Annotated in this window: 58 protein-coding genes and 1 tRNA gene (2 of these 59 cut by a window edge); 32 read left to right on the top strand and 27 right to left on the bottom strand. The window is 59.8% G+C overall.

The features are described from left to right. The 6 genes from ACP7BX_RS02490 to ACP7BX_RS02465 all read right to left on the bottom strand — a co-directional run. Positions 1-1,999: the 5' portion of a hypothetical protein gene (locus ACP7BX_RS02490; protein ID WP_426129623.1), read on the bottom strand. 1,154 nt of this gene lie to the left of the window's left edge; the window shows 1,999 of its 3,153 coding nt (coding positions 1-1,999); the start codon lies at positions 1,997-1,999; the stop codon falls past the left edge of the window. Positions 2,000-2,168: 169 nt separating this feature from the next. Continuing rightward, entirely contained in the window at positions 2,169-3,197 is a 1,029-nt protein-coding gene (locus ACP7BX_RS02485) for an AbrB family transcriptional regulator (protein WP_426129621.1), read from the bottom strand. Further along, on the bottom strand, positions 3,190-4,704 hold the full coding sequence (locus tag ACP7BX_RS02480; RefSeq protein WP_012722750.1) for a tripartite tricarboxylate transporter permease: 1,515 nt from the start codon (positions 4,702-4,704) through the stop codon (positions 3,190-3,192). The genes ACP7BX_RS02485 and ACP7BX_RS02480 overlap by 8 nt, the downstream gene beginning before the upstream one ends. A gap of 1 nt (position 4,705) precedes the next feature. Further along, on the bottom strand, positions 4,706-5,164 hold the full coding sequence (locus tag ACP7BX_RS02475) for a tripartite tricarboxylate transporter TctB family protein (RefSeq protein WP_133074328.1): 459 nt from the start codon (positions 5,162-5,164) through the stop codon (positions 4,706-4,708). Positions 5,165-5,225: 61 nt separating this feature from the next. Continuing rightward, complete coding sequence (locus tag ACP7BX_RS02470; RefSeq protein ID WP_033902662.1) at positions 5,226-6,209, bottom strand: Bug family tripartite tricarboxylate transporter substrate binding protein; 984 nt, start codon at positions 6,207-6,209, stop codon at positions 5,226-5,228. Positions 6,210-6,242: 33 nt separating this feature from the next. Continuing rightward, positions 6,243-7,535, bottom strand: a complete 1,293-nt coding sequence (locus ACP7BX_RS02465) for an OprD family porin (RefSeq protein ID WP_426129618.1) — start codon at positions 7,533-7,535, stop codon at positions 6,243-6,245. A 234-nt stretch (positions 7,536-7,769) separates the two neighbouring features. Here ACP7BX_RS02465 and ACP7BX_RS02460 point away from each other — a divergent pair, with 234 nt between their 5' ends. Then, positions 7,770-8,441, top strand: coding sequence for a response regulator (locus ACP7BX_RS02460; RefSeq protein WP_010212220.1), 672 nt, complete (start codon positions 7,770-7,772; stop codon positions 8,439-8,441). Further along, on the top strand, positions 8,434-9,819 hold the full coding sequence (locus ACP7BX_RS02455) for a sensor histidine kinase (RefSeq protein WP_133074325.1): 1,386 nt from the start codon (positions 8,434-8,436) through the stop codon (positions 9,817-9,819). Before ACP7BX_RS02460 ends, ACP7BX_RS02455 begins: the two co-directional genes overlap by 8 nt. On the opposite strand, the gene ACP7BX_RS02450 is transcribed toward ACP7BX_RS02455, so the two are convergent. Next, positions 9,820-10,641, bottom strand: coding sequence for an HDOD domain-containing protein (locus ACP7BX_RS02450; protein WP_033902659.1), 822 nt, complete (start codon positions 10,639-10,641; stop codon positions 9,820-9,822). It lies immediately after the preceding gene. Between the two features lie 36 nt (positions 10,642-10,677). Further along, positions 10,678-11,619 carry a YgfZ/GcvT domain-containing protein gene (locus tag ACP7BX_RS02445; RefSeq protein WP_426129616.1) on the bottom strand — a complete coding sequence of 314 codons (942 nt, stop codon included), beginning with the start codon at positions 11,617-11,619 and terminating at the stop codon, positions 10,678-10,680. A gap of 140 nt (positions 11,620-11,759) precedes the next feature. Here ACP7BX_RS02445 and ACP7BX_RS02440 point away from each other — a divergent pair, with 140 nt between their 5' ends. Both ACP7BX_RS02440 and ACP7BX_RS02435 read left to right on the top strand, forming a co-directional pair. Then, positions 11,760-12,014, top strand: a complete 255-nt coding sequence (locus tag ACP7BX_RS02440) for a succinate dehydrogenase assembly factor 2 (RefSeq protein WP_014717362.1) — start codon at positions 11,760-11,762, stop codon at positions 12,012-12,014. Further along, positions 11,998-12,444, top strand: a complete 447-nt coding sequence (locus tag ACP7BX_RS02435; protein WP_426129614.1) for a protein YgfX — start codon at positions 11,998-12,000, stop codon at positions 12,442-12,444. The genes ACP7BX_RS02440 and ACP7BX_RS02435 overlap by 17 nt, the downstream gene beginning before the upstream one ends. Here the strand turns inward: ACP7BX_RS02435 and nadB are convergent. After that, positions 12,413-14,029 (bottom strand): L-aspartate oxidase, encoded by a 1,617-nt coding sequence (gene nadB / locus ACP7BX_RS02430; RefSeq protein ID WP_426129612.1) that lies wholly within the window; start codon positions 14,027-14,029, stop codon positions 12,413-12,415. The two genes, ACP7BX_RS02435 and nadB, sit on opposite strands and share 32 nt — an antisense overlap. Positions 14,030-14,492: 463 nt before the next feature. Between nadB and rpoE the strand changes: the two genes are divergently transcribed. The 4 genes from rpoE to ACP7BX_RS02410 all read left to right on the top strand — a co-directional run bounded on the left by rpoE (position 14,493) and on the right by ACP7BX_RS02410 (position 18,346). Continuing rightward, a complete protein-coding gene (gene rpoE, locus ACP7BX_RS02425; RefSeq protein WP_003172477.1) occupies positions 14,493-15,074 on the top strand; it encodes an RNA polymerase sigma factor RpoE in 582 nt (193 codons plus the stop codon). A gap of 32 nt (positions 15,075-15,106) precedes the next feature. After that, complete coding sequence (locus ACP7BX_RS02420) at positions 15,107-15,694, top strand: sigma-E factor negative regulatory protein (RefSeq protein WP_003172479.1); 588 nt, start codon at positions 15,107-15,109, stop codon at positions 15,692-15,694. Between the two features lie 15 nt (positions 15,695-15,709). Continuing rightward, positions 15,710-16,672, top strand: coding sequence for a MucB/RseB C-terminal domain-containing protein (locus ACP7BX_RS02415; protein ID WP_426129610.1), 963 nt, complete (start codon positions 15,710-15,712; stop codon positions 16,670-16,672). A 234-nt stretch (positions 16,673-16,906) separates the two neighbouring features. After that, the gene (locus ACP7BX_RS02410; RefSeq protein ID WP_033902654.1) at positions 16,907-18,346 is read left to right on the top strand and encodes a DegQ family serine endoprotease; all 1,440 of its coding nucleotides are present in this window, start codon (positions 16,907-16,909) and stop codon (positions 18,344-18,346) included. Between the two features lie 65 nt (positions 18,347-18,411). Here ACP7BX_RS02410 and ACP7BX_RS02405 read toward each other — a convergent pair whose 3' ends face one another. Further along, positions 18,412-19,845, bottom strand: a complete 1,434-nt coding sequence (locus tag ACP7BX_RS02405; RefSeq protein WP_016975171.1) for a M48 family metalloprotease — start codon at positions 19,843-19,845, stop codon at positions 18,412-18,414. A gap of 94 nt (positions 19,846-19,939) precedes the next feature. Here ACP7BX_RS02405 and ACP7BX_RS02400 point away from each other — a divergent pair, with 94 nt between their 5' ends. Both ACP7BX_RS02400 and ACP7BX_RS02395 read left to right on the top strand, forming a co-directional pair. After that, complete coding sequence (locus tag ACP7BX_RS02400) at positions 19,940-20,179, top strand: sulfurtransferase TusA family protein (RefSeq protein ID WP_010212198.1); 240 nt, start codon at positions 19,940-19,942, stop codon at positions 20,177-20,179. Between the two features lie 31 nt (positions 20,180-20,210). Beyond that, entirely contained in the window at positions 20,211-21,281 is a 1,071-nt protein-coding gene (locus ACP7BX_RS02395; RefSeq protein ID WP_426129607.1) for an AI-2E family transporter, read from the top strand. Between the two features lie 58 nt (positions 21,282-21,339). Here ACP7BX_RS02395 and ACP7BX_RS02390 read toward each other — a convergent pair whose 3' ends face one another. Next, complete coding sequence (locus tag ACP7BX_RS02390) at positions 21,340-21,813, bottom strand: peroxiredoxin (protein WP_016975173.1); 474 nt, start codon at positions 21,811-21,813, stop codon at positions 21,340-21,342. A gap of 10 nt (positions 21,814-21,823) precedes the next feature. Beyond that, positions 21,824-22,384 carry a glycine cleavage system protein R gene (locus ACP7BX_RS02385; protein ID WP_003172487.1) on the bottom strand — a complete coding sequence of 187 codons (561 nt, stop codon included), beginning with the start codon at positions 22,382-22,384 and terminating at the stop codon, positions 21,824-21,826. Between the two features lie 273 nt (positions 22,385-22,657). On the opposite strand from ACP7BX_RS02385, the gene dapA reads away from it, so the two are divergent. The 6 genes from dapA to ACP7BX_RS02355 all read left to right on the top strand — a co-directional run bounded on the left by dapA (position 22,658) and on the right by ACP7BX_RS02355 (position 27,372). After that, positions 22,658-23,536 (top strand): 4-hydroxy-tetrahydrodipicolinate synthase, encoded by an 879-nt coding sequence (gene dapA, locus ACP7BX_RS02380; protein WP_033902649.1) that lies wholly within the window; start codon positions 22,658-22,660, stop codon positions 23,534-23,536. A 17-nt stretch (positions 23,537-23,553) separates the two neighbouring features. Beyond that, on the top strand, positions 23,554-24,669 hold the full coding sequence (gene bamC / locus ACP7BX_RS02375) for an outer membrane protein assembly factor BamC (RefSeq protein WP_177110178.1): 1,116 nt from the start codon (positions 23,554-23,556) through the stop codon (positions 24,667-24,669). Positions 24,670-24,673: 4 nt separating this feature from the next. Continuing rightward, the gene (locus ACP7BX_RS02370) at positions 24,674-25,432 is read left to right on the top strand and encodes an MBL fold metallo-hydrolase (RefSeq protein ID WP_426129604.1); all 759 of its coding nucleotides are present in this window, start codon (positions 24,674-24,676) and stop codon (positions 25,430-25,432) included. Positions 25,433-25,459: 27 nt separating this feature from the next. Next, entirely contained in the window at positions 25,460-26,173 is a 714-nt protein-coding gene (gene purC / locus ACP7BX_RS02365; protein ID WP_003172493.1) for a phosphoribosylaminoimidazolesuccinocarboxamide synthase, read from the top strand. A gap of 84 nt (positions 26,174-26,257) precedes the next feature. Then, positions 26,258-26,347: transfer RNA gene (locus ACP7BX_RS02360), tRNA-Ser, on the top strand. Positions 26,348-26,526: 179 nt separating this feature from the next. After that, positions 26,527-27,372 (top strand): hypothetical protein, encoded by an 846-nt coding sequence (locus tag ACP7BX_RS02355; protein ID WP_426129602.1) that lies wholly within the window; start codon positions 26,527-26,529, stop codon positions 27,370-27,372. A 185-nt stretch (positions 27,373-27,557) separates the two neighbouring features. On the opposite strand, the gene ACP7BX_RS02350 is transcribed toward ACP7BX_RS02355, so the two are convergent. The 3 genes from ACP7BX_RS02350 to ACP7BX_RS02340 all read right to left on the bottom strand — a co-directional run bounded on the left by ACP7BX_RS02350 (position 27,558) and on the right by ACP7BX_RS02340 (position 29,433). Beyond that, a complete protein-coding gene (locus tag ACP7BX_RS02350; RefSeq protein WP_426129600.1) occupies positions 27,558-28,406 on the bottom strand; it encodes a tyrosine-type recombinase/integrase in 849 nt (282 codons plus the stop codon). Between the two features lie 422 nt (positions 28,407-28,828). Further along, positions 28,829-29,116 (bottom strand): NadS family protein, encoded by a 288-nt coding sequence (gene nadS / locus ACP7BX_RS02345; RefSeq protein ID WP_016975178.1) that lies wholly within the window; start codon positions 29,114-29,116, stop codon positions 28,829-28,831. 2 nt (positions 29,117-29,118) lie between these two features. Further along, positions 29,119-29,433 carry a type II toxin-antitoxin system RelE/ParE family toxin gene (locus tag ACP7BX_RS02340; RefSeq protein WP_426129598.1) on the bottom strand — a complete coding sequence of 105 codons (315 nt, stop codon included), beginning with the start codon at positions 29,431-29,433 and terminating at the stop codon, positions 29,119-29,121. Between the two features lie 100 nt (positions 29,434-29,533). Between ACP7BX_RS02340 and ACP7BX_RS02335 the strand changes: the two genes are divergently transcribed. Further along, positions 29,534-29,884, top strand: coding sequence for a phage holin, lambda family (locus tag ACP7BX_RS02335; RefSeq protein WP_426129876.1), 351 nt, complete (start codon positions 29,534-29,536; stop codon positions 29,882-29,884). On the opposite strand, the gene ACP7BX_RS02330 is transcribed toward ACP7BX_RS02335, so the two are convergent. After that, entirely contained in the window at positions 29,852-30,187 is a 336-nt protein-coding gene (locus ACP7BX_RS02330; protein ID WP_426129596.1) for a hypothetical protein, read from the bottom strand. The genes ACP7BX_RS02335 and ACP7BX_RS02330 overlap by 33 nt on opposite strands. A gap of 274 nt (positions 30,188-30,461) precedes the next feature. Continuing rightward, positions 30,462-32,048, bottom strand: a complete 1,587-nt coding sequence (locus tag ACP7BX_RS02325) for a DUF4041 domain-containing protein (protein WP_426129594.1) — start codon at positions 32,046-32,048, stop codon at positions 30,462-30,464. 14 nt (positions 32,049-32,062) lie between these two features. On the opposite strand from ACP7BX_RS02325, the gene hepT reads away from it, so the two are divergent. Next, positions 32,063-32,521, top strand: coding sequence for a type VII toxin-antitoxin system HepT family RNase toxin (gene hepT, locus ACP7BX_RS02320; protein WP_426160557.1), 459 nt, complete (start codon positions 32,063-32,065; stop codon positions 32,519-32,521). Between the two features lie 57 nt (positions 32,522-32,578). Here the strand turns inward: hepT and ACP7BX_RS02315 are convergent, their stop codons facing one another. Then, positions 32,579-33,805 (bottom strand): MFS transporter, encoded by a 1,227-nt coding sequence (locus tag ACP7BX_RS02315; RefSeq protein ID WP_426129592.1) that lies wholly within the window; start codon positions 33,803-33,805, stop codon positions 32,579-32,581. 282 nt (positions 33,806-34,087) lie between these two features. On the opposite strand from ACP7BX_RS02315, the gene ACP7BX_RS02310 reads away from it, so the two are divergent. Continuing rightward, on the top strand, positions 34,088-34,336 hold the full coding sequence (locus ACP7BX_RS02310; protein WP_426129590.1) for a hypothetical protein: 249 nt from the start codon (positions 34,088-34,090) through the stop codon (positions 34,334-34,336). 66 nt (positions 34,337-34,402) lie between these two features. On the opposite strand, the gene ACP7BX_RS02305 is transcribed toward ACP7BX_RS02310, so the two are convergent. Then, positions 34,403-35,341: a LysR family transcriptional regulator gene (locus ACP7BX_RS02305; RefSeq protein WP_061435679.1), complete on the bottom strand. Its 939-nt coding sequence runs from the start codon at positions 35,339-35,341 to the stop codon at positions 34,403-34,405. A gap of 158 nt (positions 35,342-35,499) precedes the next feature. On the opposite strand from ACP7BX_RS02305, the gene ACP7BX_RS02300 reads away from it, so the two are divergent. Genes ACP7BX_RS02300 through ACP7BX_RS02290 form a run of 3 tightly spaced genes read left to right on the top strand, consistent with a single transcriptional unit; the run spans position 35,500 to position 39,103 of the window. Then, positions 35,500-36,819 carry an MFS transporter gene (locus tag ACP7BX_RS02300; RefSeq protein ID WP_426129588.1) on the top strand — a complete coding sequence of 440 codons (1,320 nt, stop codon included), beginning with the start codon at positions 35,500-35,502 and terminating at the stop codon, positions 36,817-36,819. A 13-nt stretch (positions 36,820-36,832) separates the two neighbouring features. Next, the gene (locus tag ACP7BX_RS02295; protein ID WP_426129586.1) at positions 36,833-38,062 is read left to right on the top strand and encodes a Zn-dependent hydrolase; all 1,230 of its coding nucleotides are present in this window, start codon (positions 36,833-36,835) and stop codon (positions 38,060-38,062) included. Between the two features lie 12 nt (positions 38,063-38,074). Then, on the top strand, positions 38,075-39,103 hold the full coding sequence (locus ACP7BX_RS02290; RefSeq protein WP_426129584.1) for a histone deacetylase family protein: 1,029 nt from the start codon (positions 38,075-38,077) through the stop codon (positions 39,101-39,103). A 46-nt stretch (positions 39,104-39,149) separates the two neighbouring features. On the opposite strand, the gene ACP7BX_RS02285 is transcribed toward ACP7BX_RS02290, so the two are convergent. From ACP7BX_RS02285 to ACP7BX_RS02275, 3 genes are read right to left on the bottom strand one after another with little or no spacing between them, the layout of a single operon-like run. After that, positions 39,150-40,043, bottom strand: coding sequence for a hypothetical protein (locus ACP7BX_RS02285; RefSeq protein ID WP_426129583.1), 894 nt, complete (start codon positions 40,041-40,043; stop codon positions 39,150-39,152). Positions 40,044-40,066: 23 nt separating this feature from the next. Beyond that, on the bottom strand, positions 40,067-40,384 hold the full coding sequence (locus ACP7BX_RS02280; protein WP_426129581.1) for a type II toxin-antitoxin system RelE/ParE family toxin: 318 nt from the start codon (positions 40,382-40,384) through the stop codon (positions 40,067-40,069). Beyond that, a complete protein-coding gene (locus ACP7BX_RS02275; protein WP_426129579.1) occupies positions 40,381-40,785 on the bottom strand; it encodes a ribbon-helix-helix domain-containing protein in 405 nt (134 codons plus the stop codon). The genes ACP7BX_RS02280 and ACP7BX_RS02275 overlap by 4 nt, the downstream gene beginning before the upstream one ends. 207 nt (positions 40,786-40,992) lie before the next feature. On the opposite strand from ACP7BX_RS02275, the gene ACP7BX_RS02270 reads away from it, so the two are divergent. Continuing rightward, a complete protein-coding gene (locus ACP7BX_RS02270) occupies positions 40,993-41,895 on the top strand; it encodes a LysR family transcriptional regulator (RefSeq protein ID WP_095017547.1) in 903 nt (300 codons plus the stop codon). Here the strand turns inward: ACP7BX_RS02270 and ACP7BX_RS02265 are convergent. After that, complete coding sequence (locus ACP7BX_RS02265) at positions 41,887-42,645, bottom strand: substrate-binding domain-containing protein (protein WP_426129872.1); 759 nt, start codon at positions 42,643-42,645, stop codon at positions 41,887-41,889. The genes ACP7BX_RS02270 and ACP7BX_RS02265 overlap by 9 nt on opposite strands. Continuing rightward, a complete protein-coding gene (locus ACP7BX_RS02260; RefSeq protein ID WP_016975196.1) occupies positions 42,645-43,949 on the bottom strand; it encodes an MFS transporter in 1,305 nt (434 codons plus the stop codon). The genes ACP7BX_RS02265 and ACP7BX_RS02260 overlap by 1 nt, the downstream gene beginning before the upstream one ends. 104 nt (positions 43,950-44,053) lie before the next feature. Here ACP7BX_RS02260 and ACP7BX_RS02255 point away from each other — a divergent pair, with 104 nt between their 5' ends. The 9 genes from ACP7BX_RS02255 to ACP7BX_RS02215 all read left to right on the top strand — a co-directional run bounded on the left by ACP7BX_RS02255 (position 44,054) and on the right by ACP7BX_RS02215 (position 52,109). Next, positions 44,054-44,290 carry a hypothetical protein gene (locus tag ACP7BX_RS02255; protein WP_426129880.1) on the top strand — a complete coding sequence of 79 codons (237 nt, stop codon included), beginning with the start codon at positions 44,054-44,056 and terminating at the stop codon, positions 44,288-44,290. Between the two features lie 208 nt (positions 44,291-44,498). Continuing rightward, complete coding sequence (locus tag ACP7BX_RS02250; protein ID WP_016975198.1) at positions 44,499-45,221, top strand: GntR family transcriptional regulator; 723 nt, start codon at positions 44,499-44,501, stop codon at positions 45,219-45,221. Continuing rightward, complete coding sequence (locus ACP7BX_RS02245) at positions 45,218-46,006, top strand: SDR family oxidoreductase (RefSeq protein WP_177110860.1); 789 nt, start codon at positions 45,218-45,220, stop codon at positions 46,004-46,006. The genes ACP7BX_RS02250 and ACP7BX_RS02245 overlap by 4 nt, the downstream gene beginning before the upstream one ends. 67 nt (positions 46,007-46,073) lie before the next feature. After that, entirely contained in the window at positions 46,074-47,006 is a 933-nt protein-coding gene (locus tag ACP7BX_RS02240) for a 3-keto-5-aminohexanoate cleavage protein (RefSeq protein ID WP_016975200.1), read from the top strand. A gap of 63 nt (positions 47,007-47,069) precedes the next feature. Continuing rightward, complete coding sequence (locus ACP7BX_RS02235) at positions 47,070-47,948, top strand: SMP-30/gluconolactonase/LRE family protein (RefSeq protein ID WP_426129576.1); 879 nt, start codon at positions 47,070-47,072, stop codon at positions 47,946-47,948. Positions 47,949-48,021: 73 nt separating this feature from the next. Then, positions 48,022-49,344 carry an MFS transporter gene (locus ACP7BX_RS02230; RefSeq protein ID WP_426129574.1) on the top strand — a complete coding sequence of 441 codons (1,323 nt, stop codon included), beginning with the start codon at positions 48,022-48,024 and terminating at the stop codon, positions 49,342-49,344. A gap of 55 nt (positions 49,345-49,399) precedes the next feature. Continuing rightward, positions 49,400-50,716, top strand: coding sequence for an MFS transporter (locus ACP7BX_RS02225; RefSeq protein ID WP_133074307.1), 1,317 nt, complete (start codon positions 49,400-49,402; stop codon positions 50,714-50,716). 58 nt (positions 50,717-50,774) lie between these two features. Beyond that, on the top strand, positions 50,775-51,698 hold the full coding sequence (locus ACP7BX_RS02220) for a LysR substrate-binding domain-containing protein (RefSeq protein ID WP_033902626.1): 924 nt from the start codon (positions 50,775-50,777) through the stop codon (positions 51,696-51,698). Between the two features lie 48 nt (positions 51,699-51,746). Next, positions 51,747-52,109: a 5-carboxymethyl-2-hydroxymuconate Delta-isomerase gene (locus tag ACP7BX_RS02215; protein ID WP_426129571.1), complete on the top strand. Its 363-nt coding sequence runs from the start codon at positions 51,747-51,749 to the stop codon at positions 52,107-52,109. A 3-nt stretch (positions 52,110-52,112) separates the two neighbouring features. Here ACP7BX_RS02215 and ACP7BX_RS02210 read toward each other — a convergent pair whose 3' ends face one another. From ACP7BX_RS02210 to ACP7BX_RS02200, 3 genes are all read right to left on the bottom strand, one after another. Beyond that, the gene (locus tag ACP7BX_RS02210) at positions 52,113-53,048 is read right to left on the bottom strand and encodes a LysR family transcriptional regulator (RefSeq protein ID WP_426129569.1); all 936 of its coding nucleotides are present in this window, start codon (positions 53,046-53,048) and stop codon (positions 52,113-52,115) included. Between the two features lie 137 nt (positions 53,049-53,185). After that, positions 53,186-54,373: a cyanate transporter gene (locus ACP7BX_RS02205; protein ID WP_426129567.1), complete on the bottom strand. Its 1,188-nt coding sequence runs from the start codon at positions 54,371-54,373 to the stop codon at positions 53,186-53,188. Positions 54,374-54,516: 143 nt separating this feature from the next. Continuing rightward, positions 54,517-54,931, bottom strand: partial view of an aldehyde dehydrogenase family protein gene (locus tag ACP7BX_RS02200; protein WP_426129565.1) — the end only. It continues 1,028 nt past the right edge of the window; only the last 415 of its 1,443 coding nucleotides appear in the window; the start codon falls outside the window, past its right edge — the gene reads right to left on this strand; it ends in the stop codon at positions 54,517-54,519.

Genomic DNA, 54,931 nt, shown 5'->3' with positions numbered 1-54,931 from the left:
CTGCGAGGATTTTCATGGGCACGACGTTCGAAAAGCGTGTTGCAGCGCCTAGGCGCGAGCGGTCGTAGAAAATATTCATGACTTGATTGAGCAGGATGTACTGGCGCTCAAGCGTGAATGGCAGCGGCCTGTCTTTCCAAATGTCTGAGACAAAGAAGGGTTGCGGCGGAGCGCTTCCTCCGGTGCCTTCAGCATGCAGAGTGACCGTATCCCCCACTTTGATATCGTTGTTGGGGTCGACCTCAATCGTGGCATCACCCGTGGATTGGCTCGGATCAAACACGTAATCAGGCGGCGGCGCCTCATGCACCCTCGGTTCGGGCAGTACCGCCGTAGAGGCACCGACATAAACCGTTGTAGCCGGGGATGGCCGTATGCCCTGGCTATTCTCACTGGTATAAGAGGCCGTCAGGCTGCCCCCTGCCAATTTGGCAATATCACCCTCGGGGCCATTGATAATCGAGAACACCACATTGCCTGCGCCTGCATTTTTGGATTCTTCGTGGTAGTAAAACTTGCCGTTAGGGTAGCGGCCCAACAGCTTCAGCGTGATGCGGTCAAAGAAATCCTGTCCGTGAGATTTACGGATGTCGATATTAACGATGGGGGCATCAGCAGGCAGCGTTCCATCTACAGCCTCCCGAAATATTGGGGCATAGAGCCCACCGGGAATGGCGGTGCCGATCACGCTGACCGGCGTGAGGTGCGAGCCTCTATTCGGCGCGCCAAAGCGGATTCGTTCATAGCGAAGTCGAGCCTGGCCTCCGATCAACGGTATCAGGTCGCTGACCGGGCATGGGATTCTGAGCTGGCGCGTCGTGGTGGATGTCAGCGGAGCGGAACTGTAGGTTTTTGTCACCGTTTGCCCGTCCACCGTTCTGCCGGTGAGGGTCACCTTGATCACGTCGCCCAACAGGTAGCCGAATCCCGCGATGAGCACGATGATCGACACAAAATCGCCAATCACCTCGTCGAGGTTGAGGATGTCTTCCGGAGCCTCATCGAAGAAGCAATGGGGCAACAATGGCTCTGACCCATCGTTCAGGAACACCTGGATGAATTCAGGGAGCGACCAGCCATCCGAATAGTTTCCGCATTCATCAATCACGTTATATTCAGCGACGTGAGCGCCGCTGCCGACCTGGCGCCAATGTTCAATGCACAGCCTGAAGACAATGTCGTCAAAGTTATCCGCTTCTGGCTGGGACACCTTGTGTTCGAATAATGCGTCGCCGATTTTCAGGCGCACAGCATCACGTAGCGCGCGGTGGGTGCGGGGTGACAATGAGGTATCGGCGGGGTAGTAGGGTACGCGAATCTCTATGCAGTTTTGCGCGTCGTCTTCTGTAACGCCAAAGTCGAGAAACTCTTGGGGAATGATTGGTTTGAGCAGGTTCGTGTTGATAAAACTGTGGCCGTCCGGGTTGTCCCCGGCGGGTTTTACCTTATCGACCTTCAGCGCGAATTTTCTGGTTTCTCCTACTGCCTGGCCGAGCCGTGTGACCCTGATGAATACGATGACAATGCCATCTGTGATCACACTCGACGGTACGAACAGGGGAATCAATTCAGCATTATCCACTTCATGCTGGTGGATGGTGGTGGAGGCGACGGAGTTGGTCAGGTCGCCCCAGAACAGTTCCGCGAAATCCAGCGCTTCCATGTCCAGAAATGGCAGCAAGGCGATCAGTAATCCTTCCGCATGCGTCGTGATCGCGACCAGATTGATACCGGCGTCGACGCCTAGCACCGGCTTGGTACTGGCAGGGATGTACAGCACCAAATCTTCGAGGCGAACCTTTTTAAAGGCTTGCGTCGAGTTGAGAGAGAGGTCAGAGGGCCTGGGCACCAGGTAACGAGGGTCGATAAAAGTACGCCGCACCGCCGGCGTCTTTTTGACGGGCTGCGTGTTCGAGTAAGGCGCAAGCAGTGAGCGTCCCTGAGGGAGCTTGATCAAACGTTGGCCTGGATTGTTGGATAGCTCTTCGTCGTTACCCATGGGGGAACCCTCTGCAGTCAGTGAGGAACTCAATGTCTACGGCCCATTTACTGAGTGGGAGTAGTTACGAAGAGGTGTAACGCGGAATCTGGAGGGCAACCAGCTGTGAGAATTGACAGTGCCGACAAACGGCAACGGCTCGCCGGCGAGCCGTTCACGTTGTGGGTGGTCAGGGTTGGCGGTTCCACTGTCGGAACAGGGGCTCGGCGAGGAACAGCACGAACAGCAAACGCATCACCTGCATGGCAGTGACCAAGGGGACGGACAACTGCAGCGTCTCGGCGGTGAGGCTCATTTCGGCAATCCCGCCGGGCATCATGCCCAGGGTCAGCGAGCGCAGGTCCAGATGGGTCAACGCGCTCAAGCCCACCGCCGCCAATGTCGCCAGTGCCATGGTCAAGGCCGTGCCGATCAGGGTGCGGCCCATGAACGACGGTGCCCGACGGAAGAACTGCCGGTTGAAATGGCAGCCCAAACCGCTGCCGATCAACCATTGGCCAATCTGGCTGCCGCCATCGGGCAGGCCGATATGCAGGTCCCAGACCACGCTGGCAGTGGCGCTCACCAGCAAGGGCCCGAACAACCACGGGTTCGGCTGACGCAACCGCTGCCAACCCCAGGCCACCAGCGCGCCTATCGGAAACAGCACCAACAGCCAAGGCCAGCTCACCGGCGCCGGATGAAACTGTGGCGCGCCGCCTTCCAGCAAATATTTGAAGATTGCCGGTACACACAGCACCACCACCAGCACCCGCAAACTTTGCCCCGCCGCGACACGGCTGAGCACCGCGCCATTGCGTGCGCCGAGGTTGACCATCTCACCGGAACCGCCCGGCATGCTGGAGAAAAACGCGGTGGCGCGGTCTTCACCGCTGCGGCGCATCAACCACACACCGACCACGCTGGACAGGCTGGTGACCAGTGCACCGAAGAAGATCAGCCCGAAGTGGCTCATCACCTGCTCGATCACCACCGGCGTGAAGTGCAGCCCGATCCCGATCCCCACGACCCATTGGCCGCATTTGCGCCCGCCGGGAATCTCCGCCAACTGCCACGGCGTGAGGCAGCGTACCAGGATGATCGCCAGCAATGAGCCGACCATGTACGGCAAAGGCCAGCCGACGAGGCTGGCCAGGTAACCGCCGGCCAGGCCGACCAGCGGTGTTCCCCACCAATGTTTAAAGGTGACCTCAGACATCGGCCACGGCACGACGCTGCAGGGCACGTTTGCGGTAGATGCGGATCAACGGGAAGGCCAGCATCAGCGCCGTCAGTACCCACACACCAAAGGTGATCGGGCTCGACCAGAGAATCTGCAGGTCACCGTTGGAGATCGACAGCGCCCGGCGCAGATTTTGCTCCATCAAGCCGCCGAGGATAAAGCCCAGCAGCACCGGCGACAGTGGGAAGTCAAGCTTGCGCAGGATGTAACCGAAGATGCCGATACCGACCATCAGGAACAGGTCGAAGGTGGTGGCGTGAACCGCGTACACACCAATCGCCGTAATGATCGCAATCACCGGCACCAGCGCCCAGTTCGGCACAGCCAGGATGCGCGTGAAGATGCGGATCATCGGGATGTTGAGGATCACCAGCATGATGTTGGCGATGAACAACGAAGCGATCAGGCCCCAGACGATGTCCGGTTGCTGTTGGAACAGCAGCGGGCCAGGGGTGATGTTGTACAGCGACAGGGCGCCGATCATCACGGCGGTGGTGCCCGAACCGGGTACGCCGAGGGTCAGCATCGGCACCAGGGCGCCGCAGGCGGACGCGCCGATGGCAGTTTCCGGAGCGGCGAGGCCGCGCATGTCGCCCTGGCCGAATTTACCGCTGGCACCGGCCAGGCGTTTTTCGGTCATGTAGGCAACCGCCGAGGCCAAGGTCGCACCGGCACCTGGCAAGACGCCCATGATGAAACCCAGCAAACCGCAGCGGATGTTGACGACAAAGACCGCGCCCGCTTCCTTGAGGTTGAACATCATACGGCCCGTGGCCTTCACGGCTTCCTGGCCTCGGTGGGTTTTTTCCAGCAGCAACAGGATCTCACTGATGGAGAACAGGCCCAGCACCAACACCACAAACTGGATGCCGTCGGTGAGGTGGATGTTGTCGCCGGTAAAGCGGTACACGCCGCTGTTGGCGTCGATGCCCACCGCTGACAGGAACAGGCCGATCAGCGCTGCAACAAAGGTCTTCAACGGCTTGTCACCGGCCATACCGCCGAGACAGACAATCGCGAACACCATCAGTACGAAATATTCCGCCGGGCCGAAGGCAATCGCCCATTTGGCCAGCAACGGCGCAAACAACACCATGCCGCAGGTGGCGATAAACGCGCCGATGAATGAACTCCACGCCGACAACGATAGCGCCACGCCGGCCAGGCCTTTGCGGGCCATCGGGTAGCCGTCGAGGGTGGTCATTACGGTGGAGGCTTCGCCTGGGATGTTCAGCAGGATCGAGCTGATACGCCCGCCGTATTCGCAGCCCAGGTACACGGCTGCCAGCAGAATCAAGGCTGATTCCGGCGGCAGGCCCAGGGCGAACGCGATGGGGATCAACAACGCCACGCCGTTGATCGGGCCCAGGCCTGGCAACAGGCCGACCACGGTGCCAATCAGGGTGCCGCACAGGGCGGTCACCAGGTTGTAGGGGGACAGTGCAACGCCGAAGCCCTGGCCCAAATAGCCGAAAGTATCCATATCAGTTCTCCAGAACGTCGAGCAGGCCGAGGGGCAGCGGCACATCCATGGCTTTATCGAACAGCAGGTAAAGACCAATCGCCATCAGGCTGACGATCACCACGCTCGGTAGCCAGCGGCCGCCATACAGGCGCGCCATCGGAATGCCGATCAGCATGCTGCTGAGGATAAAACCCAGGGATTCGAAGGTGCCGGCGAACACGATCAACAAGCCGACACAGATGCCGATCTTGATCAGGGTTTCGCGGTCCAGCGCGGGTTCTTCTTCGGTGTGTTTGGTCGGCTGTGGGCGGAACAGCATGTAGATAAGTGCCAGGCTCATCAGCCCGAGCATCAGCAGCGGGTAGGCGCGAGGTCCTACCGGCTCGTAGGAAAACGACGCCTGATACGGCCAGGCCATCAGGGCCAGGCCGGCACAGGCCAGTAACAGCACTGAGGCGAAAATGCGTTGTAAGAGCATGTGAAACTCCTGGGCCGCGCCCCGGTTGAAAGGGGCGCGGCCGTGCGACAGGAAGGGGCGATTACTGGATCAGGCCAAACTCTTTGGCCAGCACTTTGTAGTCAGCCACCTGTTTCTTCACGTAGGTGTCCAGCTCCGGGCCGGTCATGGCAAACGGGAACAGCTCGCGCTGGTCACGCAGCTTGGCGAACTCTTCCGAGGCCAGCAGTTTGTCGAAGGCGTCTTTCCACCAGGCGTAGTCGGCATCGCTGACTTTTGGCCCGAGGTAGAAACCGCGCACCACCGGCCAGACGATGTCGTAGCCTTGCTCTTTGGCGGTCGGAATGTTCTTCATTTCCGGCTCGTCCAGGCGCTGTTCGGAGAACACGGCCAGCAGGCGCATGTCACCGCTGAGGATGTGCGGCATGGAGTCGGAGATGTCGGTACTGCCCACCTGGATGTGGCCGCCGAGCAGGGCGGTGGCGATTTCGCCGCCGCCTTCGAGGGCCACGTAACGCAGCTCGCGCGGGTTGATCCCGGCGGCCTTGGCGATCAGCGCGGTTTGCATCCAGTCCTGGCTGCCCACGGTGCCGCCGGAGCCGATCACTACGCTGCCCGGATCTTTTTTCAGGGCTTTGACCAGATCGTCGAGGGTCTTGTAGGGCGAATCGGCTTTCACTGCGATAGCACCGTAGCTGGTGCCGACTGCTGCCAGCCAACGCACGGCGCTTTCATCGAACCGGCCGAACTTGCCCTGGGCCAGGTTCAGCAGCGAACCGCTGGACCAGGCCACCAGCGTACCGGCGTCGGCCGGGCGCTGCGCAACCACGGCGTTGTACGCTACCGCGCCCACGCCGCCTGGCATGTAGGTCACGCGCATCGGCTTGCTCAGCAGCTTCTCGTTGACCAGCGCGCTTTGCGCCAGTTTGCAGGTCAGGTCAAAACCGCCGCCAGGCGAGGCCGGGGCGATGCATTCCGGGCGCTTGGGTTCGTCGGCGGCCAGCAGTTGGCCGGCGAACAGCATGCAGCCGGCGGCGAGGGCCAATTTACGCAGTGAAGGGGTCATGGTGATCTCCATCTTTGTTGTTATGAGGGGGTACTACCAAAGGGCGACGCTATAGCTGACCAGCAAGCGCATTTCGTCCGCATCACGGGCTGAGTAGTTCGAACGGTAAGTGGCGTTGCGCAGGCGCACGGCCACATCCTTGAATGTGCCGCTTTGCACCACGTACTTGATCTCGCTGTTGCGTTCCCATTCCTTGCCGGTCTCGCCGTTCTTGAGCTTGATGTTGTCACCCGAGAGGTAACGGCTCATGAAGCTCAGGCCGGGGATGCCCAGCTTGGCGAAGTCGAAGTCGTAACGTGCCTGCCAGGAACGTTCTTCGGCGCCGGCAAAGTCGTTGATCTGCACGAAGTTGACCAGGTACGGGTCGCTGCCATCCACATACGGGAAGGCGCTGTCGCCGGACATGTGCTGGTAGCCGGCGCTGAGCTTGTGGCCATTGAGGGCATAGCTGAACAGGCCGTTGAGGGACGTGTTGTCGATCTTGCCGCCACGGGCGCTGCCGGTGTCATCACTGATGGCCAGGCGCAGGTCGGTGCCGAAGGTGCCGGGGCCCATCGGGCGTGCGGCCACCAGGCCGAGGAAGTGCTGGCGGTACACGTCGTCGAGTTGGGCGAAGTGATAGCTGCCGGTGATCTTGTCGGCGAACTTGTAGTCGGCGCCGCCAAAGTTGAAGTGCTTGCCGGTGGCGCCACTCAGGAAGCGGCTGTTCTTGTTGTTGAGCGCGATGTCTTCGTAATTGGTGTCGTCGCGGTCCTTGGCCTTGTCCAGGCGGCCACCGGTGAACACCAGGTTCTTGAATTCCTTGGAGGTGATCAGGCCGCCGTTGAAGGTCTGCGGCAGGATACGGCCGTCGTTGGGCTTGAGGATTGGCAGTTCGGGGATCAGCGAGCCGATTTTCAGCTCGGTGGCCGAGATCTTCACTTTGCCGGTCAGGCCCAGCTTGGAGTACTCGTCGGCGGCGCGGCCATCGTCGTGGGTGGGCAACAGGCCGGTGCCGGTACGGTCGGGGCTGGAGTCGAGCTTGACCCCGAGCATGCCCAGCGCATCCACGCCAAAGCCGACGGTGCCGTCGGTGTAGCCCGATTGCAGGTTGAGCATGAAGCCCTGGGCCCATTCGTCGCGTTTGGATTGCTGCAAGCGGGTGCCGTCGCGGAAGTCGCGGTTGAAGTACATGTTGCGGGTTTCCAGGGTCGCGCTACTGTCTTCGAAGAAGGCAGCCTGGCTGAGCGGCGAAAAGCCGGCAAGGGTAGCAGCACTGGCGAGGGCGGTCTGGGTCAGGCGAGAAAAACGAACAGGCGAGGGGGCCTGGGGCTGTGTCGACAGCATCGTTGTGTACTCCGTTATTGTTCTTATTTTGGCGAAAACGCTTCGAGGCGTTTTTCGGGCGCGGCGCGAAGGCAGCTCGGCGGGCATAGACCACCGTGGCTGGATGCTAAAGGGCGAAGCTTTCACTAACCTTTCAGTGGCCTTTCAATGTTTTCGGGCTTCACAGGGCAGGTGGCGCCTGTAAACTGCCCGCCAAAGCGTGGCGCCGACCACCCCTGAACGAGGTAGAAATCCATGCGTGTCCTGCTGGTTGAAGACCATCTGCAACTTGCCGAAAGTGTCGCGCAAGCGCTCAAGAGCACGGGTCTGACCGTTGACGTGCTGCACGATGGCGTAGCGGCGGACCTGGCCCTGAGCAGCGAGGAATACGCGGCGGCAATCCTCGATGTGGGGCTGCCGCGCATGGACGGTTTCGAGGTGCTTGCACGTCTGCGCGCCCGTGGGAAAAATCTGCCCGTGCTGATGCTGACGGCGCGCAGTGATGTGAAAGACCGTGTGCACGGTTTGAACCTCGGGGCCGACGACTACCTTGCCAAACCTTTCGAACTCACCGAGTTGGAAGCGCGGGTCAAGGCATTGTTGCGGCGCAGTGTATTGGGCGGCGAGCGCCAACAGGCGTGCGGCGTGTTGGTCTATGACCTCGACACGCGGCGCTTCACCGTGGGCGGAGAGCTGATGACGCTCACCTCCCGCGAGCAAGCGGTGCTGGAGGCGCTGATTGCCCGGCCGGGCCGGGTGATGAGCAAGGAGCAACTGGCTTCCCAGGTGTTCGGCCTGGACGAAGAAGCCAGCCCCGATGCCATCGAAATCTACGTGCATCGCCTGCGCAAGAAACTTGACGGCCAGCCCATTGCCATCGTGACCTTTCGCGGCCTTGGCTACCTGCTGGAAGCCCGCGATGCATAAGCCCAGCAGCCTGCGCTGGCGCCTGCTGTGGAACCTGGCGCTGTTGTTGGTGCTGTTGATGCTCGCCAGTGGCATGAGCGCTTATTGGAATGGCCGCGAAGCCGCCGACACCGCCTACGACCGCACGCTGCTGGCCTCGGCGCGGACCATCGCCGCCGGCTTGACCCAGGTGGATGGCACCTTGAGTGCGAATGTGCCCTACGTCGCCCTGGACACCTTTGCCTACGACAGCGCCGGACGCATTTATTACCAGGTCAACGACATCGACCAGAAGCTGATCTCGGGCTACGAACACCTGCCCGGTCCACCGCCCGGCACGCCGCGTACCGATGACTATCCGGCGTTGGCACGCTTCTACGATGCGGTGTACCAGGGGCAGCCGGTGCGTGTGGTCAGCCTGCTTAAGGCGGTCTCCGAGCCAAACATGAACGGCATGGCGGAAATCCGTGTCGCTGAAACCGACGAGGCGCGTGTGAGCATGGCCCGCAGTTTGATGGCGGACACTTTGCTGCGCTTGGGGATGCTCGCTGTCGGCGCATTGCTGCTGGTGTGGTTTGCCGTCAGCGCGGCGTTGCGCCCGCTGGAGCGCCTGCGCACTGCGGTGGAAGAGCGTCAGCCCGACGACTTGCGCCCATTGCCCTTGGTGGAAGTGCAGCATGAGTTTGGGCCACTGGTGCGCTCCCTCAATCACTTTACCGAACGCCTGCGCGGCCAGTTCGAACGACAGGCGCAGTTCATCGCCGACGCGGCCCATGAGCTGCGTACGCCGCTCGCGGCGCTCAAGGCCCGGTTAGAACTCGGCTTGCGTGCCGAGGATCCGGCTACCTGGCGCAGTACCCTGGAAACCGCAGCCCAGGGCACTGACCGTCTGACACATCTGGCCAATCAATTGTTGTCCCTGGCGCGCATTGAAAATGGCGCCCGCGCGATTGCCGAAGGTGGCGCGCAGTTGCTCGACCTCAGCCAGCTGGCCCGGGAGCTGGGCATGGCCATGGCGCCGTTGGCCCACGCACGCGGCGTAGCGCTGGCGTTGGAGGCCGACGAGCCGGTGTGGCTGCGCGGTGAGCCGACCTTGTTGAATGAGCTGTTGAGCAACCTGGTGGACAATGCCCTGGCCCACACGCCGCCGGGCGGCAATGTGATTCTGCGGGTGACGGCGCCGGCGGTACTGGAAGTGGAAGACGATGGCCCAGGCATCCCGCTGGATGAGCGGGACCGCGTTTTCGAACGTTTCTACCGTCGCAGCCAGCAGGGCATGGGGTCAGGCCTGGGGTTGGCGATTGTCGGTGAGATTTGCCGGGCGCACCTGGCACAGATCAGCCTGCATGATGGCGAACTTGCCGGGTTGAAAGTGCGGGTGAGTTTTATCGCGGGCTGATCAATAGAACATCGAGCGGGCTTCATCCAGCTCGGCGCGCAAGGCATCGCTGTACGGGTCGAACCGCAGTTTCTTGATCGCAGGCAAGGTCGAGACCGCTACGCTGGCCAACGGGTGATCGGTGCCGCGATGGCAATACAACACAGCCACCTGCACTAGGTCGACGTAGTCGAGGCTGGCCGAATCGCGCTCCAGGTTGAGGTATTGGCCGGGCAGTTTGGCAAGCATTTCCGGGAAGTCCCAGCCACTCAGCAGCTTGTCACCGAGCAACGGGTGGATGCTCTCGATCACGTGATTGAGGCTGACCGGGTCCGCGAGCAACTCGTAATGGTCTTCGGCGTACGTCAGGATCGGCAGCACGCCGATCTGGTGCACCAGGCCGCCAAGAGCGGCCTGGTCTGGCTTGAGCTGGCTGTGGCTGCGGCACAGGGCGTAACTGACGCCCGCGACTTCCAGGCTGCGGCGCCACACATCGCGCATCTTTTGTTCGACCACGTCGGAGCGGGCGTGGAAGATCTGCTCCATCACCAGGCCAATCGCCAGGTTGCTGCTGTAGTTGGTGCCCAGTCGGGTGATGGCGGTGTGCAGGTCGGTGACTTCCTGGGTGGCGCGCAACAACGGGCTGTTGACCACTTTGATCAGGCGCGCCGACAGCGCGGTGTCGCGACCGATCACTTTGCTCAAGTGGCTGATGCTGATTTCCGGGTCTTCAGCGGCCTGACGAATATTCAGGGCCACTTCCGGCAATGTCGGCAGAACCAGGTCATCGTTGTCGATGGCCGTCACTAAAGCCTGTTGGACTTTTTCCGCCAGCTTGTTCATTCATGCTCTCTAGGGTGTTGCAAAAAGGTACGGCGATCAGCGCTGGATCTCTCGATCACGGTCGAGCGTGTAAGGCAGGTCGAGCAGTTGCAAGCCGGGACCTTCCAATGTGCCTACGTGCACATCGCCACTATCGGCAGCTTCGGCTTGCAACACGGCCAGAAGTTCAATGCTCTTGCCGGCCTTTGCGGCAAGCACCACTTCGCCGATCGCGCTGTTGTGGCTGGGGGAAAACAGCGGAGTGCCTGGCTCGGGCAGTTCAGGCGCATCGAGGCTCAAGCGGTACAGGCGACGTTTGAGTTTGCCCAGGTACTGCATGCGCGCGACGATCTCTTGGCCGGTGTAGCAGCCTTTCTTGAAACTCACGCCACCCACGGCCTGCAGGTTGAGCATCTGCGGGATGAACAGCTCGCGGGTTTGCGGCATGACCTGGCCGATGCCTGCACGGATTTGCCCCAGCAGCCATTCATTCAGATCGGTTTGATCGAGGGTTGCAGCCAATTGATTGCGTACGGCGTCGCCTTGCTCGGCAGGCACCCAGAGTTCAGCGCGACCTGGGGAGACGCGGAGGGCGATCAACGCATCGTTGCGCACGACGCTGTCGGTCTCGGCGGGCAGTTCAAGGCCGAGGCTGGCCAGGGCCGTGTCCGCATTCACCAGGCCGAAGCGCACCCAGGCGGCGCTTTCGTCGGTGAGCTTGGATTTGGAGAACACGGCGTACTTCTTCAGGTCGGCCAGTTGCGGTTCCAGCAGCTCGGTGGCCATGGCCAGCAACACGCCATCACCTTGCAGCAGAATGCGGAAGCTCGACTGCATGCGCCCTTTTTGCGTGCAGCGCGCGCCGAGACTGGCCTGGGTATCGCTCAGGTAATTGAGGTTGCAGGTCAGTTGGCCCTGAAGGAATTTGGCGGCGTCAGCGCCGCGGACGGCAAGAACACCTTCGTGGGACAGGGAGCAGAAGAAAGCAGAGTCAGCCATGGGTCATCGCAGGTCAAAAAGTCATGGGTGCATCATAGAGGGGCGCCCGGCAAATGGATAGTTTCCGTATGGGGCGACCAAAGCCGACTGTTCCGGTGCCGTCGGGCCTGTATACTTGCCGCCTATTTGAGGAGCGCTCCATGGTCGAAGATGTAGAAATCAATCGTCTCTACTGGCACAGCCGTCGTGGCATGCTGGAGTTGGATGTGTTGCTGGTGCCTTTCACCAAAGAGGTCTATGCAACGCTCAATCAGGTGGATCGCGACCTCTACGTCAGGCTGCTGACTTGTGAAGACCAGGACATGTTCGGCTGGTTCATGGAGCGCGCCGAATCCGAAGACCCAGAGCTGCAGCGCATGGTTCGGATGATCCTGGACCGTGTCCAGCCCAAGTAATACATTCGAATGCCGCTGGCAGGCCTCACGGCTGTTGCTGGCGGCGTATCTCCTCGCCCAGCTGTTTGCGTTGGGTGCGCTTTTGTTTCTCGATCTGTCTTTTTCAAGCCTTGGCCTGTTGGCGTGTCTCGCGCACGCAGCCTGGGTTTTGCCGCGCTTTATCCTGCTGACTCACCGTTCGTCGATTCGTGGCCTGCGTCGTGACGCCGATGGTTGGCAGTTGCTCAATGCGCAGCGGGGCTGGCACAGCGTGCAGTTGCGACCGGACAGCCTCGCCTTGCCATTGATCGTCGTGCTGCGCTACCGGGTGCCGGGCGACTGGCGGATACGTTCGGTGTGTGTGCCCAGGGATTCGCAGGTCGCCGATGTGCATCGGCGCCTGCGGGTACGCCTGAAGTTCAGCCGCCGTAGGTGGTTGGTACCAGGATAGTGTCGCGGGCTTCGGGCAGCATCTGCGGGTAATCGAGGGTGTAATGCAGGCCGCGGCTTTCCTTGCGCTCCATGGCCGAGCGGATCATCAGTTCCGCCACCTGGGCCAGGTTGCGCAACTCGATCAAGTCGCGGCTGACCTTGTAGTTACTATAGAACTCGTCGATTTCATCCAGCAGCATCCGCACTCGATGCTGCGCGCGTTGCAGGCGCTTGTTGGTGCGCACGATCCCCACGTAGTCCCACATGAAACGGCGCAGCTCGTCCCAGTTGTGCGCGATGATCACGTCTTCGTCCGAGTCGGTCACCTGGCTGGCGTCCCAGCGGGGCAGGGCGGCAGGTACAGGAATGCGCGGCAGCTGTTCAAGAATGTCTGCCGCCGCCGAGCGCGCATACACGAAACACTCCAGCAGCGAGTTGCTGGCCATGCGGTTGGCGCCGTGCAGGCCGGTAAAGCTGGTTTCGCCAATCGCATACAGGCCCGGGACGTCGGTGCGACCGTGCTGGTCGACCATTACGCCGCCGCAGGTGTAGTGCGCAGCCGGCACCACGGGGATCGGGCCTTGGGTGATGTCGATGTTGAACGCCAGGCAACGCTCGTAGACCGTAGGGAAGTGAGTCTTGATGAAGGCTTCGGGTTTGTGGCTGATGTCCAGGTAAACGCAGTCGATGCCCAGGCGCTTCATTTCGTGGTCGATGGCGCGGGCGACGATATCGCGCGGGGCCAATTCGGCGCGCGGGTCGAAGCGCTGCATGAAACGTTCGCCGTTGGGCAGTTTCAGGTGTGCGCCTTCACCGCGCAGGGCTTCAGTAATCAGGAAGCTCTTGGCTTGCGGGTGATACAGGCAAGTCGGGTGGAACTGGTTGAATTCCAGGTTGGCCACGCGGCAGCCCGAGCGCCAGGCCATGGCGATGCCATCACCACACGCGCCATCGGGGTTGCTGGTATAGAGGTAGACCTTGGCTGCGCCGCCGGACGCAAGGATGGTGAAGCGCGCGCCGTAGGTGTCGACTTCGCCGCTGGCGCGGTTGAGCACGTAGGCGCCGAGGCAGCGCTCGCCGTCCAGGCCCAGGCGTTTTTCGGTGATCAGGTCGACGGCGACACGTTGTTCCAGTAATTCGATGTTGGGGCGCTGGCGAGCTTGTTCGAGCAGTGTCTTGAAAATGGCGGCGCCAGTAGCGTCTGCCGCATGGATGATGCGGCGGTGGCTGTGACCGCCTTCGCGGGTCAGGTGGAACTCAAAACCGCCGTCGTCGCTGCCTGCGTGTTCGTCGCGGGTAAAAGGGACGCCTTGATCGATCAGCCATTGGATGGCTTCACGGCTGTGCTCGACGGTGAAGCGCACCGCGTCTTCATTGCATAGGCCACCGCCCGCATTGAGGGTGTCCTCGACGTGGGATTGCACCGTATCGGTGTCATCCAGTACGGCGGCGACACCGCCCTGGGCCCAGAATGTCGAGCCGTTGGCCAGGTCGCCTTTGCTCAGCACCGCAATGCGCAGGTGGCTGGGAAGGGTCAGCGCTAGGCTCAAACCGGCCGCGCCGCTGCCGATCACCAAGACATCGTGTTGAAACTGTTGGCTCATTTGAGGGATTCCGCAAAAAGCGATCCGAAGAGGTGGCGCAAACAGGACGCCTGGATCGGCGGATCAAAGGGTCACACGGGCTACTAGTATATAGAGGGGTGGAGCGGCACAATAGCCGGGCATTCGTGGCAATGTGAGATTACGGGGCACGGCTGGGGTAAAATCGGCAGGTTGTTGAGGTGGGAACTTTTTGCATAAGCCCCGACTCAATAGCAGGTTGCCCGAAAGCTGGGAAAACGTTGAGTTTATTGGCCCGTCGGGAGCATTGGACGCGTCAGAAAACCGGCGACAAGATTATTCGCGCAGTCGGCCATGCCCGTACTGCGTTTTTCGTGTGTGCCAAATCAGTGCGTGCCGGAAACTTGCTTGAAGGGGGAGAACTTTTGCGAAAAGACCGAGTCTATGTTTGCAAGCCTGATCGTTTAGTTATGCAAGCCTCCTTCAAGTACAACGAGGAGTGTTCATGCTAACCCAGGAAGAGGATCAGCAGCTGGTCGAGCGCGTTCAACGCGGCGACAAGCGAGCTTTTGATCTGCTAGTGCTGAAATACCAGCACAAAATTCTCGGGTTGATCGTGCGGTTTGTGCACGACACCCATGAAGCGCAGGACGTTGCACAGGAAGCCTTTATCAAGGCTTACCGTGCACTTGGTAACTTTCGCGGTGATAGTGCGTTTTACACGTGGCTATACCGAATCGCCATCAACACGGCGAAGAACTATCTGGTGTCTCGCGGACGCCGCCCACCGGATAGCGATGTAAGTTCAGAAGATGCGGAATTTTACGATGGTGATCACGGCCTCAAGGATCTCGAGTCGCCGGAGCGTGCATTGCTGCGCGACGAGATCGAAGGCACCGTTCATCGCACAATTCAGCAACTGCCAGAAGATTTGCGTACGGCGTTAACTTTACGTGAATTCGATGGTCTGAGTTACGAAGACATTGCGAGCGTCATGCAGTGTCCGGTGGGGACTGTAAGGTCACGGATTTTCCGGGCCCGGGAAGCCATCGATAAAGCCTTGCAACCGTTGTTGCAGGAAAACTAAAGACAGCGGCGACAGCCAAGAGAGGAACCGCCATGAGTCGTGATGCCCTGCAGGAATCGCTGTCCGCAGTGATGGATAACGAAGCGGATGAACTGGAACTTCGTCGAGTGCTCAACGCATTTGATGATGCCGAAACCCGTGATACCTGGTCTCGTTACCAAGTCGCTCGGGCGGTGATGCACAAGGATCTTCTAATCCCTCGTCTGGATATTGCTGCGGCCGTTTCTGCCGCGCTGGCTGATGAAGCCGTTCCGGCAAAAGCTGCTCGTGGTCCATGGCGTAGCCTGGGTCGTCTGGCAGTGGCTGCTTCGGTGACTGTTGCCGTGTTGGCCGGTGTTCGCCTGTACAACCAGGACGAAATCGCCGGTGCCGAACTGGCCCAACAGACTCAGCAACCGGTCATGGCCGGTCCGCAAGTCAAAGGCCCAGCGGTACTGGCCGGCTACAAGGAAAGCTCTGACACCACCGGCCCGATGGCCAACGGTGTACTGCAAGGGCAATCCGGCTGGCAGGACCAGCGTCTTCCAGGCTACCTGCGCCAACACGCACAGGAATCGGCTCTGAAGGGCACTGAAAGCGCTTTGCCATACGCTCGCGCAGCAAGCCTGGAAAACCGCTAATCCGTAAGGAGCTCTATGCGAGCCATACCGCTCCTTACGCTTTTGCTCAGTGGTTGGTTTGCACTCCCCGCCCACGCCGATGAAGCCCAAGACTGGCTGACTCGACTTGGGCGTGCAGAGCAGCAGCAAAGCTTTCAAGGCACGTTCGTCTACGAACGTAACGGCAGTTTTTCTACCCATGACATCTGGCATCGTGTCCAGAATGGTCAGGTCCGTGAGCGGCTTTTGCAGCTCGATGGTTCTGCCCAGGAAGTCGTGCGGCTGGATGGCCGGACCCAATGTGTCAGCGGCACCCTTGTCGCAGGCCTTGGCAACTCGCGTGATGCGCCATCCCGTGCGTTGGATCCGCAAAAACTCAATCAATTCTACGAACTGGCCGTCATTGGCAAATCCCGCGTGGCCGGGCGTAACGCGGTGATCGTCTCGATCACGCCGCGTGATCAGTATCGCTATGGTTTCGAGCTGCACTTGGATCGCGAAACCGCGCTGCCGCTCAAGTCTCTCTTGCTGAATGATCAAGGGCAGTTGCTTGAGCGCTTCCAGTTCACGCGGTTGAACACATCAGTCGTACCGGATGATCGCGATCTGCAACCCAGCACCGAATGCACACCTATATCGGTTGCCAATGAGAAGGCTCCAGAAGTGCAATCTACTGAGGCATGGCATTTGGAGTGGTTGCCGCCCGGCTTTCAACTGACCAATACCAGCGCCCGCAAAGACGTCCAGACCAAGGCAACAGTCGACAGCCTTATGTATGAGGACGGGCTGGCGCGTTTCTCGGTGTTCCTGGAGCCGATCAGTGATGCGAGTGTCACGGAAACCCGCACCCAACTCGGTCCAACGGTGGCTGTATCCCGTCGCCTCAATACGGTAGACGGTGAAATGATGGTGACGGTGGTGGGCGAAATCCCGATCGGCACCGCAGAACGTATCGCGTTGTCGGTGCGCGGTGAAAAAAAACCAGCCGCCCAGCCGTGAGCCGTTAATCCTATGTTCATCCTGACGTTTCACTGTATTTGCATGCCAGGTTGGCTACCGAGAGCATGAAATGTCTGGATCAGCATTTTCACTTGCAAAAATCTCTTATGTTTTTTATAGGTCAGGGCTTGTCGGCTCTGGCCTTGTTTTGTTCGCGGAACAAAGATGTCGGTCGCAGTTTTCGGCGTTTCTTGAACCCTGTCGCTCAACCCTGCTCGTCGTAACGGGAGCTGTATGTCGATACCACGTTTGAAGTCTTACCTATCCATAGTCGCCACGGTGTTGGTGCTGGGTCAGGCCTTGCCCGCGCAAGCGGCCGAGCTGCCTGACTTTACCCAGTTGGTTGAGCAAGCCTCGCCGGCCGTGGTGAACATCAGTACCACGCAAAAACTGCCGGATCGCAAAGTCTCCAACCAGCAGATGCCGGACCTGGAAGGCCTGCCGCCGATGCTGCGCGAGTTCTTTGAGCGCGGCATGCCGCAACCGCGTGCGCCCCGTGGTGGCGGGGGTGGCCAGCGTGAGGCTCAGTCCTTGGGCTCGGGCTTCATCATTTCGCCGGATGGCTACATCCTCACCAACAACCACGTGATCGCCGATGCCGACGAGATTCTCGTGCGCCTGGCTGACCGCAGTGAACTGAAAGCCAAGCTGGTGGGCACCGACCCACGTTCCGATGTGGCGCTGCTGAAGATCGAAGGCAAAGACCTGCCCGTGCTGAAATTGGGCAAATCCCAGGATCTGAAGGCCGGGCAGTGGGTCGTCGCCATCGGTTCGCCGTTTGGTTTTGACCATACCGTGACCCAAGGCATTGTCAGCGCCATCGGACGCAGCTTGCCGAACGAAAACTACGTGCCGTTCATCCAGACCGACGTGCCGATCAACCCGGGTAACTCGGGTGGTCCGCTGTTCAACCTGGCCGGTGAAGTGGTGGGGATCAACTCGCAAATCTACACCCGCTCCGGTGGTTTCATGGGCGTGTCGTTCGCTATCCCGATCGATGTAGCCATGGACGTTTCCAACCAACTGAAAAGTGGCGGCAAGGTCAGCCGTGGCTGGTTGGGCGTAGTGATCCAGGAAGTGAACAAAGACCTGGCTGAGTCCTTCGGCCTTGACAAGCCGGCCGGTGCGCTGGTCGCGCAGATCCAGGACGACGGCCCGGCTGCCAAAGGTGGCCTGCAAGTGGGTGATGTGATCCTGAGCATGAATGGCCAGCCGATCGTCATGTCGGCCGACCTGCCGCACCTGGTCGGCGCACTCAAGGCTGGCAGCAAGGCCAAGTTGGAAGTGATTCGTGAAGGCAAGCGCCAGACCGTTGAGCTGACAGTGGGTGCCATCCCTGAAGAAGGCGCAACCCTGGATGCCTTGGGCAATGCCAAGCCAGGCGCCGAGCGTAGCAGCAACCGCCTGGGTATTGCCGTGGCCGAGCTGACCGATGAGCAGAAAAAGAGCTTCGACCTCAAGAGCGGTGTGGTGATCAAGGAAGTACAGGACGGTCCTGCCTCTTTGATCGGCCTGCAGCCGGGTGATGTCATCACCCACCTGAACAACCAGGCCATCGACAGCACCAAGCAATTCACCGACATCGCCAAGGCGTTGCCGAAGAATCGTTCGGTGTCGATGCGCGTGCTGCGTCAGGGGCGTGCAAGCTTCATCACGTTCAAGCTCGCCGAGTAAGTCGGTAAAACTAAAAAGCCCCGCCTTCGTTGGATGAAGGCGGGGCTTTTTTATGGGCGATAGGTTTAGCTCATCATCCCTTTGACCAGCCGTTCCTGCTCGATCAGCTCGCGCTGACGGGCGTCGATACGTGAAGACAGTGGGAAGTTGTTGCCGGCGCGACGCTTGGCAAAATCCAACTGCTGGATGGCCTGCTGGAAATCACCGACCAGCGCAAAATACTCGGCGCGGGCTTGGTGCAGGCCGATGATGTTGCCGGACAAGCCGCGTGTCTCTGCGACCTGGTACCACACGTCTGGATCATCCGGACGAGATTTGAGCAAGCTGTCCAGCGCTTTTTCCGCATCGGCGGTACGGTTCTGCTTGAGCAGAAGATCCACGCGTAGCTGATTCAATGGGTAGTTGCCCGGATACTGAGTCAGCATTCGATCAGTACGTTGCTGGGCATCAGGCAGATGGTTGTTGTCTATCTCAAGCTGAATCAGCGCCAGGTTGTAGGTGATGTCGTTCGGCGCCTTGGCGAGTAACGCTGTCAGGTTTTCCCGAGCTTGCTTGAACTGAGAACCCTTGATCTGGGCGATAGCCAGGCCATAACGCGCCACATCGTTCTTCGGGTTTTCGTCCAATTGCGCCTGGAAGCGCTTGGCGGCGAGTCCTGACGTGTCCTCGTATTGCAGCTGCACCCGTGCGCGAATCAGTTGATAACGCAGGCTGTCTTCCTTACCGCCGGCTTTGGCTTGCTCGGCGCGGTTGCGGGTGTCGGCAATACGCGATTCGGTGACCGGGTGAGTCAGCAGGAATTCTGGCGGCTTGGCATCGAAGCGGTATTGGCGCATCAGGCGTTCGAACATGGTCGGCATGGACCGCGGGTCGTAGCCGGCTTTTTCCAGGTTGAGGATGCCGATACGGTCCGCCTCTTGTTCGTTCTGGCGCGAGAACCGGCGCTGCTCCTGGATCGCCGCCGCCTGGGTGCCGGCAATCGCGGCAATACCCGCGTCGCCCGCGCCGGCTGCTGCGGCAATGATGCCACCCAGCAGGGCCGCCATCATTGGGATTTGCATACGCTGTTGCGCTTCCACGCCACGGGCGAAGTGACGCTGGGACAAGTGCGCCAGTTCGTGGGCCAGTACCGAGGCATATTCCCCTTCGGTCTGGGCGTTGAGGAACAGGCCGCCGTTGACCCCGACAATTCCACCAGGCGCGGCAAAGGCGTTCAATTGCGGGCTGTTGATCAGGATGAACTCCAGGCGCCGGTCGTTGACCTGGCTGGTCTCCACCAGCTTGTAGACGCTGGTTTCGACGTAATCCTTGAGCTGCGGGTCGTTGAGTTGCGAGACCTGGCCCCGAAGGTAGGCCAGCCAGGCGCGGCCCAACTGGTATTCCTGTTGTGGCGAGACAATGGCAGAGCTGGCGTCGCCGAGTGACGGCAGGTCGTCAGCAAAGCCTGGGGAGGCCAGCAGGCAAGCCAGCGTCAGCAGGGTAGGGCGCAAAAAAGTCATGCACAAAGCCTTTCGACAAAGAGCTTACTGTAGCCGGACACTGAGCTTCGGACCAGATATTCTAAGCATCCCCGACGCTTGCCTGGAGTAAACCATGACCGACGCTGTAGCCTTTGATGCCGAACTCGATGCCAGCGGCCTCAATTGCCCGTTACCCTTGCTCAAGGCCAAGTTGGAGCTCAATCGTCTGGCCAGTGGTGCAGTGCTCAAGGTGATCGCCACGGACGCGGGCTCCCAGCGTGATTTCCGCACCTTTGCCAAGCTCGCCGGCCACACCCTGCTCCATGAAGAAGACGCCGCCGGTGTGTACCGTTACTGGTTGCGCAAGGCCTGAACCGTTTGCCCCTACCCGCCGAGGTTGATTGATGTTCAAAGTGTTACGAGACTGGATCCAGCGCTACTTCTCCGATGAGGAGGCCGTGGTGCTGGCGGTCCTGCTGTTTCTAGCCTTTACGGCCGTGCTCACCTTGGGCGGCATGCTGGCGCCGGTATTGGCGGGGATGGTGTTGGCGTATCTGATGCAAGGCTTGGTCACCACACTGGAGCGCTTGCGCTTGCCAGGCGGAGCCGCCGTGGGCTTGGTGTTCGCCTTGTTCATGGGGCTGCTGGTGCTGTTTATCGTGGTAGTACTGCCGCTGCTGTGGCATCAGTTGATCACGTTGTTCAACGAGCTGCCGGGCATGCTCGCCAAATGGCAATCGCTATTGCTGCTGTTACCGGAGCGCTACCCGCACCTGGTGTCGGACGAACAGGTGTTGCAGGCCATCGAAGCGGCACGCGGCGAGATCGGAAAGTTCGGGCAATGGGCACTGACCTTTTCCCTGTCCAGCCTGCCGTTGCTGGTCAACATCATGATCTACCTGGTACTGGTGCCGATCCTGGTGTTCTTCTTCCTCAAGGACCGCGCCATGATCGGCCGCTGGGTGCGTGGCTATCTGCCGCGCGAACGTGCGCTGATTAGCCGGGTGGCCGAGGAAATGAACCGGCAGATTGCCAACTACATTCGTGGCAAGGTCATCGAGATCATTATCTGCGGCGGCGTGACCTACATCGCCTTTATCGCCCTGGACCTGAACTACGCGGCGTTGCTGGCGTTGTTGGTGGGTATTTCAGTGGTGGTGCCGTACGTCGGCGCCGTGGTGGTGACCGTGCCGGTGGCGCTGATCGCGCTGTTCCAGTGGGGCTGGAGCGACCAGTTCATCTACCTGATGGCGGTGTACGGAATCATCCAGACGTTGGATGGCAACGTGCTGGTGCCGCTGCTGTTCTCGGAGGCTGTCAACCTGCACCCGGTCGCGATCATCTGCGCGGTGCTGTTGTTTGGTGGGCTGTGGGGGTTCTGGGGCGTGTTCTTTGCAATCCCCCTGGCGACGCTGTTCAAGGCGGTGCTGGATGCGTGGCCGCGGCAGGAGCCTGTCGTCGCGCCGCTGTTGTAGCGGTTTAGCCTTCTGTGGTGAGCGGGCAGGCCCGCTCACCACAACAGCCCACTGCGTTTCAGGCTTTGTTCAAAGCCTGCGCCGCCGCCAGAACTGCATCCACATGGCCCGGCACTTTCACGCCACGCCATTCCTGACGCAGCACGCCGTCCTTATCGATCAGGAAGGTGCTGCGATCCACGCCCAGGTATTCCTTGCCGTACAGCTTCTTCAACTTGATCACATCAAACAGCTGGCAGACCGCTTCATCCTTGTCGCTGATCAGCTCGAAGGGGAATGCCTGCTTGCCCTTGAAGTTCTCGTGAGACTTCACGCTGTCCCGCGACACGCCAAACACTTCGGTGTTGGCCGCTTTGAATGCTGCGTACTGGTCGCGAAATCCTTGACCTTCGGTGGTGCAGCCTGGCGTGCTGTCCTTCGGGTAGAAGTAGATCACCACTTGCTTGCCCTTGAGGGCTGCAAGGCTGAAGGTCTGGCCGCTGGTGGCCTGGGCTTCGAAATCGGCTACCGGTTTGTCGATGACTACCGCCATGAAAACTTCCTTACATTGGGTTCTGTGGGCGCCATGGCTCGATCAGTGCGTCGAGGTTCAGAGCATCGGCGAAATCCAGGAACTGGTCGCGCAGCCAACTGATCTGCACGCCGGCCGGCAAGGTCACGGTAAACGTGGCGTTCAGCATGGTGCCGCCGGTTTGCGGGGCCTGGTAGGTGTCGCAGGTCAGGTTCTCCAATTCGACGTTGTGGTCGATGAAGAACTGGCACAGCTCGTTGACGATGTCCGAACGGTACGCCGAGCTGACATACGCCACATAAGGCAGGGCCTGGGGACGATTCTCCAGGGCGGCACTGCGCACCACATTGACCGTGAAGTCATGCTTCTTGGCCAGGCCCGGCAGGCCGGTTTCCAGGCGCGCCAGGGCGTCCCAGGTGCCGGAGATCTGCAGGACCAGTGCGCTGCACTCGCCGTGGCGGGTCAGGCGGGAGGTCACGACGGCGCAGCGGTTTTCATGGCTGGCGCGGCACAGGACGTTGGTCAGCTCCATGGGGTTGGCGCCGAGGGCACTGATAACAAGGAATTGTTCGCGAACTGTGGGGGTGGACATGCAGCCTTCCTAAAACGATGAGCGGTCGATACTGTGCGGGCTGTATCGATCAAAGGATGAAGGGTAGCGAAAACCGTCGCCAAGGGATAGGAGGTGGCGTTTTCATTGCGTGATCGGCTCGATTTCACCGTGCTCCAAGGCAGGCTTTGGCCCAATGATGGCATTGCCCGTCGTTTAGTTGCGCCATAACGCATCCTCAGGCGGTACTTCGCTTGTGCAAGCATCTTGGCGCCAGTACCATTACGGCTCTCTTTTTCCGGCAGGAGCGGTTGCATGATTGCGGGCAGTATGGTGGCACTGGTCACACCCATGGATGCACAAGGTCATCTCGACTGGGACAGCCTGGGCAAACTGGTGGACTTCCACCTGCAAGAAGGCACCAACGCCATCGTGGCGGTCGGCACCACCGGTGAATCGGCCACCCTCGATGTGGAAGAACACATCCAGGTCATCGAATTCGTGGTCAAGCGCGTTGCGGGCCGTATTGCCGTGATCGCCGGTACGGGCGCCAACTCGACGCGTGAAGCGATCGAGCTGACCAAGAACGCCAAGAAGGCCGGCGCCGATGCCTGCCTGCTGGTGACCCCGTACTACAACAAGCCGACCCAGGAAGGCCTGTACCAGCACTTCCGCGCCATCGCCGAAGCCGTCGACATCCCGCAGATCCTCTACAACGTGCCAGGCCGCACCGCTTGCGACATGCAGGCCGCGACCGTGATCCGCTTGTCCACCGTGCCGAACATCATCGGTATCAAGGAAGCCACCGGCGACCTGCAGCGCGCCAAGGACATCCTGGCCGGCGTGAGCAGTGATTTCCTGCTGTATTCCGGTGACGACGCCACCGCCGTAGAGCTGATCCTGCTGGGCGGCAAGGGCAACATCTCCGTGACTGCCAACGTGGCTCCGCGTGCCATGAGCGAAATGTGCGCCGCCGCCATTGCCGGTGACGCCGTGACCGCCCGCGCGATCCACGAGAAGCTGATGCCGCTCAACAAGACACTGTTTATTGAATCCAACCCTATTCCCGTGAAGTGGGCGCTGACTGAAATGGGCATGATGCCGGACGGTATCCGTCTGCCGCTCACCCGTCTCAGCGAAGCCTGTCACGAACCGCTGCGACAGGCCCTGCGCCAGTCCGGCGTCCTGGTTTAATTGAGGAAGCACTACGCATGAAGCGATTGGCCGGACTTTCCGCACTTGCCTTGATTATCTCCAGCACCAGTGGCTGCGGTTGGATCTGGGGCCCGGAAGGCTACTTCCGTGACCGCGGTAGCGATTACCTGGAAGCCCAACCTACCAAACCGATGGAATTGCCGGCGGGCGTCAACGTCGCCAAGCGCCTTGACCCGTTGCTGCCGATTCCGCGTAACGTCGCCGACGACACCACCAAGGGTGAGTACGTGGTGCCACGTCCACAGCCGATCTCGGCCGTGGCGGATGCCAGCGACTACAGCCTGCAGAAGAGCGGTGATTCCCGCTGGATCGTGGCCCAACGACCACCTGCTGAAGTCTGGCCGGTGGCCGTGCAGTTCTTCCAGGACAACGGTTTCCGCATCGACGAGCAGCGTCCGCAGACCGGCGAATTCACCACCGCATGGCAGCAAGGCAGCGAGTTGTCCGCCACCATGGCCAAGCGCTTGCAGGCCGGTGGTGTAGCCGCCGACAGCGAAGCCCGTGTGCGTGTGCGCATCGAGCCAGGCGTGCAGCGCAATACCAGTGAAGTCTACGTGGTCAGCGCCGAGCGTCCGGCCGGCAGCACCGCCAACGTTGATTTCACCAATCGTTCGGTCAACACCGGTGTCGACTCGGCGCTGGTCGACGAGATGCTGGCCAGCATGAGCCGTATCTCCGAGAAGGGCGGTTCGGTTTCCCTGCTCGCCGCACGTGATTACGACACCCCGAGCCGCGTCAGCCTGACAGAAGACGGCAGCGGCAACGTGGTGCTGAACCTGGGTGAAGACCTCGACCGTGCCTGGGCCAGTGTTGGCCGTGCATTGGAGCAGGGCCCTTGGCGTGTAGAAGACATCAACCGCAGCCTGGGCCTGTACTACATCAACGTGGCTGAAAAGGCCGAGCGTAAAGATGAAGAGCCAGGTTTCTTCAGCAAACTGTTCGGCAGCCAGCCGACCAAGGAAGAAATCGAGACCCGTGCCGAGCGTTACCAGGTTCGTTTGAGCAAGGTTGGCGAAAGCGTGCAGGTCACCGTCGAGAAGAACATCAACACCGTTGCACCCGCTGAAACAGCGCGCAAAGTGTTGGGCGTGATTCAAGACAACCTGGGCTGATCCGGTGCGTTTTGCCGTTCTCGGCAGCGGTAGCCAAGGGAACGGTACGCTGGTCGCCCACGACGACACGTACGTGCTGGTGGATTGTGGTTTCTCGTTACGGGAAACCGAGCGGCGCCTGCTGCGCCTGGGGGTTCACCCTGCGCAGCTGAGCGCGATTCTGGTGACCCACGAACATGCCGACCACGTGCATGGCGTGGGTTTGCTGTCTCGGCGCTACAATCTTCCGGTGTACCTCAGTCGCGGTACCTTGCGCGGGATGCGCAAACCCATTGAACCCGCAGGTTTCCTGGCCGGTGGCGAGCAGCTGCAAATCGGTGCCCTGAGCATCGAGGTGATTGCCGTGGCGCACGACGCCCAGGAACCGACGCAATATGTCTTCAGTGATGGTGAACGGCGCTTCGGCGTACTCACCGACCTGGGTTCCTACTGCGCCAAGGTGCTGGACGGTTACCGGAACCTCGATGCCTTGATGATCGAGTCCAACCACTGTCGGGATCTGCTGGCTCGCGGTCATTACCCCTACTTTCTCAAGCAGCGGGTGGGCGGCGAACTGGGACATTTGAACAACCACCAGGCGGCGTACCTGGTGTATGAGTTGGGCTGGCAAGACTTGCAACATCTGGTCCTGGCCCACCTGAGCAGCAAGAACAACCTGCCGCAGCTGGCCCGGCAATGTTTTGTCGACACCCTCGGGTGCGACCCGGACTGGCTGCAACTGGCCGATCAAGATTCAGGGCTCGACTGGCGACACATCGCCTAGCCCACCATTTAGCAAGCGGAGCCCATCATGGAAAAACGTGAAGAACTCTACCGCGGCAAAGCCAAGTCGGTGTACAAGACCGACGACGCCAACCGCCTGATCCTGCTGTTTCGCAACGACACTTCGGCGTTCGACGGCAAGCGCATCGAACAACTTGATCGCAAAGGCATGGTGAACAACAAGTTCAACGCCTTCATCATGCAGAAACTCGAAGAGGCCGGCATTCCGACCCAATTCGACAAGCTGCTGGGCGACAACGAGTGCCTGGTCAAGAAACTCGACATGATCCCGGTCGAGTGCGTCGTGCGTAACTACGCCGCCGGCAGCCTGGTCAAGCGCCTGGGCGTGGAAGAGGGCCTCAAGCTCAATCCCTACACCTTCGAACTGTTCCTGAAGGACGACGCCAAGGGCGACCCGTTCATCAACGAATCCCACGTCGTGGCATTCGGTTGGGGCACCGCTGAGCAACTGGCCCGCATGAAGGAGCTGTCCCTCAAGGTCAACGACGTGCTGAGCAAACTGTTCGACGACGCAGGCCTGCTGCTGGTGGACTTCAAGCTGGAATTCGGCGTGTTCCACGACGGCTCCATCGTCCTGGGCGACGAATTCAGCCCGGACGGCTGCCGCCTGTGGGACAAGGACACCAAGAAGAAGATGGACAAAGACCGCTTCCGCCAGGGCCTCGGTGATGTCATCGAAGCCTACGAAGAAGTCGCCAATCGTCTCGGCGTACCGCTTTAATCGACGCAAGCATCTGATAGCACGGAAAAAAATCTCGCTTCGAGCTTTGCTTTCCTGAGTCACGCTGTTATGATGCGCGCCGTTGGAGAGATGCCAGAGTGGCCGAATGGGACGGATTCGAAATCCGTTGTACCTTCACCGGTACCTAGGGTTCGAATCCCTATCTCTCCGCCATTATTGAATACGACTAAGCCCCTGAAATGGTTGAACATTTCAGGGGCTTTTTCGTTGTTGGGGTTTGGTTTAGGGCAAAACATACGTACGAAACACCGGCTCTGGCTCACAAGGAGTGTCTACGTCGGTCTGTTATGCTTAATTAAAATCCGGGTCAGTCAAAGGGAGTAAATGACTAGATGAGCTACGATGCCACGGTTTTCAATGTGATGGTTGCGTCTCCAGGAGACGTTCTCGCAGAGCGTGCGGTTTTTCGAGAGGTTGTACACGAATGGAACGCTGTCAATTCTGAAACGCGGGGCATTGTACTCATGCCGGTTGGGTGGGAGACGCACTCATCGCCTGAGATGGGAGCTCAACCGCAGGACATCATCAATAAGCAAGTGCTACATAGTTGTGATCTTCTTGTAGGCATATTTTGGGTTCGCGCCGGAACTCCGACTACAGAGTTCGCTAGTGGAACTATTGAGGAAATCGAAAGGCATATCGCTGCTGGACGCTTGGCAATGTTGTATTTCTCCAGTACGCCTGCAGCTATGGATGATGTGGATTTTCAGCAATACGAAGTTCTTAAAAAATTTAAGGCTGCGTGCAGGGATCGCGGGCTTTATGAGTCATTTGATAGCCTCACAGATTTCCGAAACAAATTTAGCCGGCACTTACAGCTGAAGGTTAACTCTCATGAAGTATTTGAAGTGGCTGAGCTAAGCGCACCAGAGGCTCCGTATGCGCCTTTGTTCAGCAGTCCTGTCCCGTTGCTGAGCTCAGAAGCGAAAATATTGCTTAAAGAGGCAAGCAAGGATTCTCAGGGCCATATTATGTTTATTCGTTATATGGGTGGAGCAGCGGTACAAGCCAATGGCAAGAATTTTGTTGAAGGGAATGAACGAAGAGAAGTATCTAAGTGGGAGGCCGCACTTGCTCAGCTCAAAGATGAGAGGCTAATTGCTGATAGAGGCTATAAAGGCGAGGTTTTCGAAATCACCGCTTTAGGGTATGAAGTGGCCGATACAATAAAAGACTGATAGAAATAGAAGTCTCAGGCTTGATTTGACATGCGTCTTAAAAAACGGGCTGACGGTTTTAGTGTCGGTCCTGTTTTTTAGCTTTAAAGTCACAGTTGATTATTTCGATAGTCATAGAAAAATAAAAGTTGTCGTTGTAGCTAATCTCTAAATCCCGGCATTTTCGAAACAATCCCAGCCATGCTCTAGGTGTCCTTCGGTATCCACCTGCCGTAGTGCTTTCTCACCATCGTCGTATCCGCATGACCAAGCTGCCGAGCCACCCACTCTACCGGCACATAGCTCGACAGCATCTGACTGGCAAACGTATGCCCGCATTGATTAACACCGCGATGCCTAACCTCAGCTTTCTTCAAATGAGCAGTAAACCACTTACTTAAAACCTTCCCGTTCCAAAGCAACCCACTTGCAGTGCTTCGGAATAAAAACCTGACCCTTGCAGGCTTTGTCGTGATGTTGTCCCGCTGTGTGACGTTGATATCGACGTACGGCACATCGCTGGCCGCTGCCAGGATCTCCCGCATCAGTTCCAGGGCGGGATCAATCAGCTCCACCACCCGCACCCTGGAGCGTTCCTTGGGCACCTTGAACTGCCCAACCATCAATGCACGTCGAACGTGAACAGTGCCAGCCTTCAGATCCACATCTTCAACGGTAAGCGCAATCAGCTTGGACAGTGAAAGTCCCGTCCAGCAGTTGAACACGATCATTCTGGCATCGGCCATTCGCTCTGGATCTGCCGCTCCAATCGGCTCTATTTCATCCCGGCTGAAAGGGTCGGCATGTTCGTCGTCGGCGTCTGTGCTGACGTTGCTGATTCTCTCCAGCGGATTGGTTTTCAGAATCCCATCACCAAACGCATCAGCCCAAACCCCGCGCACCACGGTGAAAATGTCGTTCACCGTTTTCGGCGCCAGCTTTTGCTTCAATAGCTGAGCTTGGAACAGCTCGATGTCGCTCTTGCTGACGTCGACGATCCGCGACTGTCCAAACTTGTTCTCGACGTGCACAGCCTTGCTCTCGTAGTTGATCACCGTGCTGGCAGCCTTTAGCGCGCTGCACTTCCAGTCAGCGGTCTATACCTTCTTTCACGGTTCGCTTGGTTGCCGCATCAAGGCGAGCAGGGCCAGCAGTTAGCCAAGTTGGCGAGCCTGCGTTGCTTGCCGGAGCGGGAGCTGTCTGTAGCTGAACAGATACGGCTGCTTGGGCTGGAAACTGCGGCAGATAAAACCTATCGCAATTGGGTGCAACGGATGCATGAGCGGGTCATGTCGGAACTGTCACGGCGTGCAGAGCGACGTGTTGCCTGACCATCCGTCTGGTGGAAATACTTCAACCCTGTATCGAGGCCGCACCAACTAGGCAGTAAAAGGAATGGCCGTTTTTTTCGCTTTGCTGGTTTTCCGCTGGGGCGTAGAACGTTGCTAGGTTGTACGCTTTGCGTCAGAAGCTTCACTCAACCCGCCAATGCGTTCAGCACATGCACCGGGTCATTGTGGATCGCCTTCAGCAACGCCTTAGCTGGCCCGGTTGGGTCTCGGCGACCTTGCTCCCAGTTACGCAGCGTACCCAGTTGAACATCAATCAACGCTGCGAATTTAGCTTGGGTCAGCCCAGTCGCCTTACGAATTTCTTTGACCCGCATTGCGTCAACGTGAAACTCGCGGGAAGGCTCACGCTCACCGCGCAGGATCTCGTTCATTTCCTCAACGCTTTCCATCAGTTCATCAAAAAATTTGCTCATGGTTATCTCCAGTGTTCGATTGCAACCTTCAACGATTTACGCTCGTCAGCGGTAAGGTCTTGCTGTTCGTTCTTGGGGTAGATCATCAAAAAAACGATCTTTGATGCCGAGACAAAGTGGTAGTAAATCACCCGCGCTCCACCTCGTTTGCCGTGGCCCTTGGCCGCAATCCGAATCTTGCGCACTCCGCCTGTGCCTTCAATTACATCACCGGCTGATGGATTCACGATCAGCACATTCTGAAACGCCATATAGGCATCGTCGTCGATCAGTTCTTTGACGCGACGGGTGAAACCTGAAGTCTCGATGAAAATCATAGCTAATGTACGCCATTGGCTTAGTTTTCGGCAATGCTAATCCCGTATACGTCAGCGTGCATCCGATGAGTTGTAACTGGTTTTTAACGAGTCTTGATGTATCGGAGGACTGTCGATATGCCATCCAGTAAAGACCCCCACCGCTTGGGCCATTGCCCTCGCATGGCTGGCTCAACATGCCCCAGTTATCTACGCCACCAGCTTGTCAGCATTGATTTCTGCGCTACGAATCATCTACCGAGGTGGTACCCGAAAAGCGGTCCTGCTGGAGTCTGTTCTCTGTGGCTGCATCACTCTGGCAATCCTCTCCGGGCTAAGCCTGCTAGATCTCCCACAAGAGGCCGCTGCTTTCGTGGGTGGCATGGTCGGACTACTTGGCGTCGACAAGGTCCGCAGCCTGGCTGAACGTTTCGCCGGTTCAAAAATCTCCCGACGCGACGGCGATGAATGAACACTCCCGCCCAGCGCGGCTACGGTTGTGGATCTGGGCGAGGGCGGTTTTGTGCTGAATGTGCGGGGAGTTGTTTTTGCTGTCTTGTCTGTCGTCGGTGCTGCTGGGGGTTGGCAAATCCAGACGTGGCGGTATGAACGGCAATTGGCCGATCAAGCACGGCTCCACGCTGAAACGCTCAGAGAGATGGTCCTTGCTCCATCGTCGAGACAGCGTGGTGAGTTCGACAAACGCTACGCCCTGGAGCAGCGGCTGCAAACCAACGACCAAACCCACCAGAGGGCTTTGATCGATGCTAAACAACGCCAAGCACGCCTTATGGATCGCCTGGCTACCGCTGATTTGCGGCTGTCAGTCATCCTCGCCCAGCCGCCCTTTGCCGGAGGTGAGGCAGTGCCTGCCGCCACCGGAACCGGCGGCGTGGTTTATGGCGGAGAGAGAGCCGAACTTGACCGAGCGTTTGCTCAACGAATTGTCCGCATCGCCGAGGAGGGGGATGAGGGATTGATTGCGTTGGCTGGGAGTCAGGCATATGTGCGAGCAACAAGCGACGCCCGCGATATACCTGACAGTATCGCTATACCGCCTCTTGCGCCTCTTCGAGTTCTTCCTGAGGTTCGAACTCAAGCTGATGCCGCGTCCACTGCTGTGCAATGACCGGGTTCTCTAGAATCTGCTGCTCAAGTCGGATGGTTTCTCGGAACTCATGTGCGTCGGCTGCCATAGTCCAATGGGTTTCGACCCCCAGGCTTTCCAACTCGGCGCGAATTTCGGTCAGCTCCAACCGGAAAAACTCTTTCCGTGGATTAACCTTGTTCATCTGACGACGCAGGAAGTGGCGGTGCAAGGTCTTTTCAAGGCCAGGAGCGTCGTCACTGAAGATCATTGCATGCACGTCAAACTCAAACGGCACGCTGGCATCACCGAGTTCGCGGATACGGTCCTTGGGTTCAAGGCGTCGGGTCATGCCAATCTTGAACACTTCCTCACCAAAAGATCCAATGTTGGAAATTACATACACATGGCCTGCTCTCGTCTGCTGAGCCATAGATAGCGCACGCTGGTTCTTTTCCTCGGCAACCTGGAGTTTGGTTTCCAGCTCTCGAAGTTTGGCCTCGTACTCAGCACGTTGCGCATCGTTGGCGGTAGCGACCTGCTGGAGAACCTTGTCCATTGCCTTTTTGATGGTTTCTTCTTCTTTCGCGGCGTCTTTTATTGCGCGCTCAAACTCTCGACGTGCTTTTTCTTCCTCTCGAATTTGTTCGCGCAGTTGCCGTTGTTCTTCGCGCTCCTGGTCTTTCAGTGCTTGTGCGGTGGCTGCCCACTTGAGCTCCTCAAGACGTGAAGCGAGGTATTCGTCAGTAATCCGAGCGTTTCTGAAGGCTGTACCGTTATGGTTAACCAGCGCGAAGGCATCCCGGATTTCCTGCTCCAGTTTGCCGTGGTTGTCAGCTTTGTTTCTTGAGAGGATCGAGTCGACTTTGCCGTTGAAAGCATCGATAACAAAACGGATCGCCGTTCCCTTTCGATTGGCTTCAGCATAATCACAGGTCGCGGCCCGGCCCGATTTGACCATCGAGCGAGTTGCATCGCGGGCGGTTTTGAGCTTTTTCCCTGCGTCAGTAAAAGCGAACTCTTCGGCGAGGTCATCCAGCAAGTTATAGGTTGGAACGATGTACGCGTCTCCATAACCCTCAACGATGTTTTTCATTGCTTTGGCGGTTTCTGCAAACTCCTTGGCTCGGTTCATCGCTGCATAAGCTTCGCCGGCGATTTCTTCGGCTCGCTTGTTGGCCAACTCCATAATCCGGTCAGCCGCCAGCCTGGCTTGCTCCAGCTTCTCTTCGGACTGCTCGATTCTGGTTTTTGCAGAGAGATTGGCGCTTTGGCGTTCCTGGGCGGCGTCTTGTTTGGCTTTAGCCAATTCGCGCTCGGCTTCGGAAATGAGTTTCTTGGCCCATTCTTCGGCATCGATAATAGTTTGATACTTTGACAGGGCTGCGACTCGACTTAGCAGATCGAGGTTTTCCTGCTGCTGCCGGGCTATCACGTCGTCCCGTTGACGCAGGTCTCCTGTCAGCTTGGCAATAATCTTTGCGGCTTTGAATCGAAGAATCAAAAGCGCAAGGATGCAAGCGGCAGCAATGATGAGCAGTAGCTCCATGTGATCCCTCACAGATGGTCTTATTGAATATCGGTGCTGGACGCTATCCTTTAGCCAGTACGGTGTCCACACTCATTCTGATTCAGATTTTTTCTCTGGTGAGATTTGCCAGTTTCGCGACTGATTTCACTCGGCAGGATGCGGCGATTCTCAACATTCAGCGTGCCTGCGAAGCTGCACTGGATATGGGGCAGCATTTGATCCGTCGTGAGCGGCTGGGCGTCCCTCAGGGCGCACGTGACGTGTTCCAATTGCTATCCCAAGGTGGGTGGGTGAGCCCGTCCTTGTTGACCAACCTGAAGAATATGGTCGGCTTTCGTAATATCGCCGTTCATGAGTATCAAACCCTTCAATTGCCGATCACCGTTGCGATCATCACCCAGCATCTAGGGGATTTTCTGGCGTTTAGCTCATTTATTCTGACTAAGGATGCAAGTGAGCCAGGTGCCACCCCAGACACTCATCCCCATTAAACGAAAAAGCCTGCTGAGCTCAACACTCAGCAGGCTTTTTAGTCAGTACTTGTCTGGTCAGGCAGGCTGCGCCGCCAAGCTGTTACTGACATTGCGCCCCAGCACCAGCACCGTCACAAAACCCACGCCCACCAACGCTGTCGCGAGGCTCAACAGCACCGAGCTGCCCATCTGGTCGACGATCCGCCCGCCAAAGAACGACCCCAGCGCAATGATCACCTGGAACAGCGCGACAAACAGCGGCATACCACGCTCCACATCCTTGGGCGCTACCACAAACATCCAGATGCTGGCGCAGGCCGGGAAGGCGCCGAAGGCGAAGCCCCAGAGCGCGATCAGCATGGCGGCGCCGGTCAGGCCGGTGGCGAAGTAGGGGAACAGGGCGGTGCTGGTGCCGATCATCAGCGCGACCAGCAGCAGGGTGTAGCGCACGCTGCGGTTGGCGGCGAAACCGGCAAAAATGTTACCCGCCACACCGGCTATGCCAAACATCAGCAGCAGTGAGCCGATGGTCGGGCCATCGAAGCCGGAGCTGTTCTTGAAGAAGGGCGCGACGTAGGTGTACGCGGCAAAGTGCGCCAGGCCGATCAGCAAGACCGCGATCAAGCCGACCCGAGCCCGTGGGTTGATGAACAAGGCTGGCAGGTCGCTGACAAGAATGGCTTTTTCCGGCTTGAGCAATGGCAGCAGGAGCACCTGCGCCAACAGCACCGGCAGGCCCACCAGCGCGGTGACCAGGAAGGTCATGCGCCAGCCCATCAGGCCGCTGAGCCAGGTGCCGACCGGTACGCCGAGTACGGTGGCGAGGGTCACACCCATCATGATGATCGAAGTGGCCTTCGCGACGTCCACGCCTTTGGGCGCCAGGCGGCCGCTGAGGGCGATGGCCGTGGCCCAGAAACCGCCGATGCTGATGCCCAGCAATACGCGCCCGAACAACAGCAAGCTGAAGTCGCTGGCGAAGGCCACGACCATGTTGGCGATGATCATGATCAGCGTCAGACCGATCAGCAGGTAACGACGGTCCATGGCGCCAATGATCACTGACAGCAAAGGTGCCGCGAGCGCAGCCATGATGCCGGGCAGGGTGACCATCAGGCCGGCGTGGCCGGCACTGATACCCAGGTCTGCGGCAACGTCGTTGAGAACGCCCACGGGTAGGAATTCGCTGGTCACCAGGGCAAAGGCGCCCACGGCGACCGAGAGAATCGCCAGCCACTGCTGTTTGACGCTTTGTTGATTATGTTCGGGGAGGCCGCGAGGGGCCTGGCTGGCACTTGGCATGATGTTGGGTTCCAGGGTGAACGTCGCCCGAAGTGAGGCGAGGGGGAGGGAAAGTGGAGGCGATTATAGGAATCAGTGCTGGAAATCGGGCAGGCGCTCGTTTCGATAGTAATCATCAGTGCAATCGATGCGACGCTCTAGCACGCACTACGTGACCCATGCACCTTTCATGCGGACTTCTCAAACATTGCCTACAGGCAGTGCATTGCGATGCCACCGGCGACTGATTAGTGTGTGGTTGCGCACACGATCAGGCGCTTCCCACTGCAAAGGAGTTGCAGCATGAGCAAAAACACCAAGAAAACCTCGGGCAAGATCGCGACATTGGCAGCGGATATGCTCAACAGTCCAACCTCATCAGTCATTGCCAGAAGCCTTGCCGCTTCAGCGCTAGCCCAGAAAGGCACCGACAAGCAGACCAGCGCAGAGATGGAGGAGACGGCTGGCAAGGTGCTGGGCAGCGATAAATACAACGAAGACACGAAGGCGCTTGCGGCGTCGGTGCTTTCTCAGGCCAATAAAGCGCGTTGATGCTGAGTCACTTCGATTAGGCAGGGCCCCCCCCGTAGTCTCATCGACCACGGGGGGCGGGTTCGCTCATCGCGCGAGTTTTTCAGAAAGACTGTCGATAAATACCGTTTCTGCCCGGCTCATCTTCTGTTCCCGGTTCCACAGCAGATGGATGTCCACGTCCGTAATGCCCTCGTCCGGCGGTAGCCGCCAGAGCAGTCCATTCTTCACATCGTCTGCCACTACATGGATCGGCAGGCAGCCAAGACCAAAGCCGGCGATCACCAAACGCCGCACTTCTTCCAGGCTTGAGGACGACGCCACAATCCGCCCGCTGAACCCCTGCTGGTCGCGGAAAATCGTCAATGGCGAGAGCATTCCGCCGATCTGGTCACTGGTGAAGCTCACGAAGTTCTCCGATTGCAGATCGCCCTCCGCCAAACCACTGCGCCCGAACAGCGGATGATGGCGGCCACAAAAAAACGCATAGCGCTGGCGCAGGAACAGGTGCTGTTCCAAGCGGGGCTGCGGTCGGCGGTTAAGACTCAGCCCGAGGGTCGCGGTTTTTTCCAAGAGTGCGGCGACGATGTCTGAGCTGCGCATCACCTCGACTTCCAGGTCGACCCGAGGATGCTCACGATGAAAATCCGCCAGGAATTCATCGAAGGTGTCCGAGTTGATCCGGCTGATCATCAGCAAGCGCACTTTGCCGATCACTTCATCACCGGGCTTTTGCAGGGCATTGCTCATCTGCGACACCTGGCCGTACATCTCGCCGGCGATGGCGAAGATCTGCTCGCCGGCCTCGGTCAACACAAAGCGCGGACCACGGCGGACGATGAGTTGGCAATCGAGCTGTTCTTCTAGGCGCTTGAGCGCCTGACTGATCGCCGGCTGGGTCAGGTGTAGGCGGGCGGCCGCGCGGCTGATGCTCAACTCCTGGCCGATCACGCGGAAGGTGCGCAGCAGATTCCAGTCCAGGCGGTCGTTGAGCAAGGGGTGAATGTCGCGGCGGGCTTCGGGCATGGCGCAGCTCGATAATAAGCAGGATTTATAATTGGAATAATAAATAGAAAATTGACTAATCATAGCCCCGAGACGATAAATCACCCTCAACAAGCGCCATCAGAGCGCGTGCGTTCGACCTTTCTCCTGCCAAAAAAATAACCAAAGGAGCCAGCCCCATGAAGCCTTCCGCTTCGCCCCAGCCTCGCCGTGCTGCGGCCGCCGCTTTTATCGGCACCATGATCGAGTGGTACGACTTTTACATCTATGCCACCGCCGCGGCGCTGGTGTTTGGCCAACTGTTTTTCCCCTCCGAAGACAAACTCTTCAGCACCATGGCGGCGTTCGGTACCTTTGCCGTGGGTTTCTTCGCGCGGCCGTTGGGCGGCATTGTGTTCGGGCACATCGGTGACCGGATCGGCCGCAAGAAATCCTTGGTGATTACCCTGGTGATGATGGGTGTGGTCACCGTGTGCATCGGCCTGCTGCCGACCTACGCGCAGATCGGTGCGGCTGCGCCGGTGCTGCTGATCCTGCTGCGTGTGGTGCAGGGTATTGCCGTTGGCGGCGAGTGGGGCGGGGCGGTGTTGATGGCGGGCGAGCATGCGCCGAAAGGCCGCCGCAACTTCTTTGCTTCCTTCGCGCAATTGGGCAGCCCGGCTGGGCTGATCCTGTCGCTGCTCGCGTTCAGTGCGGTCACCCGTCTGCCGGAAGACGCGTTAATGAGTTGGGGCTGGCGCTTGCCGTTCCTGGCCAGCGCGTTGCTGTTGGTGGTTGGCCTGGCGATTCGTCTGGGCGTGAATGAGTCGCCGGTATTTCTTGAAGACAAAGCCTTGGCGGAAAAAGCGCGGGCGATCAAGAAAGACCAGGCCCCAGTCATTGAAGTGCTGCGAACCGCCTGGCGTCCGCTGCTGCTGTGTATCGGTGCCAACACGTTGGGCATTGCCGGGGTGTATTTCACCAACACCTTCATGATTGCCTACAGCACTCAGCAATTGGGCCTACCGCGTTCGTTGATTCTGGAGTGCCTGTTCTTCGTCGCCATCATCCAGTTCTGCGTCCAGCCACTGGCCGCCTGGGTCGCGGAGAAGGTCGGTGCCACGCGTTTCCTGTGCGCAATGACGGTGCTGGCCATGGCTTCGCCTTATCCCATGTTTGTGCTGGTCAGCAGCGGCCAGGCACCCTTGATCATCCTCGGCATCGCCTTGGCGGTGGTGTGCATGGCCTCGTTTTATGCCGTGATCGCCGGCTTCGTCAGCGGCCTGTTTGAAACCCGTGTGCGCTACACCGCGATCTCCCTGGCCTACCAGGTGTGCGGCGCGCTGGCGGGAGGTCTTACGCCGTTGATCGGCACCTGGCTGGCCCACGAATACCAAGGCCAATGGTGGCCGATGGCAGTGTTTTACAGCTTGATCGCGGCGGTCTCGCTGGTGTGTGTGCTGGCGTTGTCGCGCCGGCATGCCACCGCCCACCGTCATGAAATGGCCCATAGCGTTTGATGGAGTGTGTGTAATGTTGAAGATCAATGGCGAACGCCTGTGGGCCAGCCTGATGGCCATGGCCGAGATTGGCGCCACGGCGCGCGGCGGCAGTTGCCGCCTGGCTTTGAGCGGCGAAGACAAAGCCGGTCGCGAACTGTTCAGCCACTGGTGCACGGCCGCCGGGCTGACCCTGAGCGTGGATGCCGTCGGCAACCTGTTCGCCCGTCGTGCCGGTACGGAAAACGACGCGGCGCCCGTAATGATGGGCAGCCACCTCGACACCCAACCCGAAGGTGGGCGTTTCGACGGCGTCTACGGTGTATTGGCGGGTCTGGAGGTGATCCGTAGCCTTGACGATCATGGGATCCAGACACGCAAGCCACTGGAAATCGCGGTATGGACCAACGAGGAGGGCGCCCGCTTTACGCCAGCCATGCTCGGTTCGGCGGTATTCACCGGCACCCTGGCACTGGACAAGGCCCTGGCCACCGCCGATGTCGATGGCATCAGTGTGGCCGAGGCTTTGCGTGCTACCGGCTACAACGGCTCACGCCCCTTGGGTGGCGCGGTGGATGCGTATTTCGAAGCGCATATCGAGCAGGGTCCGATTCTTGAGGACAACGCCAAGAGCATCGGTGTGGTCACCGGCGGGCAGGCGATCCGTTGGCTGGATGTGCGCGTCGAAGGCATGGCTGCCCACGCCGGCACTACACCGATGCCGCTGCGTAAAGACGCCTTGTATGGCGCCGCACAGATGATCCAGGCGCTGGAAACGCTGGCGGCGGATTTTGCCCCTGAAGGCCTGACCACCGTGGGTGAATTGAGCATCGCCAAATCGTCGCGCAACACCATCCCTGGACTGCTGAACTTTACCGTCGACTTGCGTCATCACCGCGACGGCGATATCGATGCCATGGAACAGCAGGTGCGCCAGCAATTGCAGGCCATCGCTGAGCAACGCGGATTGTCCGTGACCGTCAGCCCACACTGGATCAGCCCGGCTACACCTTTCGACGCCGATTGCGTCGCCTGCGTGCAAACCGCCGTGGATGCCCTGGGCTATAGCCAGCAACGCATCGTCAGCGGTGCCGGCCACGACGCCATCCATCTGGCGCGCTACTGCCCGACGGCGATGATCTTCATCCCTTGCGTCGGCGGCCTCAGTCACAACGAAGCCGAAGACGTGTTGCCCGAGGACGTGCGCCAGGGCACCGACGTATTGCTCAATGCCGTGTTGAAACGCGCCGGCCAGGTTCAGTAAGGAGATTTCTTCATGCGTACGTTTTTTCATCCCGAACAACTTTTGCATCATCCGCGCAGCTACTACTCCCGTGGTCAGATGCGTACGCCGCAAGAGGTTCCCGAGCGCGCCCGTAACCTGTTGTTGGCCGCGCAAACCTTGGGGTTCGACATCCTGCAGCCGCAGGACTACGGCCTTGATCCCTTGCTGGCCGTACACGGTGCGCCCTACCTGGCTTTCCTGCAGGAAGCCCACCAACGCTGGAAGGAAATCCCCGAAGATTGGGGCGACGAAGTCATGTCCAATATCTTCGTGCGCGAACCCAACGCCCTGCGCGGCATCCTTGCCCAGGCGGCGCGTTACCTCGCAGATGGCAGTTGCCCGATCGGCGAACTGACCTGGCGCTCGGCCTACTGGTCGGCCCAGAGCGCCGTGGCTGCCGCCCAGGACATTCTTGATGGTGCACCGGCCGCCTACGCCCTCTGTCGTCCACCGGGCCACCATGCGCGTTACGATGCGGCAGGAGGATTCTGTTACATCAACAACGCCGCGGTAGCTGCCCAGGCATTGCGTGAAGGTTTCCAGCGTGTCGCCGTACTCGATACCGACATGCACCACGGCCAAGGCATCCAGGAGATTTTCTACGAGCGTGACGACGTGCTTTACGTCTCGATTCACGGTGACCCCACCAACTTCTACCCTGGTGTTGCCGGCTTCGCCGAAGAGCGCGGCAGTGCAGCAGGTGAAGGCTTTAACCTCAACTTGCCAATGCCCCACGGTGCCAGCGAGGCGGTGTTCTTCGGAAAACTGGAACTGGCCTTGGCGGCGGTGAAAAACTTCTCGGCAGATGTGCTGGTGCTGTCACTGGGTTTCGATATCTACGAGCTGGACCCGCAGAGCAAAGTCGCCGTTACACGGGAGGGTTTCGCGCGGTTGGGTGAGTGCATTCGCGGGTTGGGATTGCCGTGCGTGATCGTGCAGGAGGGCGGCTATCACCTGGAGACGTTGGATAGCAATGCGCGGGCGTTTTTTAATGGCCCGCAGGTTTGGGGGCCGCGTTAACCTGTGTCCATCGCCTCAACGCATGGATGAGGCGATGGTGCGGTGTTTACGGTAAGGATTTGCCTGTGTCGGGTACCAGCTCCAACACTCGGTCCCGCCCACCCTCGGCCAGCAGGTAGGTCCCTCGACCGGTTGGCACAATCGACTGCGGCGCCTTCAGGAACGATAAGATCGTCTGCTGGTGCCCCTGCTTGTCTATCAGCAACAACCTCGCCCGATGCGTGGAGTCTTCATTGACCCACAGCCCGCGCTCATCGCACATCAAAAACGTCGGTTTGTTCAAGCCAGCCAGCACCACCGGATCATTGCCGTCTTCTGTCAGTTCTCGTACCACACCTTTTTTCTTCTCGGTGTAGAGCATGCGCCCATCGGTGCAACGCACAATGGACTCGCCTTCCTGAAGCTGATCACGCAGTACGGCCAGGGACTGATCGCTCCAGCGATAACGCAGCAGTCGCCCGAAAGGCTTGCGGTCTTCGATGGCATAGAGGTAGTCACCGTCATCCCACAGACCCTGCACGCTTTCGCCTCTGAACAGTTCGGTGACGACACCGTCCTTGAGAAAACTCACGGGCAGGTCGGTGGACTCCTGGCTGAATACCCAACCACCGCGGGTGGCGAACAAACCATCGGGTTTGGACAGACTGCCCACCACCACTTCACGGGTGCCGTTCTTAAGGATGCGCACAATGCTGCCCTTGGCGTCATCGAGTTCCTGGCTGACCATCAGCGACCCATCCGCCAAAGGCATCAACGAAGCGGCCTTGGGCACATCGCGATGCAGCACCTGCACACTCCAGCCGCGGGCTGCGCTGACAGGGTAGAAGCTTTGCCAGGCGAAAAAGCCCAGGGTGGCGGCGCACAGCAGGCCGATTACCCAGAGGCTCGGCTTGAGTGCTCGGTGCGCAGCGCTGCTCATTCTTCCATCTGTCTTGTTCATTGATCACTCTTGTTGGTCAGGGATTACTCCCCATCGCCTTGCAACAATGCCGTGTAGTCCTGCCCGCCGTAAAAAAGCCCCAGGATCGAGACCGTTTCACTATCGGAGTCCACCATGAATGCGATAACGGTGGTGCGACGATAGTGTGTGATGCGTAAGTGCGTCAGCAGGTCATCACGGCGGGTGCCGCGCAAGGGAAACAGGCAAAGGCCTTCGCAGTAGCGGATGAGGTTGTCGATAAAGCGTGCAGCTATAACTGGGGAACCGGCATCGCTGATGTAGTCTTCAAGGGCGTCGAGTTGCACCAAGGCTTCAAGCGAAAAGGCTACCGCGTAACTCACGCTTTCCCGGTGCCTTTTCGTTGACGCTTGGCTGCCATGTGTTCTCTAACCTGTTCGACGGACAGCGCGCGCTCGGGCTCGGCCTTGAGGGCTGCCGCAGCTGGTATCACCTCGTCCCGCAGCCAGTCTTCCATGGCGCGATCACGGGCCAGCAAGACCCTCAGGCCGTCGCGGATCACTTCACTTTCGGATGCATACTCACCGGCCGCGACCTTGGCTTTGACCAGGGCCGCCATTTCGATTGGCAACGTAATGCTCATTTGCTGGGTTGAGCGCATGTAGATGTCCGCCGAAGGAGGGTAGGATTCAATCCTACTTGACCACTGGCGTGATGCAAGAAGCAACTGATCGATGCCGATATCCAGCATCTCGTCGTCTGTCCAGAAGTAAGGGGTTTCCATGCGTGCTACATCTCCCGTTGTGAAGGTCAGGCCGCAAGTATTGACCCATTTCGACGATTGCGTGGCCGCAAAAAACCCAATAACCCACTGATATGTATGACTTCATATTTGTAGCAAGGTTATTACGACAAGCCGGTTCCGGCATGCATGGCGCGCCATCGGCTCCCATACGATAATGCCCGCCACCTCGACCATATTGGCACTCCCGTGATCATCAACTTCGACCTCAACGACCTCCAAGCCTTTCGCGCCGTGGTAGACAAGGGCAGTTTCCGCGGTGCCGCCGAGGCCATCCGGATCTCGCAGCCGGCCCTCAGCCGGCGTATCGAAAAGCTTGAGACCGCCCTGGATGTGAAGCTGTTCGAACGCACCACGCGGCGCGTCAGCCTGACCATGGTCGGCCGCGCATTCCTGCCGCAGGTCGAGCGCATGCTCGACGATCTCGATGTCGCGCTCATGGGCATCAGCAATGTCGCGTCCACACGCATGGGCAATGTCACCATCGCCTGCGTGCCGTCCACTGCGTACTACTTCATGCCCCACGTGATCTCTGAATTCCACAAGTTGTATCCGAAAATTCGCCTGCGGGTGCTGGATGCCAGCGCCGGTGAAGTGTGCAATGCCGTAGAAAGTGGCGAGGCGGATTTCGGTGTGAGTTTCAGTGGCAGCCTGGCCGATGAAGTGGAGTTCGAACTGCTGCTGCAGGAGCGTTATGTGCTGGCCTGTCGCCGCGATCATCCACTGGCCCAGCGTGACAGCGTGACCTGGTCCGAGGCCTACGAACACGACTACATCACCGTGGACAAGACGTCCGGCAACCGCTTCCTGCTCGATCAGGCGTTGCGCGGCGTACGGGTGAAAAAGCCGAGTATCTGCGAGACGCACCACGTCACGACGATGATCGGGCTGGTGGAGGCAGGGCTGGGGGTAGCGATGGTGCCCTCGATTGCGATGCCGGCCGGCGAGCATCCGATCCTGGTGAGTGTGCCGCTGGTGGAGCCGCAGGTGATGCGCAATGTGGGCTTGATAAAACGCCGCGGGCGGACCTTGCCGCCAGCGGCGCTGGAGTTGGAGCGGTTGGTGCGGGAGATGCCGTTTCGGTCAGCGTGACACCGAGTCCAGGCCGGTGGCTTGCACCACCGGTTGCGCTTGGGGCGAAGCCAGGTACTGCAACAAGGCCTTGGCCTGCTCAGGGTGTTCGGCATTCACCGGAATGCCGGCGGCAAAACGGGTCACCGATTGCACGTCTTCCGGGATCTTGCCGACGTAGGTTACACCCGCCACCGGCAGCAATTCCGCGACCTGTTGCAAGCCCACTTCGTAGTCACCCTTGGCGACCTGCTCGGCCACTGGCAGGCGTTCGATCATGGTGCCTTTGGCTGGCATGCCGAGCTTCTTGAACAGCTCCTTCTCGACATACACACCGCTGGCGCTGTCCGAGTACGCCACGGATTTGGCCTTGCTCAGCGCGGCTTTCAATTCGGCATCCGTACCGATTGCAGGTTTGATCGCGCCGGCCTTGACCACCAGGCCGATGCGCGAGTCCGCCAGTTCCACACGGGAAGCCGGGTCGACCTTGCCTTGTTTGATCAGGTCATCCAAAGCGTAGCCGACCATGATTACCACGTCGGCATGTTCGCCACGGGCGAGCCGGTTGGGAATCGCTTCCGGCGCCTTGCCCATGGACGGACCCAGAATGGTGTCGAGGCTGTCACCGCTTTGCTTGGCGTACTGCGGGCCAAGCAACTTATACGCAGCGGTGAAGCCACCCGATGTCATCACCTTGAGCTGTTCGGCCTGGGCCGACAGCGCCAGGGCGCCGAGGGCCAGGGCCGTCAGGGTCTTGAGCAACGGCTTCATCACGCCGCCTCCTGCATCACCTGGCCACGGGTATTGGCGCGACGATACAGCGCCAGGGTTGAACACAATGCGCAGGCGGCGGCGAACATCATCCAGTAGGCCGGCGAGGCCTTGTCTTCGGTGATGTGGATGAACCAGGTGGAGATCGCCGGGGTAAAGCCGCCGAAAATCGCAGTCGCCAGGCTGTAGGCCAGGGAGAAACCTGCCACACGCACTTCCACCGGCATGATTTCGGTCAGGGCCGGGATCATGGCGCCATTGTACATGCCGTAGAGGAAGGAGAACCACAGCAGGGTTTCCAGCATGTGGGCAAAGCTCGGCGCATTTACCACGTAGGACAATGCTGGATAAGCCGTGAGAACCGTCAGCACGGTCATGGCGATCAGCACCGGCTTGCGGCCGAAACGGTCGCTCAGGGTGCCGCCGATCGGCAGCCAGACAAAGTTCGACACCGCCACCAGCAGGGTCACCAACAGCGCGTCGGAGGTGCTCAATTGCAGCACGGTCTTGCCGAAGGTCGGCGCGTACACGGTGATCAGGTAGAACGCGGTGGTGGTCATGGCCACCATCAGCATGCCGCCGATCACCACGGTCCAGTTCTTCACCAGGGTCGCCAGCACTTCACGCATGGTCGGGCGATGCTTGCGGTTGGCGAACTCTTCGGTTTCCTGCAGGTTGCGACGCAGGATAAATATGAACGGGATGATCACACAGCCGATGGCGAACGGAATGCGCCAGCCCCAATCGGCCACCACGGCGGGTTCCATCCATACGTTCAAGCCATAACCCAGCGCGGCGGCGACCACGATGGAGATCTGTTGGCTGCCCGATTGCCAGCTGGTGTAGAAGCCTTTGCGGCCGGGTGTGGCCATTTCGGACAGGTACACCGACACACCGCCCAGTTCCGCGCCGGCCGAGAAACCTTGCAACAGGCGGCCAAGCAGCACCAGCAGCGGTGCCCACAGGCCAATGGTGTGATAACCCGGCACCAGCACGATCAGCAGCGTGCCGCTGGCCATGATCGACAGGGTCACGATCAGTCCTTTGCGGCGACCGACGTCATCGATGTAGGCACCCAGGATGATCGCGCCCAATGGACGCATCAGGAAGCCTGCGCCGAATACGGCGAAGGTCATCATTAATGACGCAAACTCATTAGCAGCAGGGAAGAACGCGGCAGCGATGTAGGTGGCGTAAAAACCGAACAGGAAGAAGTCGAACTGTTCGAGGAAGTTGCCCGAAGTCACGCGGAAAACCGCGCCCACTTTCGAACGGGCAGAGTCGGGTCGGGTAGGGCTAGTCATGGTTTTGTGTCTCCAGCGTTCTTTTTAAAGTGCTTGTTTCGCCTAAGACCGAGAATAGTGGCTGACACATTTAGAAATGATAAGTGACAAATTTGGATAGATTGATGCGCATTGGCTATCAATCGGTGGCGCGGTCAAAAATGCGTTCGCTGTTCTATGCTGAAGGTGTGACCAATTCTTACGGATGGGAGGTGGCGATGACTGACCAACAGAAACGGCGGGACGAGCCGGAGCGTGAACAACCCCGACAGCGGGAGGAAGAAAAACCGCAGACCTGGAAGCATCCGGATGATGGAACGGAGCTTTCCGAGCGGGATCAGGAGCGTCCGCTAAAACCGTAATATCAGGCTAAACGCGGTCAAAATGTGGGAGCGGGCTTGCTCGCGAACACGGAGTGTCAGTCAACAATGCTGTGACTGATCAACCGTTTTCGCGAGCAAGCCCGCTCCCACATTTATCTGTGCACTCTCATAAATGGGAAACTATTTGACATATTTGATTTGTGATCACATATTGAGGCCATAAGAACGACAACACAGGTTTTGCCTCATGACAGATGGTCCGCTCCTCCTGCCCACCCTGCGCCAGGTGTCCCGCGATACCTTGCAAGACCAGGTCTACCGCCAGATCCGCGAAGCCTTGATGAGTGGCCGTTTCCAGCCTGGCCAGAAGCTCACCATCCGCGGTCTCGCCGAAGCCCTGGGTTCCAGCCCGATGCCAGTGCGCGAAGCGCTGCAACGCCTTAGCGCCGAAAACGCCTTTGAAGTCACCGAAACCTCCCGTCTGCGTGTGCGCTTGATGACGGTCGAACGCCTGCGCGAAATCCGTGATGCGCGGGTCGCCCTCGAAGGTTTGCTCGCCGAAAAGGCGGTGCTGCTCCTGCAAAAAGCCGACCTAGACGAAATCACCGACCTTTGCCAGCAGATGCAACACGCTGCCGACGAAGTCGACGTGTCGCGCTATCTGTGGACCAACTTCGCGTTTCACCGGCGTATCTACGCCGTGGCCCAGGCCGAGTTGACCATGGCCGCCGTGGAAAACTTCTGGCTGCACATGGGCCCGTGCTTTGCGCTGGTCGCCCCGGATAAAGCTCACCTGCAACGCTCGATGGAGGCGCACACGCGCATCGTCGAAGCCCTGGCCGCCCGCGATGGCGCCGGCGCCCGCGCGGCGGTGACCGATGACATCATGCAGGCCGCCGATTCCCTGGCGCGCCTGCTCGTCAAGAACGACCGTTCGCGGTCGTCTGCTTCAGGAGGTAAACGTGCATGAGTGTCCTACAACGGCTGCAGCCCTATCCTGGGTTACGTGTGTTGATTTCCGGCGGGGCTGCCGGCATTGGTGAAGTGCTGGCAGCGGCGTATCTGGAAGCCGGTGCGCAGGTGCATGTGTGTGATGTGAGTGAGCCGGCCCTGGCTGCGTTTCGCGACAAATATCCAGGCAGCGTCGCCACCCGCGCGGATGTCAGCGATGCCGCGCAGATCGAGGCGGTGTTCCAGGTGCAGCGCGAGCAGTTCGGCGGCCTCGATGTGCTGGTCAACAATGCCGGGATCGCCGGGCCTACCGGCGGGATCGACGCGATCAGCGACGCCGAGTGGCAAGCCACCATCAACATCAATCTCACCGCGCAATACCGGTTTGCCCACCACGCGGTGCCGATGCTCAAGGAATCGTCCCACGGCCATTTGCTGCATATCGCCTCGGTGGCGGGGCGCTTGGGTTACGCGTGGCGCACGCCCTACGCGGCGACCAAATGGGCGATCGTCGGCTTGATGAAATCCCTGGCCTCGGAGCTGGGCGAGAGTGATATCCGCGTCAACGCCTTGCTGCCCGGCATCGTCGAAGGCCCGCGCATGGACGGCGTGATCCGCGCCCGTGCCGAACAGGTTGGCGTGCCCGAAGCCGAGATGCGCCAGGAATACCTCAACAAGATCTCACTCAAACGCATGGTCACCGCCGAAGACGTCGCGGCCATGGCGTTGTTTCTCTGCTCGCCCGCCGCACGCAACGTGACCGGCCAGGCGATCAGCGTCGACGGCAACGTCGAGTACTTGTAAGCCACGCAAGAACACATCGCGCTGTACCCAGGATTTTTTTCATAAGAATAAAAGTCGGAGATCTGTCATGTCCAAAAATCGTCCTGTCATCATTACGTGCGCCGTTACCGGTGCGATTCATACGCCGTCGATGTCACCGCATTTGCCGATCACCGCCCAGGAAATTGCCGATGCCGCCATCGGTGCCGCCGAGGCTGGCGCCGCGATTGTCCACCTGCATGCCCGTGACCCCAACGACGGCCGCCCCAGCCAGGACCCGGCGCTGTTTGCCGAATTCCTGCCGCAGATCAAGGCCGCCAGCGACGTGGTGATCAACATCACCACCGGCGGCGCACCGACCATGGGCGTGGAAGAACGCCTGCAACCGGTGATGCAGTTCAAACCGGAACTGGCCTCGCTGAACATGGGCTCGATGAACTTCGGCCTGTACGAAATGCTCAACCGCTTCACCGATTTCAAGCACGACTGGGAGCGGCCGTACCTCGAAGAAAGTGACGACCGGATCTTCCGCAACACCTTCCGCGACATCACCCACATCCTCAATTCCTGTGCCGAAAACCGCACGCGTTTTGAGATCGAGTGCTACGACATCGGCCACCTCTACACCGCTGCGCACTTCCTGGAACGCGGCCTGCTCAAGCCTCCATTGTTTATCCAGTCGGTATTCGGCTTGCGCGGCGGCATCGGCGGGCACCCGGAAGATTTGGCTCACATGCGCCGTACCGCCGACCGCCTGTTTGGCGACGACTACGTGTGGTCGATCCTCGGCGCCGGGCGCGGGCAGATTCCGCTGGCGACCATGGGCCTGTCCATGGGCAGCAACGCGCGGGTGGGGCTTGAGGATTCGCTGTGGGACGGGCCGGGCAAACTGGCGGCGTCGAATGCCGATCAGGTCCGGCGCATTCGTACCGTGATCGAAGCCCTCGGTCACCGCGTCGCCACGCCGGATGAAGCGCGGGAAATCCTCGGGCTCAAGGGGCGCGATCAGGTCAACTTCTAACCCAACAAACCGCCGCGTCAAGGCGCGGCCTGCATCCCGCACAACAACAATAAGGGGATCACCATGCGTATCGAAGTGCTCGTCGACGTCAAGACCACCCTGGGCGAAGGCCCGGTGTGGGACGTCGAGCAACAACGCTTGTATTGGATCGACAGCGCTGACGGCCGCATCCTGCGCTGCACCGACGACGGCCGCGAACTGCGGGCCTGGGACGTGGGCCAGAAAATCGGCTCCATGGCCCTGCGTCGCGACGGCGAGTCGGCCATCGTCGCCCTGCAAAACGGCGTGCACACCCTCGACCTCAACAGCGGCGAACTCGACCTTGTCGCTGATCCGGAACCGCACCTGCCCAACAACCGCCTCAACGACGGCAAGGTCGACCGCCAAGGCCGTTTTATCTTCGGCTCCATGGACACGTTGGAAGACAACGCCAGCGCCAAGCTTTACCGCCTGGACGCCGACCTGAGCCTGCACACGTTGGACGAAGGCATCATCGTGTCCAACGGCCCGTGCTGGAGCCCGTCGGGTGACACCTTCTACTTTTGCGATACCTGGTCCGGCGAGATCTGGGCCTACGACTATGACCTGGCCACCGGCAACGTCAGCAACCGCCGCACCTTCGCCAAGGTCGATACCTCCGGCGGGGGCGCCGCCGATGGTTGCACCGTGGACGCCGAGGGCTGCCTGTGGCAGGCGCTGGTCTACGCCGGAAAACTGGTGCGCTACACCCCCGACGGCCACGTCGATCGCATCATTCAGATGCCGGTGAAAAAGGTCACCAGCCTGACCTTTGGCGGGCCGAACCTGGACACCCTGTTTGTGACCTCCATGGCCAAGCCGCCGCTGCCGCGTTTTCCGGCAGACGGCCAGCAGCGCGGAGCGCTGTTCGCCATTACCGGGTTGGGCGTGCAAGGAATAGCCGAGCGACGGTTCGCCAGCTAGCGCGTGTGTGTGACAAGGCATATTCCTTCGCAACCTTGTGTCAGTGCGCGCCCTTGCGCGCCTGGAGAGGCCCATGGCAACTATCAAAAAAGCGTCGCTGCGCAGTATTCACCGGCATTCCTGGGTGTCGCTGCTGGTCTGCTGGATGATCTGGATTCTCAACGCCTACGACCGTGAGATCGTGCTGCGCCTGGGGCCGACTATCTCCAAGCATTTCGATTTGTCCGCTGACCAGTGGGGCACCGTGGCCACGGTGGTGATGCTGGCCCTGGCGCTGCTGGATATTCCCGGTTCGATGTGGAGCGACCGTTATGGTGGCGGCTGGAAACGTGCGCGCTTCCAGGTGCCGCTGGTGCTGGGCTACACCGCGATCTCGTTTCTGTCCGGCTTCAAGGCGTTGAGCGGCAACCTCGCCACCTTCATTGCCCTACGCGTCGGCGTCAACCTCGGCGCTGGCTGGGGCGAGCCGGTGGGGGTGAGCAACACCGCCGAATGGTGGCCGGTTGAGCGTCGCGGTTTTGCCCTGGGTGCGCACCATACGGGTTACCCGATTGGCGCGATGCTCAGCGGTATCGTCGCGAGTTTTGTCATCACCGTGTTTGGTGAGGACAACTGGCGTTATGTGTTCTTCTTCGCGTTCGTGGTGGCGCTGCCGCTGATGATTTTCTGGGCGCGTTATTCCACGGCCGAGCGCATCACCGCGCTGTACGTCGACATCGCCGCCAAGGGCATGACCCCGCCCGACAACGCGCCGGCCAGCCAAGTCAAAGGCGAGGCCTGGCGTACATTCCTTGCCACCTTGCGCAACCGCAATATCGCCCTCACGGCGGGCAATACGATGCTCACCCAAGTGGTGTACATGGGCGTCAACATCGTACTGCCGGCCTACCTCTACAACATCGCCGGTCTGTCCCTGGCCGAGTCGGCGGGAATGAGCGTGGTGTTCACCCTCACCGGCATCCTCGGGCAACTGGTGTGGCCGTCGCTGTCGGACATCATCGGCCGACGCACCACCCTGATCATCTGCGGCGTGTGGATGGCGGCGAGTGTCGGCGCGTTCTACTTCGCCAACACCCTGACGCTGATCGTCGTCGTGCAACTGCTGTTCGGCCTGGTGGCCAATGCGGTGTGGCCGATCTATTACGCCGTGGCCTGCGACTCGGCCGAACCGTCAGCGACGTCCACCGCCAACGGCATCATCACCACCGCGATGTTCATCGGTGGCGGCCTGGCGCCGGTGCTGATGGGCAGCTTGATCGCCATGGGCGGCGGCTGGACCACGCTGCACGGCTACACCGTGTGTTTCTTCGTGATGGCCGGCTGCGCCCTGGGCGGCGCGCTGCTGCAACTGTTTTCCCATCGCCCCCAGGCGTTGGCTATGCAACTCGACTCCTAGAACAACACCGATGCGCCCCCCAGCCCGGCTGGCGGGGCGCCAAGAGGAATTGCCGATGACTACCGCGACTTCCGCCCGCACCCCGCAGGCGTTGAACAAACTGATGTTCGTCAAGCTGATGCCCTTGCTGATCATCGCCTACATCCTGAGCTTCCTGGACCGCACCAACATCGCCCTGGCCAAGCATCACCTGGACGTCGACCTGGGCATTTCCGCCGCGGCGTACGGGTTGGGCGCGGGGCTGTTTTTCCTGACGTATGCACTGTCGGAAATCCCCAGTAACCTGATCATGCACAAGGTCGGCGCGCGATTCTGGATCGCGCGGATCATGGTGACCTGGGGCCTGATCTCGGCGGCTATGGCTTTTGTGCAGGGCGAGACCTCGTTCTACGTGCTGCGCCTGTTGCTGGGCATTGCCGAAGCCGGCCTGTTTCCAGGTGTCATGCTCTACCTGACCTACTGGTTCAACCGCGAACAACGCGCACGCGCCACCGGTTATTTCCTGCTCGGTGTGTGCTTTGCCAACATCATCGGCGGCCCGGTGGGCGCGGCCTTGATGCGTATGGACGGCATGCTCGGCTGGCACGGCTGGCAGTGGATGTTCATGCTCGAAGGCCTGCCGGCGGTGGCGTTTGCCTGGGTGGTCTGGCGCAAACTGCCGGACCGTCCGAGCAAGGCGCCGTGGTTGTCGGCCGAGGAAGCGCGCGGCATCGAACAGCGCATCGCCCAGGAAACCGAGGAGGGCGCGGGCGAGGGTGGTCACTCGTTGAAAAACTGGCTGACCCCGCAAATCCTGCTGGCGATCTTTGTGTACTTCTGTCACCAGATCACCATCTACACGGTGATCTTTTTCCTGCCGAGCATCATCAGCAAGTATGGCGAACTGAGCACCATGAGCGTCGGCCTGCTGACCTCGTTGCCATGGATCGCGGCGGCACTCGGGGCCTTGTTGATTCCGCGTTTTGCCACCACGCCCGGGCGTTGCCGGCGGTTGCTGATCACGGGCCTGTTGACCATGGCGCTGGGCCTGGGCATCGCGTCGATATCGGGGCCGGTGTTCAGCCTGCTCGGTTTTTGCCTGTCGGCGGTGATGTTCTTTGTGGTGCAGTCGATCATTTTTCTGTACCCGGCTTCCCGTCTCAAGGGCGTTGCGCTGGCGGGTGGGCTGGGTTTCGTCAACGCGTGCGGGCTGCTTGGCGGGTTTGTCGGGCCGTCGGTAATGGGCGTGATCGAGCAAAGCACCGGTAATGCGATGAACGGCCTGAAGGTGATTGCGCTGGTATTGGTGGTGGCGGCTATTGCGGCGCTGCGGTTGCGCATGGGGCACGAGCCTGAGCGTGGCGCACAAGCCAGCGAAGCGTCCTACACGTAGACGCCGGCAACGCGGCTTTCTACACTGCGGCTTGTCTTGGGGAAAGGGGCAGGCGCCGATGAATCGCAATGAATTACGCAAGGCCGACATCAACCTGATGGTGGTGTTCGAAGCACTGATGCTGGAACGCAACGTGACGCGGGTGGCAGAGAAGCTGTTTCTCGGCCAACCGACCATCAGCTCGGCCCTCAACCGCTTGCGTACTTTGTTCAACGACCCGCTGTTCATTCGCGTCGGCCACCGCATGGAGCCCACGGCGCGGGCCGAGGAAATCATCCAGCATTTATCGCCAGCGCTGGACTCGCTGTCCTCGGCCTTGAGCCTGACCCACGATTTCGACCCGTCGATCAGCACCATGACCTTCCGCATCGGCCTGTCCGATGATGTCGAGTTCGGCCTGTTGCCGCCGTTGTTGCGCGCCCTGCGCCAGGAAGCGCCGCAAGTGGTGTTCGTGGTGCAACATGTGGACTACTGGCGCATCCCGGATTTGCTGGCCTCTGGCGATATCACCGTCGGCATCACCCAGACCCGTGGCCTGCCAGCGAATGCCAAGCGCAAGCTGCTGCGCCATATCCGCCCGCGCATCCTGCGTGCCGATGCCTCGGACACACCGCTGACCCTCGACGAATACTGCTCACGGCCCCACGTGCTGGTGTCCCACACCGCCAACGTGGCGGGGTTCGCCGATGAATGGCTGGCGGAAATCGGCCGCAAGCGCCACGTGGTGTTGTCGGTGCCGCAATACAGCGCACTGCCGGCGTTGCTCGCCGGCACCGACCTGATCGCCAGCCTGCCGGACTACACCGCCGAGGCCATGGCCGTGTCGGGCCACCTGTTCTGCGAGCCGTTCCCGTTCGAGACGCCGACCCTGGATTTGTCCATGGTCTGGCTCAGCCACGTGGACACTGACCCGGCCGAGCGCTGGGTACGCTCACGACTGGAAGCGTTCATGAGTGATCGTGGGTTGGCGACCAAGGCCTGACTCCGTGGTATATCTAGGTATCTTCCTACGAAAGACTCGGAGCCCTCCATGCCACACCTGCATCTGGAATACACCGCCAACCTGACAGGCCTTGCTGTCGAGAAAACCCTGTTGCGGCTCAACAATGTGCTGATGGCGTCCGGGCAGTTCGGTTCCGAGTTCGATATCAAAAGCCGTGCGATAAAGGTCGAGACGTTCCAGGTGGGCACCTCCCTCGACCCTCGCGGTTTTATCGCGGTGAAGTTGTCACTGCTCAGCGGGCGTTCGCCGCAGGTCAAGAAGCAGTTGTCGGAAAGCCTGCTAGCGGTCTTGCAGGACTTGGGCGACTGGCCGGCGGGCGTGCAGGTTCAACTGAGTGTCCTGTTGGTCGACATGGACCGCGATTCCTACAGCAAAGTCGCGATTGGCTAGGCCCTACAACAACCCCTGATCCGCACACACCTTCACCACCTGCTCACGAAACCAGATATTGGCACTGTCCTGTTCACTGGTTTCGTTCCACTGCATCTCCAGGGTGAACCCCGGCAAACCGTTCGGCGCTTCGCAATGGCCGAACACCGTGGACGGCGCCAGCAATTTTTGCACGCGACGGGGCAAGGTGACGATGAAGTCCGTGCCGGTGATCATCTTCAAGGCTGCGCTGTAGCTGTTGGCACGGGCGATGACCTGGCGCTTGTGGGTCTGGCGCGCGAGCCAGCCGTCGATCATGTTGGTGTCGGAGGTCCACGGCGTGGGAAACACGTGGCGGCGTTCGACGAAGGACTGCAGGCTGAAGGCCGGCTCCCGTGGCGCCGAGCGTTTGTCGAACACGCACACCAAGTCGTCCTCCAGCAGCATCTGGGTGCGGAAGTCTTTGTGGGCGCGGTGGAAGTTGGGGCCGAAGCAGATCACCAGGTCGAGGCGACCTTCGCGCAGGTCGTCGGCGGGGATGTCGGTTTCCAGTTTCTGCACATTGACGATCACCGGCAGGTCGGCGCGGTCGAAGTTTTTCAACAGGCGCGGCAGGATCAACTGTTCGAAATATTCCGGCGCACACACGTTGAAGGTCACGGCCTTCTGCGTCGGATCGAAGGCTTGGCTGCCGGCGTGGCACAGGTTGATGCTTTCGAGGATCTTCTGCACATGGCCGTACATGGTGGTGGCCTTGTACGTCGGGCGCATGCCGGCGCGCGTGTTGATAAACAGCTCGTCTTCAAAACTGGTGCGCAGCTTCTTCAAGCTGTAGCTCACGGTGGACTGGCTGACAAACAGCGTTTCAGACACCTCGGTAACGCTGCTCTGGTCATAGACGGCGATAAACACCATCAAGTCCTGCATATCGAGCTTTCTGAGCAAGTTACTGTTTAGCATCGGTTTCGTCCGTAAACCCTTTGTACCGAACTCAGTACAAGACAGCACAAAAGCTTAACGGAACGAGCGTGCCAATAGAATGCTCTGTAGGGCGTTTCTATGTTTGGCGTGAGACAAATACTGTTTGCAACACGACCTCAGCGGATATGTCGTGCGTAATGCTTTGGGTTGAAGCGCGTGACGATCAACAGCATCACCACGATCACCACCGTGAGCGACCACCAGGCCCATTCGAAGCTGCCCAGTTGATCGCGGATCATCCCGGCGATCAGCGGCGACAGCCCGGCAATCAGATAGCCGATGCCTTGCACAAATGCGGTGAGGCCACCGGCGCGGCGCGGGTTGTCCAGGTGGTCGAGGGACAGGATCAGGCTCATCGGGAACAGGCCGCCGATGCCCAGGCCGAGCAGGCAAGGCCACAGCAGGCTCAGGTGTTGCGGGCTGAGGATCAGGCCGCAGAAACCCAGGATGATCAGCACCAGCAACACCGCCACCACGCCGCGTTTATCCTGGCGACGGTTGGCGATGGCCGGGGTGATCAGGCCGGAGACGACTTCCATGGCCGTCAGGAAACCCAGCAGCAAGCCGGCGTTCTGTTCACTCCACCCTTGCTCCACGTAGTACGGCGCCAGCCAGGCGAGTACGCAGGTGTAGGACGCGGTGCCGAGGCCGAAGAATACCGCGAGCAACCAGGCGCGACCGTTGCCGAAAAATGACTCCTGAGGACCAGCACCGGCTTGGGGCAGTGGCGGCAACACCGAGCGCTGCGCGTACCAGAACACCAATGCCAACAGCGCCAGCACTGCCCAGATCGCCAGGCCGATGCGCCAACTGCCAGTCTGCACCTGCACGAACGGTGCAAACGATGCGGCGAGCGCCGCGCCGCCCATGATCGCGGTGACGTACAGGCCCATGAACAGCGAGACATTGTCACTGAACCGCGACTTGATCAGTGCGGGCATCAACGCCTGGATCATCGCAATCCCCACACCGGCGGCGATGGCGCTGACAATCAACTCCAGCGCCGAATCGAGGAACAGCCGCGACAATGTCGCCACGCCAATCACCAGCAGCGACACCACGATGCTGCGGTGCTCGCCAAATCGCTTGGCCACGCCCATGCCAAAAAACATCGCCAAGCCCATGGCCATCACCGGCAACATGGTCAGCAACGCAGCACTGCTGAAACTCAAGGGCACGTCGCCGCGAATCGAGGACAACAGTGGGCCGACAGCAGCCATCGACGGGCGCAGGTTGAGGGCGACCAGCACGACGCTGATCATCAGCCAGACGGCGGTGGTGGGTTTTGTTTGGACGGTTTCCATGGGACGGCCTTGAGTGAACAAGGGCGAATCAGGCCATGGGTGGAGGAGGGGGGCAAATGAGAAAGTCGCAGGGGCTATCTAAAAAATGCGGATGACTTTGTGGCAAGGGAGCAAGCTCCCTCGCCACAAAAGATCGTTATCGGCTAAAGGGACCGGATCACATGCTTGATCTCCTGAAACGCCGCCAACCCCCACGGCCCCAACTCACGACCGAGGCTGCTCTGCTTGTAACCGCCCCACGCGGCTTGCGGGAAGATCACCTGCGGTGCGTTGATCCACACCAGCCCAGCCTGCAAGGCGTTCGCCACGCGCTCGGCGGTTTCATGGCTGGCGCTGACCACACTCGCCACCAGGCCGAAATCGCTGTCGTTGGCCAGAGCAATGGCCTCGGCTTCGGAGGTGAAGCGTCGTACACAGAGCACCGGGCCGAAGATCTCTTCGTTCCACAACGCGCTGTCCAGCGGTACGTCGGTAAACACCGTCGGGCGGATGAAAAAGCCCTTCGGCAGGTCCGCCGGGCGTTCACCGCCACACAGCAAACGTGCGCCATCCGCAACG

This window comes from Pseudomonas sp. DWP3-1-3b3 (assembly GCF_049896305.1).
Classification (GTDB): Bacteria; Pseudomonadota; Gammaproteobacteria; order Pseudomonadales; family Pseudomonadaceae; genus Aquipseudomonas; species Aquipseudomonas azotoformans_A.
This window is presented reverse-complemented; position numbering and strand designations above follow the sequence as displayed.

Bases quoted from the DNA above. Each gene is read 5' to 3' on its own strand.
- ACP7BX_RS02485 (WP_426129621.1), bottom strand. From the start codon at position 3,197: ATGTCTGAGGTCACCTTTAAACATTGGTGGGGAACACCGCTGGTCGGC.
- ACP7BX_RS02480 (WP_012722750.1), bottom strand. From the start codon at position 4,704: ATGGATACTTTCGGCTATTTGGGCCAGGGCTTCGGCGTTGCACTGTCC.
- ACP7BX_RS02475 (WP_133074328.1), bottom strand. From the start codon at position 5,164: ATGCTCTTACAACGCATTTTCGCCTCAGTGCTGTTACTGGCCTGTGCC.
- ACP7BX_RS02470 (WP_033902662.1), bottom strand. From the start codon at position 6,209: ATGACCCCTTCACTGCGTAAATTGGCCCTCGCCGCCGGCTGCATGCTG.
- ACP7BX_RS02465 (WP_426129618.1), bottom strand. From the start codon at position 7,535: ATGCTGTCGACACAGCCCCAGGCCCCCTCGCCTGTTCGTTTTTCTCGC.
- ACP7BX_RS02460 (WP_010212220.1), top strand. From the start codon at position 7,770: ATGCGTGTCCTGCTGGTTGAAGACCATCTGCAACTTGCCGAAAGTGTC.
- ACP7BX_RS02455 (WP_133074325.1), top strand. From the start codon at position 8,434: ATGCATAAGCCCAGCAGCCTGCGCTGGCGCCTGCTGTGGAACCTGGCG.
- ACP7BX_RS02450 (WP_033902659.1), bottom strand. From the start codon at position 10,641: ATGAACAAGCTGGCGGAAAAAGTCCAACAGGCTTTAGTGACGGCCATC.
- ACP7BX_RS02445 (WP_426129616.1), bottom strand. From the start codon at position 11,619: ATGGCTGACTCTGCTTTCTTCTGCTCCCTGTCCCACGAAGGTGTTCTT.
- ACP7BX_RS02440 (WP_014717362.1), top strand. From the start codon at position 11,760: ATGGTCGAAGATGTAGAAATCAATCGTCTCTACTGGCACAGCCGTCGT.
- nadB (WP_426129612.1), bottom strand. From the start codon at position 14,029: ATGAGCCAACAGTTTCAACACGATGTCTTGGTGATCGGCAGCGGCGCG.
- rpoE (WP_003172477.1), top strand. From the start codon at position 14,493: ATGCTAACCCAGGAAGAGGATCAGCAGCTGGTCGAGCGCGTTCAACGC.
- ACP7BX_RS02420 (WP_003172479.1), top strand. From the start codon at position 15,107: ATGAGTCGTGATGCCCTGCAGGAATCGCTGTCCGCAGTGATGGATAAC.
- ACP7BX_RS02415 (WP_426129610.1), top strand. From the start codon at position 15,710: ATGCGAGCCATACCGCTCCTTACGCTTTTGCTCAGTGGTTGGTTTGCA.
- ACP7BX_RS02410 (WP_033902654.1), top strand. From the start codon at position 16,907: ATGTCGATACCACGTTTGAAGTCTTACCTATCCATAGTCGCCACGGTG.
- ACP7BX_RS02405 (WP_016975171.1), bottom strand. From the start codon at position 19,845: ATGACTTTTTTGCGCCCTACCCTGCTGACGCTGGCTTGCCTGCTGGCC.
- ACP7BX_RS02400 (WP_010212198.1), top strand. From the start codon at position 19,940: ATGACCGACGCTGTAGCCTTTGATGCCGAACTCGATGCCAGCGGCCTC.
- ACP7BX_RS02395 (WP_426129607.1), top strand. From the start codon at position 20,211: ATGTTCAAAGTGTTACGAGACTGGATCCAGCGCTACTTCTCCGATGAG.
- ACP7BX_RS02390 (WP_016975173.1), bottom strand. From the start codon at position 21,813: ATGGCGGTAGTCATCGACAAACCGGTAGCCGATTTCGAAGCCCAGGCC.
- ACP7BX_RS02385 (WP_003172487.1), bottom strand. From the start codon at position 22,384: ATGTCCACCCCCACAGTTCGCGAACAATTCCTTGTTATCAGTGCCCTC.
- dapA (WP_033902649.1), top strand. From the start codon at position 22,658: ATGATTGCGGGCAGTATGGTGGCACTGGTCACACCCATGGATGCACAA.
- bamC (WP_177110178.1), top strand. From the start codon at position 23,554: ATGAAGCGATTGGCCGGACTTTCCGCACTTGCCTTGATTATCTCCAGC.
- purC (WP_003172493.1), top strand. From the start codon at position 25,460: ATGGAAAAACGTGAAGAACTCTACCGCGGCAAAGCCAAGTCGGTGTAC.
- ACP7BX_RS02355 (WP_426129602.1), top strand. From the start codon at position 26,527: ATGAGCTACGATGCCACGGTTTTCAATGTGATGGTTGCGTCTCCAGGA.
- nadS (WP_016975178.1), bottom strand. From the start codon at position 29,116: ATGAGCAAATTTTTTGATGAACTGATGGAAAGCGTTGAGGAAATGAAC.
- ACP7BX_RS02340 (WP_426129598.1), bottom strand. From the start codon at position 29,433: ATGATTTTCATCGAGACTTCAGGTTTCACCCGTCGCGTCAAAGAACTG.
- ACP7BX_RS02325 (WP_426129594.1), bottom strand. From the start codon at position 32,048: ATGGAGCTACTGCTCATCATTGCTGCCGCTTGCATCCTTGCGCTTTTG.
- hepT (WP_426160557.1), top strand. From the start codon at position 32,063: ATGGTCTTATTGAATATCGGTGCTGGACGCTATCCTTTAGCCAGTACG.
- ACP7BX_RS02315 (WP_426129592.1), bottom strand. From the start codon at position 33,805: ATGCCAAGTGCCAGCCAGGCCCCTCGCGGCCTCCCCGAACATAATCAA.
- ACP7BX_RS02310 (WP_426129590.1), top strand. From the start codon at position 34,088: ATGAGCAAAAACACCAAGAAAACCTCGGGCAAGATCGCGACATTGGCA.
- ACP7BX_RS02305 (WP_061435679.1), bottom strand. From the start codon at position 35,341: ATGCCCGAAGCCCGCCGCGACATTCACCCCTTGCTCAACGACCGCCTG.
- ACP7BX_RS02300 (WP_426129588.1), top strand. From the start codon at position 35,500: ATGAAGCCTTCCGCTTCGCCCCAGCCTCGCCGTGCTGCGGCCGCCGCT.
- ACP7BX_RS02295 (WP_426129586.1), top strand. From the start codon at position 36,833: ATGTTGAAGATCAATGGCGAACGCCTGTGGGCCAGCCTGATGGCCATG.
- ACP7BX_RS02290 (WP_426129584.1), top strand. From the start codon at position 38,075: ATGCGTACGTTTTTTCATCCCGAACAACTTTTGCATCATCCGCGCAGC.
- ACP7BX_RS02285 (WP_426129583.1), bottom strand. From the start codon at position 40,043: ATGAACAAGACAGATGGAAGAATGAGCAGCGCTGCGCACCGAGCACTC.
- ACP7BX_RS02275 (WP_426129579.1), bottom strand. From the start codon at position 40,785: ATGGAAACCCCTTACTTCTGGACAGACGACGAGATGCTGGATATCGGC.
- ACP7BX_RS02265 (WP_426129872.1), bottom strand. From the start codon at position 42,645: ATGAAGCCGTTGCTCAAGACCCTGACGGCCCTGGCCCTCGGCGCCCTG.
- ACP7BX_RS02260 (WP_016975196.1), bottom strand. From the start codon at position 43,949: ATGACTAGCCCTACCCGACCCGACTCTGCCCGTTCGAAAGTGGGCGCG.
- ACP7BX_RS02255 (WP_426129880.1), top strand. From the start codon at position 44,054: ATGCGCATTGGCTATCAATCGGTGGCGCGGTCAAAAATGCGTTCGCTG.
- ACP7BX_RS02250 (WP_016975198.1), top strand. From the start codon at position 44,499: ATGACAGATGGTCCGCTCCTCCTGCCCACCCTGCGCCAGGTGTCCCGC.
- ACP7BX_RS02245 (WP_177110860.1), top strand. From the start codon at position 45,218: ATGAGTGTCCTACAACGGCTGCAGCCCTATCCTGGGTTACGTGTGTTG.
- ACP7BX_RS02240 (WP_016975200.1), top strand. From the start codon at position 46,074: ATGTCCAAAAATCGTCCTGTCATCATTACGTGCGCCGTTACCGGTGCG.
- ACP7BX_RS02235 (WP_426129576.1), top strand. From the start codon at position 47,070: ATGCGTATCGAAGTGCTCGTCGACGTCAAGACCACCCTGGGCGAAGGC.
- ACP7BX_RS02230 (WP_426129574.1), top strand. From the start codon at position 48,022: ATGGCAACTATCAAAAAAGCGTCGCTGCGCAGTATTCACCGGCATTCC.
- ACP7BX_RS02225 (WP_133074307.1), top strand. From the start codon at position 49,400: ATGACTACCGCGACTTCCGCCCGCACCCCGCAGGCGTTGAACAAACTG.
- ACP7BX_RS02220 (WP_033902626.1), top strand. From the start codon at position 50,775: ATGAATCGCAATGAATTACGCAAGGCCGACATCAACCTGATGGTGGTG.
- ACP7BX_RS02215 (WP_426129571.1), top strand. From the start codon at position 51,747: ATGCCACACCTGCATCTGGAATACACCGCCAACCTGACAGGCCTTGCT.
- ACP7BX_RS02210 (WP_426129569.1), bottom strand. From the start codon at position 53,048: ATGCTAAACAGTAACTTGCTCAGAAAGCTCGATATGCAGGACTTGATG.
- ACP7BX_RS02205 (WP_426129567.1), bottom strand. From the start codon at position 54,373: ATGGAAACCGTCCAAACAAAACCCACCACCGCCGTCTGGCTGATGATC.